Genomic DNA, 56,905 nt, shown 5'->3' with positions numbered 1-56,905 from the left:
CGAGGGCGCCCTTACAGGATTTCCCTAATCTTCTCCGGCGGCCGACCCAGCCGAGCGCCCTTGTCGGTCTCGACCAGCGGGCGTTCGATCAGGATCGGATCGGCCGCCATCGCATCGAGGATAGCATCGTCCGACGCACCCTTGAGCGCCTTCGCGCCGTCCTCGGCCTCGCGCAGACCCTCCGTCGGGGTGATCCCGGCCTTGGTATAGATCGCTGCAATCTGGCTGCGCGACGGCGGGGCCTTCAGATATTCGAAGACCTCCACCTCGACGCCCTGCGTCCCTTCCAGGATCGCCAGCGCCTCGCGCGACTTGGAGCAGCGCGGATTGTGCCAGATGGTCGCCTTCACTCCGCAGCCTCGCTCTGGCGCTCAAGCCACTGTTCCAGCCACTTGATCGTATATTCGCCCTTCTGGAACTCCGGGTCGTCGAGCAGGGCGCGGTGGAGCGGGATCGTCGTCTTGACGCCGTCGATCACGAATTCCTCCAGCGCGCGGCGCAGGCGCCGGAGGCATCCGTCGCGGTCGCGGCCATAGACGATCAGCTTGGCGATCATCGAATCGTAATAAGGCGGGATCCGATAGCCGGCGTAGATGCCGCTATCGACGCGGACATGCATGCCGCCCGGCGCATGGAAGCCCTTCACCGTACCCGGCGAGGGGGCGAAGGTCTTCCAATCCTCGGCGTTGATGCGGCATTCGATCGCGTGGCCGCGGAACTCCAGATCCTCCTGGCGGACCGAAAGCGGCTTGCCCTCGGCGATGCGGATCTGTTCGCGGACGAGATCGAGGCCGGTGATCGCCTCGGTCACCGGATGCTCCACCTGCAGGCGGGTGTTCATCTCGATGAAGTAGAACTGGCCGTCTTCGTAGAGGAACTCGATCGTGCCGGCGCCGCGATAGCCCATATCGGCCATCGCCTGCGAAACGATTTCGCCCATCTCGCTACGCTGGGCGTGGCTGATGACGGGCGAGGGGGCTTCCTCCAGCACCTTCTGGTGCCGGCGCTGCAGCGAGCAGTCGCGCTCGCCGACATGGATCGCATTGCCATTGCCGTCGCCGAACACCTGGAACTCGATGTGGCGCGGGTCGCCGAGATATTTTTCCATATAGACGGTGGCGTCGCCGAATGCCGACTTCGCCTCGCTCCCCGCCTGCATCATCAGGGTTTCGAGCTGATCGGGCTCGGTCACGACCTTCATGCCGCGCCCGCCGCCGCCCGAAGCGGCCTTGATGATGACCGGATAGCCGATCCGATCGGCGACTTCCTTGGCTTCCTCGACCGAGGTCAGCGGGCCGTCCGAACCCGGCACCAGCGGCAGGCCAAGCTTGGCCGCCGTCAGCTTCGCTTCGATCTTGTCGCCCATCGTCCGGATATGTTCGGGCTTCGGCCCGATCCAGATCAGGTTGTGGCTCTCGACGATCTCCGCGAAGCGCGCATTCTCGCTCAGGAAGCCGTAGCCCGGATGGATCGCATCGGCGCCCGAGATTTCGGCCGCGGCGATGATGTTCGGGATGTTGAGGTAGCTTTCGGCCGCAGGCGGCGGGCCGATGCAGACCGACTGATCGGCCAGGCGGACGTGCATCGCATCGGCATCGGCGGTCGAATGGACCGCGACCGTCTGGATGCCCATTTCGTGGCAGGCGCGGTGAATGCGGAGCGCGATTTCGCCGCGATTGGCAATGAGAACCTTCTGGATCGCCACGGATCGATTACTCGACGATCACGAGCGGCTGATCGAATTCGACCGGCTGACCGTTCTCTACCAGGATCGCGGTGACGGTGCCGGCGCGCGGCGCGGGGATGGCGTTCATCACCTTCATCGCCTCGACGATCAGCAAGGTCTGGCCGGCCGCCACGCGGTCGCCGACGCTGGAGAACTGCTTCGCGCCCGGTTCCGGGGAGAGATAGACGGTGCCGACCATAGGCGACTTCACCGCACCGGGATTTTCGGCGGGAGCCACCGCGACAGCCGCGGCAACAGGCGCCGGCGCGGCGGCTGCTGCGGGAGCCGCATAGGCCGGGGCGACGCCCGCGACCGCGATCTTGCGCGCCACCTTGATGCGGCGCTCGCCATCCTGAACCTCGATCTCCGTCAGGTTCGTGTCGTCGAGGAGGACGGCAAGCTGGCGCACCAGATCGGTATCAACCTGCATTGCGCCGCTTTCCTGGGGTTTTTCGGACATGGTGTCTCTTTTTACTGTTGCGACTTTGGGACGCGCTACTGTCAGAAGCCTGCCGCTGCGTCCAGCGCCAGCCGATAGGATAGCGCGCCGAATCCGGCCACCGTTCCCATCGCGGCCTGGCCCACATAGCTGACATGACGGAAGGCGTCACGCTTATGTGGGTTCGACAGGTGGACTTCGATCACGGGGACCGCAACGGCCTTTATGGCGTCGTGGATCGCGATCGACGTGTGGGTGTAGGCGCCGGCGTTCAGCAGCACCGCCTTTGCGCCCTCGGCGTTCGCTTCCTGAATCCAGTCGACCAGATGGCCTTCGTGGTTCGACTGACGCATCTCGATCTCGACGCCCAGTTCGCGCGCCCGATCTTCGAGCAGGCCGGCAATGTCGTCGAGCGTGTCCGAGCCGTAGATTTCGGGCTCGCGCGTGCCGAGCAGGTTCAGATTGGGGCCGTTGAGAACGTAGATGACCGGACGATCCGCCAAAGCCGCGACCCCTTTCCGTTGCGATAGCTGACCCACGGTCCCTATATGGCCGCGCAGGACAAGGCAAATATCGGGAGCGACAATGAACGCGGACGGCACGATTCAGGTGCGGATCAACGGGGAGCATCGCCGGGTGCTGGCGGGCATCACCATCGCCGATCTCGCGCTCGAACTCGGGCTCGATCCCGCCAAGGTTGCGGTCGAGCGCAATCTGGAGGTCGTCCCGCGCTCCACGCTGAAGGACGTGATCGTCGAGGATGGCGACGATTATGAGATCGTGCATTTCGTCGGGGGCGGCGACCATGCCCCCGCCGTCGATGACGATAGCTGGACGGTCGCGGGGCGCACCTTCCGATCGCGCCTGATCGTCGGCACCGGGAAGTATAAGGACTTCGCGCAGAATGCCGCGGCGGTCGAAGCGTCGGGAGCGGAGATCGTCACGGTGGCGGTGCGCCGCGTCAACGTGTCCGATCCCAGCGCGCCGGTGTTGATGGATTATATCGATCCCAAGAAGATCACCTATCTGCCCAACACCGCCGGCTGCTTCGACGCCGAAAGCGCGATCCGCACGCTGCGTCTTGCGCGCGAGGCAGGGGGCTGGGATCTGGTGAAGCTCGAAGTGCTGGGCGAGGCGCGCACCCTCTATCCGGACATGGTCGAAACGCTGCGCGCGACCGAGATATTGGCCAAGGAGGGCTTCCTGCCGATGGTCTATTGCGTCGACGATCCGATCGCTGCCAAGCGGCTTGAGGATGCTGGCGCGGTTGCGATCATGCCACTGGGCGCCCCGATCGGATCGGGCCTTGGCATCCAGAACCGCGTCACGATCCGCCTGATCGTGGAGGGCACCAAGCTTCCCGTGCTGGTCGACGCGGGCGTCGGCACCGCATCCGAGGCTTCGGCCGCAATGGAACTCGGCTGCGCGGGCGTCCTGATGAACACCGCGATCGCCGAAGCCAAGAATCCCATCATGATGGCCGCTGCGATGAAGGCCGCCGTCGAAAGTGGGCGCCTGGCGTATCGCGCCGGCCGGATGGGGCGGCGCATGTACGCAGACCCGAGCAGTCCCTTGGCGGGACTCATCTGAATCGGGCGTTCGCTATCCAATGTCCACTAGTGCATCGAAGCGGCTCGTCGTGTTCGGCATGTCGAGGGAAGTGCATCGCGTTCCGGCTCCGCGAGGCTCAACATAACAGGGTCACATGCCGCAAATTTCGCCCACCGATGACGCCCGGCTCGACGCCCTGGGCGATTACGCCGTGCTTGATACGCCGGCCGAGCCCGATTTCGACGATATCGTGCATATCGCCGCGCATGTCTGCGCGACGCCGATCGCGCTGGTCAGCCTGGTCGAAAAGGATCGGCAGTGGTTCAAGGCCCGCGTCGGCATCGATGCATGCGAGACGCCGATAACCCAGTCGGTCTGCGCGCTCGGTCTGGCGCGTGACGAATTGCTGATCATCCCCGATCTGACGGCGGATTCCCGCACCGACGCTAACACGCTCGTCACGCAAGATCCCAATCTTCGCTTCTATGCCGGTGCGCCGCTGATCACGCCTTCGGGGGTCGCCATCGGCATGCTGTGCGTCATCGACACCAGGCCCCGCCCCGAAGGCCTTACCACGGAGCAGCAGCATACTCTCAGGGCGCTCGCGCGGCAGGTGATAGTCCAGCTCGAATATCGCAAGGCCATCGTCGTTCAGCAGACGATCGAGGCCGAGCGCCAGTTGCTCAACGAAGAACTCAGCCACCGCCTCAAGAACACACTGGCGATGGTGCAGGGGATCGCCAATCAGACGCTCAAGTCAGTGGCCGATCGCGCGCCCGTCGAGGCGTTCGACGCGCGGCTGCTGGCGTTGAGTTCGGCACACGACATCCTGATGCGCGAAAGCTGGGCCAGCGCGCGTATGAACCTGATCGTCGAAGGCGGGATGAACCTTCATGCGCCCCAGCACCGTTTCACGGCGAAAGGCTGCGACACGCTGCTTGGCCCGCGCGGCGCATTGTCCACCGCGATGCTGGTCCACGAGCTTGCGACCAACGCCGTGAAATATGGCTCGCTTTCGTCTCCAACCGGCCACGTCGACATAAGCTGGCGGATCGAGCCGGGTGAAAAGGGCGAGGAATTCGTCCTCGAATGGCGCGAACATGGCGGCCCCCCGGTCGTCGTACCGGAAATCAAAGGTTTCGGGTCCAGACTGATTTCCACAGGGCTATCGGGAACAAGGCGGGTTGAGGAGAGTTTCGCCCCTTCTGGTTATGAAGCGTGCTTCCGCGCGCCGCTTTCCCGTATGCGGGAAAACTGATCTGTATCCGGGTTGTGGGGCGTGGTGGGGCAGGACTTGAGCAAAAGACTGAAAGTGTTGGTCGTCGATGACGAACTGTTCGTTCGCATGATGGCGATCGACGTGGTTTCCGACGCCGGTCATGATCCCTACGAAGCCGGCGATGCGGACGAGGCGGTCGAGATGCTCGAAGCCGAGCCCTATGACGTCGTCTTCACCGATATCAAAATGCCCGGATCGATCGACGGCCTCGGCCTCGCCGCGCTCATCCACCAGCGCTGGCCACAGACGCATGTCATCGTCACCTCAGGCCACCTGACCCTGCCCGACCTTCCGCAAGACACCGTGTTCCTGCAGAAGCCCTATCGTACGGCCGCGCTGTCCGAACGGCTTCACTCGATCGCGGGATGAACCGCCGGCTCGACCTTCGGGGGCGCAGCCGCTAGCAGACGGCGGCCATGACCACCGCCACCAATCCCTGGACGCTCGAAGCCCGCGCGTTGCTCGCGCTCGCGATGCCGCTCATCGTCGGCAATCTCGCCTGGTCGGCGATTGCGGCGGTCGATCTGATCTGGCTTGGCGAGCTCGGCTCCGATGCGGTGGGGGCGGGGGCACTGGCGCTCAATCTCTACAATGCCCTGATGGTGTTCGGCATGGGGCTGTCGACAGCCGTGTCGCCGATGATCGCGAGCGAGCGGGGCAGGCGGATCCACCCGGTACGCGACGTGCGGCGGACGATGCGACAGGCGATGTGGTCGATCGCGATCATCAGCCTGCCCGTGTGGCTGCTGCTCTGGTACAGCGAAGATGTGCTGATCCTCATGGGGCAGGAGCCTGCGCTGGCGCGCGATGCCGCGCTCATCATGCACGGACTGCAATGGGCGTTCCTGCCCTATCTGCTGTTCTACGCGCTGCGCAATTATATCGGCGCTCTGGAGCGGCCGATGTCGGGCGTGCTGATCGTGGTGGCCGCGATCCCGGTCAACGCGCTGGTGGGCTGGGTTCTGATCTTCGGCCATCTGGGCTTTCCCGCAATGGGCCTGTTCGGCGCGGGGCTGGCAAGCAGCCTCACCGCCGGCTTCATGTTCGCGGCGATGCTTGCGGTGATCCTGACCGATCGGCAGTTCCGCCGCTATAGCCTGCTCGTCCGCTTCTGGGCGCCGGATTGGCCGCGCTTCCGCTATCTGTGGAGCCTGGGCCTGCCGATCGCGGTCACGCTCGCTCTCGAAGTCACGGTGTTCAACGCCTCGGCCTTTCTGATGGGGCTGCTCGATCGCGCCTCGCTCGCCGCACATGCCATCGCGATCCAACTCGCCGCTTTGTGCTTCATGGTGCCGCTCGGTATCGGGCAGGCGGCTACGGTGCGGGTGGGGATGGGCTATGGCCGGGGGGACGGGGATGCGGTGGCACGCGCAGGCTGGCTCGCGATCGCGCTTGGTCTCGCGTTCGCGGTCGTCACCGCGATCCTGCTGGTGGCATTTCCGCGCCAGTTGATCGGGCTGTTCATCGATGTGGCCGCGCCTGCCAACGCCGATGTGGTGCGGATCGCCATCTCCTTCCTGATGGTCGCGGCGCTGTTCCAGCTGGTCGATTGCACGCAGGCGATCGGTGCTGGCGTGCTGCGCGGGCTGCACGATACGCGAGTGCCGATGGCTTTCGCGGCGGTGGGCTATTGGGTAATCGGCATCGGCGTGGGCGCCTTCCTGGCTTTCCGCACGCCGTTGCGCGGGACCGGGCTGTGGCTGGGGCTGGCGGCGGGCCTTGCCGCCGTCGCGATCTTGATGGTCGTGCGCTGGGCGATGCGGGAACGGTTGCGGCTCGTCGCCTAGCCGAACACCGTCTTCAGCCAGTCGTCGACGATCGCGGTTGCGGGGTAATCGGCGCGGCCGAGTTCGCGGTTAATCTCCATGTGACCGCGCAAACCCTTGCCATCGATTGCCTTCACTTGCGCTGGCGTGCCGGATTTCGCGAGCGCCTCACCCAGCGCCTCGGACTGCGCCTTGCCGTCGGCGCGGTCGATGTGGAGGATCAGGAAGGTGGGGGCGTTCGGCCCGGCGGCGTAGGTAGTAGGCGATAAGGCGCGCTGGCGGGCGATGTCGCTCCCGAACGCCTGTTCATAGGTGTTGCGCATCATCGGGCCGGCCTGATCGAGCTGGCTGGGCACGTCGTAGGCGGCGCCGTCGAGCGCGATCACGCCGCGCACCGCGCCCTCGGTCAGCCCCAGCGCCTCCAGCCAGCGCTCATCGGTGCCGACCAGCGCGACCAGATGCGCGCCCGCGCTGTGGCCCATGATGACGATCTTCGTCGGATCTATCCCGATCTTCGCGGCGTTGTCGCGCGCCCAGGCGATCGCGGCGGCGACGTCCTGCGCCTGTTTTTCCACTGTCGCGGCGGGGACGAGGCGATAGTTGATCGACGCGACGGCATAGCCCTGTCCGGTCAGATGCCCGACCATGTCGGCTCCGGTGGCATTGGTCTTGTCCCCCTGTTTCCATCCGCCGCCGTGGACGAACAGGACGAGCGGTGTCGGTTTGGTCGCGCCCTCGGACGTCCACAGATCGAGCTTTTGTGAGGGATCGGCGCCATAGGCATATTCGGCGGCACCGGGCGCGGGATCGGACTTCATCCGCGCCGCCATCCGCTCACGCATCGCCTTGCGCAGAGGGCCTTCGGAAAAGGCGGGGATGGTGAGGGTAGCGCCGACGACAACGGCAGTGATCAATTTCGTCAGTCTCATCCGCACCTCCACCGTTCGTGTCGAGCGAAGTCTAGACACGTCCGCACACACACCCAGTCAACGTGTCTAGACTTCGCTCGACACAAACGGACTTGGAAATGGAGCGACGAGACTGAACCTCGCCTTACGGATTCAGAGCGTCGCGTGCTTGAGCGTCAGGAAGTAATCGAGGCTCTCATCCTCGCTCAGCGCAAAGCCCTTGGCGATCGAGAAGCCGAGGCCGCGCCGGTCGATCACCTCCAGCCCCACAGCATTGGCATGCCCGGTGAGTTCCTCGGGCGTCAGGAATTTGCGCCAGTCGTGCGTGCCCTTCGGCACCATGCCAAGCCCTTCGCCGACCGTGATCAAGGCGAGCTTCGACGCTGGTGTTCGGTTCGGCGTGGAGAGGATCATGAGGCCGCCCGGTGCGAGCAGCCGCGCGAGCGCCGCAATGAAGGCGGCGGGATCGGTGACATGCTCGATCACCTCCATCGACGTGACGAGATCGAACGGCTCGGCGTCGAGCGCCTCGGCCCCGCATGCGCGATAGTCGATCGCCAAACCCTGATTTTCGGCATGCACCTTGGCGACCGCGATATTCTCCGGTGCGGCGTCGATCGCGGTTACGGCCGCACCCATCCGCGCTAGCGGTTCGGCGAGCAGCCCCGCGCCGCAGCCGACGTCCAGCGCGCGCAGCCCCTTTAAGGGCTTGAGCGATGCCGAATCCAACCCCCAATGCAGGTTTGCCTGCTCGCGCAGATAAGCGAGACGCGGCGGATTGAGCTTGTGGAGCATCGACGAGCTGCCGGCCGGATCCCACCACTCGCCCGCAAGTTTCGCAAAATGCGCGGCTTCTTTGGGATCGATCGTTGCGATTTGTGGGGTGCTTGCGTTCATGGTGCCCCCTCTCTATCAGGGCCGCGCTCTTGGACCCAAGGGCTTTTCCGGTCCTTTCGGACCCGCAGCGAAGACGGACGACAATGGCGCGCATCGTGATGAAATTCGGCGGAACCTCGATGGCGGGGATCGACCGAATTCGCAACGTGGCGAACCGCGTCAAGCATGAGGTCGAACTCGGCAACGAGGTGGCGGTCGTCGTCTCGGCAATGTCGGGGGATACCGATCGGCTCGTCAACTTCTGCCGCGAAGCCTCGCCGCTCTACGATCCGCGCGAATATGACGTCGTGGTCGCATCGGGCGAACAGGTGACGAGCGGCCTGCTGGCGATCACGCTGCAGTCGATGGGCGTGAAGGCGCGCAGCTGGATGGGGTGGCAGTTGCCGATCCGCACCAGCGACGCGCATGCCTCCGCTCGTATACAGACGATCAATTCGGACGCGATCGGCGCCGCGATGGCGTCGGGCGAAGTCGCGGTCATCCCCGGCTTCCAGGGGCTGACCGAAGATGATCGCATCACCACCTTGGGTCGCGGCGGATCGGACACGTCGGCGGTCGCGGTGGCGGCGGCGATGAAGGCCGATCGCTGCGACATCTACACTGACGTCGACGGCGTCTATACGACCGACCCCCGTATCGTCCCCAAGGCGCGCAAGCTCGCCAAGGTGACGTATGAGGAGATGCTGGAGCTCGCTTCGGTCGGTGCGAAGGTGCTCCAGACCCGATCGGTGGGCCTTGCGATGAAGGAGAAGGTGCGGGTGCAGGTGCTCTCCTCCTTCGACCAGCCGACCGGCAATCCCACGCCCGGCACAATGATCGTGGGCGAAGACGAACTTGAAGGAAGCACGATGGAACGGCAGCTCATCACCGGCATCGCTTATGACAAGAAGGAAACCAAGGTCACGCTGACCGCGGTTCCCGATCGACCCGGCGCGGTGGCCGCGATTTTCTCGCCGCTGGCCGATGCCAACATCAACGTCGACATGATCGTGCAGAATGTCGCGCACGATACGGGTTCGACCGACGTGACCTTCACGGTGCCTTCGGACGAAATCGCCCGCAGCCTCGATACGCTGGAGCGTGAGCGCAGTGCGATCGGCTATGACAAGCTGATCCACGATGCGAACGTCGCCAAGATCTCGGTCGTCGGCGTCGGCATGCGCAGCCATGCGGGTGTCGCATCGAAGATGTTCTCGACCCTGGCCGACCGCAAGATCAACGTCCTCGCGATCACCACATCGGAGATCAAGGTCTCGGTGCTGATCCATGAGGATTATACCGAACTTGCGGTCCGCGCGCTTCACACCGCTTATGGTCTCGACGCCGAGGATGCGGCCTGATCCCATAATCCGGGGGAACGGCGCCGTTCGTTTTTGGGCGCTTCTCGCGCTGCTGACGCTCGCGGGCTGCGCGGGGACGATCCGCGAACGGGTGTTCGATACGCAAGGGTCGGCGCGCAGAGTTGTCGCCGATCCGGTCTGGCCCGGTCGCGCGCCCGAACGGGTTGCGGCGCATACCGCCGACGGATTGACCCTGCGTGGCTGGTATTGGCCGGCGCAGGGCGGCAAAAACGACCTGATCCTGTTCTTCCACGGCCGCGGCGGCAATGCCGACCTGGCGGCGAAAATGGCTGAGCCGCTGATCCATGACGGGCGCGGGCTGCTGATCGCCGACTATCGCGGCTTCGGCGACAATCCGGGCGTGCCGAAGGAAAAACGGCTGTTTCGTGATGGCGATGCCTTCGCCGCGCTCGCGCGGCGACTGGCGCCGGACGCGCGGCTGACGATCTTCGGCTATTCGCTGGGCAGTGCGATTGCGATCGATCAGGCGGTGAAGCAGAAGCCCGCGCTGCTCGTCACGCTCGGAGCCTTCGCGCGGCTGAAATCAGTATCACCCGATTATGCCAAACCGTTCCTGCCCGACGAATTCGACAATCTGGCGGCGGCGCAGCGGCTGTCGTCGCCTTGGCTGATCCTCCACGGCACCGCCGACGAAACGGTCCCTTTCGGCAACGCTGGACGCCTGAAGGCGGCCGCCGCTGCAGGTGCGAAGCTGATCCCGCTGGACGGCGTCGGGCACCGCGCCGACTTTGCCACTCTGGCGCCGATGCTCTGGCGAACAATGGACGGCGGGCTTTCGGCCGACTAAGCGGGCCCAAACGATAGGATTTACGAATGACCAAAGGGCAAGACCGGCTTAAGGCGCTGATGGCGCGCGGCAGCGAATTCTTCGGCAGCGAAGTCGCGATCCTTGCCGGAGCGATGAGCTGGGTCAGCGAGCGTCACCTCGTCTCGGCCATGTCTAATGCGGGTGGCTTCGGCGTGATCGCGTGCGGGGCGATGAGCCCGGAGCTGCTCGATGCCGAGATTGCGGGCACGAAGGCGCTTACCGAACGGCCGTTCGGCGTCAACCTGATCACGATGCACCCGCAGCTCACCGATCTGATCGAGGTCTGCGCGAAGCACAATGTCGGCCATGTCGTTCTCGCGGGCGGTCTGCCGCCGGGCGGTGCGATCGAGAAGATCAAGGCTTCGGGTGCGAAGGTGATCTGTTTCGCCCCCGCGCTCGCGCTCGCCAAGAAGCTCATCCGCTCGGGCGTCGACGCGCTGGTCATCGAGGGCATGGAGGCGGGCGGCCATATCGGCCCGGTATCGACCTCGGTGCTGGCACAGGAAATGCTGCCGCTCATCGCCGATCAGCTCCCGGTGTTCGTCGCGGGCGGGATCGGGCGTGGCGAGGCGATCACGGGCTATCTGGAGATGGGTGCGGCGGGCGTACAGCTTGGCACCCGCTTCGTCTGTGCGACCGAATCGATTGCGCACCCCAATTTCAAGAAGGCGTTCATCCGTGCCTCGGCGCGCGATGCGATCGCGAGCGTCCAGATCGACCCGCGCCTGCCGGTCATCCCCGTGCGGGCGCTCAAGAATTCGTCGTCGGAGCTGTTCACCGCCAAGCAGCGCGAAGTGGCGCAGCTGCTCGACGAGGGCAAGGTCGAGATGATGGAGGCCCAGCTCCAGATCGAACATTATTGGGCCGGCGCGCTGCGCCGCGCGGTGATCGACGGCGATGTCGAACATGGCAGCCTGATGGCCGGCCAGTCGGTCGGCATGGTCACGAAGGAGGAGCCGCTGGCCGAAATCATCGGCACCTTGATGGACGAAGCCGCGGCCGCGCTCGAGCGGCGCTGATCGCGGACGATCAACCCTCTCCCGTCCGTGGGAGAGGGAAACATAGGGCGACCCACAAGAAAACTTCGTCCATGATGACAGGCGCACCCTTGGAAAGCGCCTTCGCTTTCTGTTAGCGCATCACTCCATGGCTCCAGCAACCGCCACCTCCGCCGCGCGCGAAATCCTGACGCGCCTGCACGACGTCATGGCGTCGCGGTCCGCCGCGCAGGCGAAGCTCAACCAGGTCGTCCAGATTATCGGTGAGGCGCTGCACACCGAAGTGTGTTCGATCTATCTGCTGCGTGACGGCGTGCTGGAACTCTTCGCGACCCGCGGGTTGAAGCAGGAGGCCGTCCACGTCACGAAGCTGGCGCTGGGTGAAGGTCTGGTCGGCACGATCGCCGAGGACGTCGAGACGCTCAATCTCGAGGAAGCGACCAGCCATCCGGACTTCGCCTACAAGCCGGAAACGGGTGAAGAACTCTACCACAGTTTTGCCGGCGTTCCGATCGTCCGCCGCCAGGAGGCGGTGGGAGTCCTGTCCGTTCAGCACAGCGACACCCGCAAGTTCGATGATGTCGAAGTGGAAGCGCTTCAGACAGTTGCGATGGTTCTTGCGGAATTGATCGCCGGCGCCGGCCTGATCGACGAGAGCGGTCCAGGCGGCACGAAAGGGCAGCGCGACACGAGCCCGGTCCGTCTGACCGGGCTCAAGCTGGTCGAAGGCATGGCGCGCGGCCAGGCGGTCTATCACCAGCCACGCATCGAGATCGAACATACCGTCGCCGAGGATATCGAGGTCGAACGCCACCGCGTCATCTCGGCCTTCGCCAAGATGCGCGACCAGATCGAGCGGATGACGCGCGAGGCCGATTTCGGCGCAGGCGGCGAACATCAGGACATCCTCGCGATGTACAAGATGTTCGCTTATGACGAAGGCTGGATCCGCCGCATCAACGAGGCGATCGACAGCGGCCTGACCGCCGAAGCAGCGATCGAGCGCGTGCAGCAGCGCACCCGGATGCGGATGCGCGAGATCGGCGATCCGCTGCTCGCCGATCGCATGCACGATCTGGAGGATCTGTCGAACCGCCTGCTCCGCATCGTATCGGGGCAACTCGGCACCGCGGCGCAGATGGGCTTGCGGCAGGACACGATCCTGATCGCACGCAACCTCGGCCCTGCCGAGCTGCTCGAATATGATCGCCGCCGGCTGAAAGGCGTCGTGCTGGAAGAAGGCTCACTGACCGCGCATGTGACCATCGTCGCGCGGGCGATGGGTGTGCCCGTGCTCGGCCGCGTCAAGGACGTGCGCCGGACGATCGGGGAAGGGGATGCGATCCTGCTCGACGGGACGACGGGCAATGTCATCGTACGGCCGACGCCGACGATGGACGAGGCTTTTGATGCCAAGTTCCTGATCACCCAGCGCCGGCGCGCCGAGTTCGCCGCGATGCGCGATCTGCCCGCGATCACGAAGGACGGTGTTCGGATCGAGCTGATGGTCAATGCCGGCTTGCGCGACGACATGGCGGCGCTCGATGTCACCGGCGCCGACGGTGTCGGCCTGTTCCGCACCGAATTTCAGTTCCTCGTTTCGGCGACGTTGCCGCAGCGCGAGCGCCAGCAACGACTATATCGCGAAGTGCTCGATGCCGCAGGCGATCGTCCCGTCATCTTCCGCACGGTCGACATCGGCGGCGACAAGGCTTTGCCCTATTTGAACGGCGGACAGGCCGACGAGGATGAGGAGAATCCGGCGCTCGGGTGGCGCGCGATCCGGCTCGGGCTGGAACGCGACGGGCTGATGAAGGTACAGGCGCGCGCGCTGTTGGAGGCGGCGGCGGGACGCACGCTCAACGTGATGTTCCCCATGGTGTCCGAACCCTGGGAGTTCGAAGAGGCCCGCGCACTGTTCGAGGCGCAGCGCAAGTGGATCCACGGTCGCAACCGGCCGACGCCGATCCACGTCCGTTACGGCACGATGCTGGAGGTTCCGGCGCTCGCCGAAACCCTAGACATGATCCTGCCACAGCTCGATTTTCTGTCGATCGGCACCAACGACCTGACCCAGTTCCTGTTCGCGGCCGATCGCGCCAATCCGAAGCTGGCCGAGCGTTACGACTGGCTGTCGCCCGCGATCCTGCGCTTCGTAAACCGCGTGGTGCTCCAGGCGATCGACGCACGGGTGCCTGTTGGCGTGTGTGGCGAAATGGGCGGGCGCGCGCTGGAGGCGATGGCGTTGATCGGGCTGGGTATCGATCGATTGTCGATCACCCCGGCGGCGATCGGGCCCGTCAAGGCGATGATCCGGTCGCTGGATGCGGGTGCGTTGCGTGCGCTGATGCCAGAATTGCTGACCCGCCGTTCGCGCTCGATGCGCGACGATCTGGCGGGCTGGGCGGCACAGGAAGGTGTCGCAATCGTCTGAATCAGCGGGTTAACATCTGAAAGTTTGACTTTTCCGGACGCGGCTTTGACAAACGCTGGCGGGGGGACGCCGCGCTTGGCGGCGTGAAGGAGTTTCGATGGCGGTCGACGACAAAGACGAAGCTGGGCTGTTCGCACGCCGGGTCGGCGATGAACTCGCCGCCGCGCGCAATGCGCAGAAGATCGAAATCGAAGATATCGCCAGCCGTACCCGCATTCCCGCGCGTCATCTCGACGCGATCGAGCGTAGCGATTTCGCAGCACTGCCGGCACTTCCCTATGCCGCAGGCTTCGTGAAGACGTATGCTAACACGCTCGGGCTCGATGGAAATGCGATGTCGCGTGCTTTCCGCGACGAGGTGGGCGATGTCGATCGTGCCGCCTTCCAGCCGCAGGCCTATGAACCCGCCGATCCTTCGCGCGTACCTTCCAAGCTGCTCGCGATGATCGCGCTGGGCGTCGCGGTGCTGCTGGGCATGGGCTATCTTCTGCTCCGCTTCGAAGGCGACAGCAGCGATCTCGCCCAACTTGCGGCCGATACACCGGAAAATAGCCGCCCTGCGGGACCCGCCCCTGCGGCGCCCGTCACGCGCACTGTCGTGGCGCCTGTCGCCCAACCGGCGGAGCCGGCAGTGCCGACTGGGCCGATCGGCGTTACAGCGACCGAGGACGTCTGGCTCAAAATCTCCGAACGCACTGGCGGGCCGACCTACTACATGGATGTGATGAAGGCCGGCGAGCGCTTCGACCTGCCCGAAACAGCGACCGACCCGATCCTGCGCACCGGTCGGCCTCAGTCGATCAAGGTGATGATCGGCACCGCCGAGTTGCCCGCGATCGGCGAACCTGATCGGCTCGTCCGCGCGTATAGCCTCAAGCGCGACGCCGTCACCGCGATCGCGACGGGCAAGCCGCTGCCTGAGGCGTCGCCGGTCGCGCCTGTCGTCGATCAGCCGCGCAGCCTTCGCCGATTTAGCCGTCCGCGCGCCGACGATTCGACCCCGTCCGACGCGGCCGCCGCTCCGGAAGCGCCGCTCCAGCCTTGATCCCTGCGCCTAACCGGGCGACAAGGCGGCGATAACTCCCCGCGCTTCAAGGACGTTTCCCGCGATGACCAAGGCGTTTGCCGCCCTCCTGCTTCTTTCTTCGGCCGTGCCGGCGCTTGCCGCGCCGCCGCCCGCGACCGTCGAATCCCGTGTCGGCGTGCTGGAAAAAGAGATGCGCGCCGTCCAACGCAAGGTGTTCCCCGGCGGGGCGCAGCAATATTTCGAGCCCGAGATCAAGGCACCGACGGCCGTGCCAATGCCAGCTGGAATGCCCTCCGATGCGCCATTGGCTGATCTGATGCGCCGCGTCGATGCCCTAGAACGAACTCTGGCCGACATGACGGGCCAGATGGAGCAGAACAGCTTCAAGGTTCGCCAGCTGACTGAAGATGTCGCGAAGCTGAAGGCTGCCGCCGCGCCGCCAGCGGACGTTGCTGGCGCCGCTCCGGGCGCAACCCTGCCTTATGTAGTTCCGCCGGCCCCCAAGGGCGCAACCGGCGGCACGCCTGCGCCCGCCACGGCCGAGGCGGCCCCCGCGACAGCGCCCAGCGGCGATCCGGGCAAGGACGCCTATATGGCGGGCTACGATCTGTGGACGGCGAAGAAGTTTCCGGAGGCCGCGACCGCGCTGAAGGCGATGGCCACCAAATATCCGAAGAACAAATATGCGAGCTATGCTCGTAACCTTGCCGGTCGTGCCTATCTCGACAACGGCCAGTATAACGAGGCGATCCGCGAATTCTTCGAGAATACGAAGGACGAAGCGGGCGAGCGCGCGCCGCACAGCTACGTCTATATGGCGCAGGCGCTGATGAAGCGGAAACCGCCGCTGCCAGACAAGGCGTGTCAGGCCTATGAAGTGCTTGCGTCCAAATATCCGGACAAGGTGACCGGCGGCCTCGCTGATCTGGTCGCCAAGGGAAAGGCCGATGCCAAATGTCCGTGAGGCACCTGGCCTGATCCCCGACGCTCTGATCGCCCGGTTTCGGGCAGACGTCGAGGCTTTGTGCGGCGGGGGCGGTCTGGCTCTCGCGGTGTCGGGCGGGCCGGACAGCATGGCGATGCTGCTGCTTGCAGCCGCGGCCTTTTCCGAGCGTGTTGTTGCGGCGACTGTCGATCACGGATTGAGGCCAGAGGCGAAAGCCGAGGCTCAACTCGTTGCCAACACCTGCCAAAGTCTGGGCATTGCGCACGCGATCCTGACGGTCGACGTCACGCCGGGTGCCAGCATCCAGGCGCAGGCGCGCGACGCCCGTTATGCTGCGCTGTCCGATTGGGCACGAGGGCAGGGGGGGACGGCGCTCCTTACCGCACACCATGCCGATGATCAGGCGGAAACGATGCTGATGCGGCTCGCACGCGGCAGCGGCCTTGGCGGGCTGTCGGGTATCCGTGCGCGGCGCGATCTGGGCGAGGGCCTGGCTCTGATCCGGCCGCTTCTCGGTTGGCGCCGCGCGGACCTCGTCGCGATCGCGTCGGCCGTGCCCACCGTCGACGACCCTTCGAACCGCGATCCTCGGCACGACCGCACCCGTGCGCGCGCGCTTCTTGCCGAAACCGACTGGATCGATCCCGTCCGGCTCGTCGCCACTGCGCATCATCTGGCGCAAGGCGAAGCCGCGCTCGATTGGGTGGCGGCGGAGGTCATCCGTTCGCGCTGCTCGCTCGAAACCGACGTGATCGTCGCCGATATCGATGGGCTGCCGCGCGACATCGCCCGTCGCGTGCTCGCAAAATTGATCGCGCGTGCTGATTCGCCTGCGGACGGGCCTAGCCTCGATACTCTGCTCGATCGCCTCGAAAATGGGCTACCGGCCAGCATTGGTGGGCTGATCCTTCAGCCCGGCGACAGGCTGCTCGTCCAAAAGGCGCCTGAACGGCGCTGAAATCGGTCCGTCTTGTGACCGGGTGCATTGTCATTAACCCTCGAATGCCTATCTTCATACCGCACGAAAGGCGGACCCCAGAGAATGAGCGACCAGAAAGAGCCCCAGCAGCCGAATCCGTGGATGAAGAGCCTTGCGATCTGGATTGGTATCCTGCTCGCGCTCGTTCTCTTCGTCTCGATGTTCGAAAGCTCTTCGCGGCAGGCGGGCGGTAACGCGATCGCCTATTCGGAGTTCCTCGCCCGCGTGAATGAAGGCGCGGTGCGTGAGGTCGACATTGGCGACGGGGTCGTATCCGGCAAGTATAACAACGGCACCGCATTTTCGGCCAACGCGCCGAGCGATCCGATGCTGATCCAGCGCCTGTCCGAAAAGAACGTCACCTTCCGCGCCAAGCCGGAGGAGCAGACGAGCTTCTGGATGATCATGCTCTATCAGTCGCTGCCGTTCCTGCTGATCCTCGGCATCGCCTTCTTCGTGATGCGCCAGATGCAGAAGAATGCGGGATCGGGCGCGATGGGCTTCGGCAAGAGCCGCGCGAAGATGCTCACCGAAAAGCATGGCCGCATCACCTTCGACGATGTCGCGGGTATCGATGAAGCACGCGAGGAACTGCAGGAGATCGTCGATTTCCTGAAGGATCCGACCAAGTTTGCTCGCCTCGGCGGCAAGATTCCGAAGGGCGCGCTGCTCGTCGGCTCGCCGGGCACCGGCAAGACCCTGCTCGCGCGTGCGATTGCAGGTGAGGCGAACGTCCCGTTCTTCACAATCTCGGGTTCGGACTTCGTCGAAATGTTCGTCGGTGTCGGGGCGAGCCGCGTGCGCGACATGTTTGAGCAGGCGAAGAAGAATGCGCCGTGCATCGTCTTCATCGACGAAATCGACGCGGTCGGCCGTCATCGCGGTGCCGGCCTCGGCAATGGCAATGATGAGCGCGAACAGACGCTGAACCAGCTTCTGGTCGAGATGGACGGCTTCGAATCCAACGAGGGCATCATCATCGTCGCGGCGACCAACCGCCCCGACGTGCTCGATCCCGCGCTTCTGCGTCCGGGCCGCTTCGATCGCCAGGTCGTCGTCCCGCGCCCCGACATCGAGGGCCGCGAGAAGATCTTGGCCGTCCACATGAAGAAGCTGCCGCTGGCGCCTGATGTCAATGCGCGCACGATCGCACGCGGCACGCCGGGCTTTTCGGGCGCCGACCTCGCCAACCTCGCCAACGAAGCCGCGCTGCTCGCAGCCCGCAAGGGCAAGCGCCTCGTCGCGATGAAGGAGTTCGAGGAAGCCAAGGACAAGGTCATGATGGGCGCCGAGCGCAAATCGATGGTCATGACCGAGGAAGAGAAGAAGGCGACCGCTTATCACGAGGCGGGTCACGCGCTGGTTTCGCTGCATGTCCCGGGCTGCGATCCGCTGCACAAGGTCACGATCATTCCACGCGGCCGCGCGCTGGGCGTCACCTGGAACCTGCCCGAACGCGATCGTTATTCGATGACGATGAAGCAGATGAAGGCGCGCCTTGCGCTGTGCTTCGGCGGCCGCATTGCCGAGCAGATCATTTACGGCGCGGATGAACTTAACACCGGTGCATCCAACGACATCCAGCAGGCCACCGACATGGCCCGGTCGATGGTGATGGAATATGGCATGTCCGAAAAGCTCGGCTGGCTGCGTTATCGCGACAATCAGGACGAGGTTTTCCTCGGCCACTCGGTCGCGCGCAATCAGAATGTATCGGAGGAAACCGCCCGCCTGATCGATCAGGAAGTCCGGCGCTTCGTCGAGGAAGGCGAGCATGTCGCCCGCACTGTCCTGACCGAGCATCTCGACGAGCTGCACCGTCTGGGTACCGCGCTGCTGGAATATGAGACGCTGTCGGGTGAGGAAGCCAAGCGCGTTATCAAGGGCGAGGATATCGGCCGCGACGACAATGCGCATCGTCAGCCGATCGCGCTGAGCGGTGGCGGCTCGTCGATCCCGAAGAGCAAGCGCCCGGGTGGCGGCGGTTGGGGCGAAGCGGCACCGCAAGGCGCCTGATCGCCCTGCCGACGAAATGATGAAGGGGAGGGTGGCGACGTCCTCCCCTTTTTCGTGCCCGCCGTCCGTCATCTTGGCGGAGGCCGGGATCTCAGGAGGTGGGGAGGCAAGTTCGTCGCAAGAGCCCGCTGAGATCCCGGCCTTCACTGGGATGACGGCTTCGCTCTACCCACGCCCTCGTCATTGCGAGGAGCCGAAGGCGACGCGGCAATCCACTCCCAACTGCGGAATGGATTGCTTCGCTACGCTCGCAATGACGAGAAAGGGAGGAGGGGCGGCGCCGATATCCTCCACATACGAAAACGGCGCCCCGTGAGGGACGCCGCTTTCATTCTCTCCATCGAGACAGCGAGGAGGGCCCAGCCTCCCCGAAAGGCGTTACGCCTCGGTCGCCTGCTCGGCGAGGACCGTCAGGCCCTTTTCGTTGACCTCGGCGAAGCCGCCCTCAACGCGGATGCGCGAGACGACCGTCGTCAGGTTCGAATAGATCGACAGCTCACCCGGGCGGACCACCGACATGAACGGGGCATGCCCCGCGAGCACGCCGAAATCGCCCTCGGTGCCAGGAACCACCACCATATACACTTCCTCCGAACGGAGGAGCTTTTCCGGGGTGACGAGTTCGAAGTGCAGGTCTGCCATATATCGTTCCTAAGCCCTCTCCCGCACGCGGGAGAGGGTTGTAAGGGAAAAGAAGGTTACGCCGCTTCGGCGGCCAGCTTCTTGGCCTTCTCGATCACCTCTTCGATGCCGCCGACCATGTAGAAAGCGGCCTCGGGCAGGTGGTCATATTCGCCTTCGACGACGGCCTTGAACGACTTCACCGTGTCTTCGATCGACACGAACTTGCCGCTGATGCCGGTGAAGACTTCGGCGACATGGAACGGCTGCGACAGGAAGCGCTGGATCTTGCGGGCGCGCTGAACGGTCAGCTTATCTTCTTCCGAAAGCTCGTCCATGCCCAGGATCGCGATGATGTCCTGCAGCGACTTGTACTTCTGCAGCGTCTCCTGAACCTTACGAGCGGTTTCGTAATGCTCCTGGCCGACGATGCGCGGCTCGAGCATGCGCGAGGTCGAGTCGAGCGGATCGACGGCGGGGTAGATGCCCAGCTCCGAAATCGCGCGGTTCAGGTTGGTCGTCGCGTCCAGGTGAGCGAACGAAGTTGCCGGCGCCGGATCGGTAAGATCGTCGGCGGGCACGTAAATCGCCTGCACCGAGGTGATCGAACCCTTGGTGGTGGAGGTGATGCGCTCCTGCAGCGCGCCCATGTCGGTCGACAGGGTCGGCTGATAGCCAACCGCCGAAGGAATACGGCCCAGCAGCGCCGACACTTCCGAACCCGCCTGGGTGAAGCGGAAGATGTTGTCGACGAAGAACAGCACGTCCTGGCCTTCCACGTCGCGGAAATATTCGGCGATCGTCAGGCCCGACAGAGCGACGCGCGCACGGGCGCCCGGCGGCTCGTTCATCTGGCCGAACACCAGGGCGACCTTCGAACCTTCGCTGGTCGGGTTGCCGTCGGCATCCTTGGCGATGACGCCTGCGTCGAGGAACTCGTGATAGAGATCGTTGCCCTCGCGGGTGCGCTCACCGACGCCCGCGAACACCGAGGTGCCGCCATGGCCCTTGGCGATGTTGTTGATCAGTTCCTGGATGAGAACGGTCTTGCCGACGCCGGCGCCGCCGAACAGGCCGATCTTGCCGCCCTTCGCATAAGGCGCGAGGAGGTCGATCACCTTGATGCCGGTGACGAGGATCGCCGCTTCGGTCGACTGATCGATGAACAGCGGGGCTTCGGCGTGTATCGGAGCGGTCTGCTCGGCGTTCACCGGGCCACGCTCGTCGATCGGCTCACCGATGACGTTGAGGATGCGGCCGAGCGTCTTCGGGCCGACCGGCACGCGGATCTGCGAACCGGTGTCGGTCACTTCCTGGCCGCGGGTCAGACCTTCGGTCGCGTCCATCGCGATCGTGCGGACGGTCTTCTCGCCCAGATGCTGCGCGACTTCGAGGACGAGGCGGTTTTCGCCGTTCTTCGTCTCGAGCGCGTTCAGAATGGCCGGCAGTTCGCCATCGAAGCTGACGTCGACGACGGCGCCGATGACCTGCGAGATGCGGCCGACACTGTTGGTGGTGGGGGCGGTTGCCATGATGTCTTCCTTGCCTGCCTGATCTACTTACAGCGCTTCCGCGCCAGCAATGATTTCGATGAGTTCGGTCGTGATCGCCGCCTGACGGGTCCGGTTATACTGGATCGTCAGCTTGTTGATCATGTCGCCGGCGTTGCGGGTCGCATTGTCCATCGCGGTCATGCGGCTGCCCTGCTCCGATGCGGCATTTTCCAGCATCGCGCGGAACAGCTGTACCGCCACGTTGCGGGGGAGAAGCTCGGCCAGGATCTCGTCCTCGTCGGGCTCATATTCGACGGCGGCGGAAACGCCGGTCGCTTCGGCGGCCGGGGCCAATGGCACCGGCACGATCTGCAATTCGGTCGGGATCTGCTCCAGCGCCGACTTGAACTTGGCGAAAAACAGATGCGCGATGTCATATTCGCCGCCGTTGAAGCGCGCGATCAGATCCTCGGCCACTTCATGCGCGTCGGCAAATGCGACGTTCTTGATGTGGCTCTGATCGACCTGATGGACGATCTTGCCGGGGAAGAGGCGCGAGATCACCGGACGGCCCTTCTTGCCGATCAGGTAGAACTTCACCGTCTTGCCCTGCGCGATCAGCTCGTCGGCCTTCTTGCGGGCGGCGCGGACGATATTGGTGTTGAACGCACCGGCGAGGCCGCGCTCGGACGTCGCGACCACGAGCATGTGGCACTGATCATTGCCCGTGCCGGCCAGCAGCTTGGGCGAATTCGGACCAATCGTCACCTTGGAGGCGAGGCTGGCCATCACCGCGTTCAGCCGCTCGGCATAAGGCCGTCCGGCCTCGGCCGCCAACTGGGCGCGACGCAGCTTCGCCGCGGCGACCATCTTCATCGCCTTGGTGATCTTCTGGGTCGACTTCACCGAAGTGATGCGGACCTTGAGGCTCTTCAGACTTGGCATCTGCTTCCCTTAGTCGTCACCCCCGCACGCAAGGTGCGGGGGCGCCAATCACGTTCAGGCGAAAGTCTTCACGAAGGCGTCGAGCGCCGACTTGAGCGCCGTGGTGCTGTCGGCCGACAGATCCTTGCTGTCGCGGATCGCGGTCAGCAGATCGGCATGACGCGAGCGCAGCTCGGCCAGGAACGCCGCTTCGAAACGGGTCACCGCGGTCACCGGGAAGGCGTCCAGATAACCGTTCACGCCGGCGAAGATCGACACGACCTGCTCTTCGAAAGGCAGCGGGTTGAACTGCGGCTGCTTGAGCAGCTCGGTCAGGCGCGCGCCGCGATTGAGCAGCTTCTGGGTCGAAGCGTCGAGATCCGAACCGAACTGCGCGAACGCCGCCATTTCGCGATACTGGGCGAGGTCGAGCTTGATCGAGCCCGCGACCTTCTTCATCGCCTTCGTCTGCGCAGCCGAACCGACGCGCGACACCGAAAGGCCGACGTTGATCGCGGGGCGGATGCCCGCGTTGAACAGATCGGTTTCGAGGAAGATCTGACCGTCGGTGATCGAGATCACGTTGGTCGGGATGTAGGCCGACACGTCGCCCGCCTGGGTCTCGATGATCGGCAGTGCGGTCAGCGAGCCATTGCCGTTGTCGTCGTTGAGCTTCGCGGCGCGCTCGAGCAGGCGGCTGTGCAGGTAGAACACGTCGCCCGGATAGGCTTCGCGGCCCGGCGGACGGCGCAGCAGCAGCGACATCTGGCGATAGGCGACCGCCTGCTTCGACAGATCGTCATAGACGATGACGGCGTGCATGCCGTTGTCACGGAAATATTCGCCCATCGCGCAGCCGGTGTAGGGCGCGAGGAACTGCAGCGGAGCGGGATCCGAAGCGGTGGCGGCGACGACGATCGTATATTCCATCGCGCCATTTTCTTCGAGCTGGCGGACGATCTGCGCGACGGTCGAGCGCTTCTGGCCGATGGCGACGTAGATGCAGAACAGCTTCTTCGAATCGTCCGGGCCCTGGTTGGCCGTCTTCTGATTGATGAAGGCATCGATCGCGACGGCGGTCTTGCCGGTCTGACGGTCACCGATGATCAGCTCGCGCTGGCCACGGCCGACCGGGACGAGCGCGTCGAGCGCCTTGAGGCCGGTCTGCACGGGCTCGTGCACCGACTTGCGCGGAATGATGCCGGGGGCCTTCACCTCGACGCGGCGACGCTCGGTATATTCGATCGGGCCCTTGCCATCGATCGGATTGCCGAGGCCGTCCACGACGCGGCCGAGAAGGCCCTTGCCGATCGGCACGTCGACGATCGTGCCGGTGCGCTTGACGATATCGCCTTCCTTGATCTGCGCGTCCGATCCGAAGATCACGGCGCCGACATTATCGGCTTCAAGGTTGAGGGCCATGCCCTGGATGCCGTTGGCGAACTCGATCATCTCGCCGGCCTGGACGTTGTCGAGGCCGTGGATGCGGGCGATGCCGTCGCCGACCGACAGCACCTGACCGACTTCGGAGACCTGCGCTTCGGCACCGAAGCTGGCGATCTGGTCGCGAATGACCTTGGAGATTTCTGCGGCGCGGATGTCCATTTTCAGCCTTTCATCGCAATCGCGAGGGTGTTCAATTTCGTGCGGATCGAGCCGTCGATCTGCGTGGAACCGATCTTGACGATCAGCCCGCCGAGGAGCGCGGGATCGACCGTCAGGTCGACCGCCACGTCGCGGCCCAGCTGGCTCTTGAGCTTCGCCTTCAGCGCTTCGACCTGTTCGGCCTCAAGCGGGTGGGCGGAGGTGACTTCGGCGGTGGTCTCACCGCGATGGCGCGCCGCGAGCTGGCCGAACACGCGGATTACGGCGCTCAGCTGATGCAGGCGGCGGTTCTGCGCGAGGACGCCGACGAACTTGGTGGTGATGGCGTCGAGCTTCATGACGGTCGCCACGGCGGCGACGGCCTTCACTGCTTCGTCGCGACCAATCAGCGGACTGGTCGTCAGACGACGAAAATCGTCCGATTCGGTCAACGCGGCCTTCAGGCCAGCAAGGCTGTTGGAGACGGCGTCGATCGCCTTCTCTTCGCGGGCCAGCTCGAACAATGCGGTCGCATAACGTCCGCTGAGGCTAGCCTGAATACCGCCGGAATTCTCCACGCGCGCTCAATCCCCCGATTGGATTTCGGTCCATGCGGAAAAGGGGGCGCCTGAGAGGGCGTCCCCGCATGTTGGCCGGCCGGTTAGCAGGGGGGGGCACGCGATGCAACCCGATTGGAACAGCTGTTTTGCAGCCGGTCCGAATGGGCTTAGTCTTGTTGGTTCAGAAGATCGAAAAGAGACGATGTCGACGTGTTCGAAGCGGTCGCGACGAATGCGGCCGCCTGGCTGCGGGTCTGGGCAGTCCAGCCGCGCACCTCGCGTTCCTCCACGCTCATCGAATCATAATCGCTGATCATCAGCTGGTTGTAATTGGCGAGGCTGGTCAGCGATGCCGAGCTGCCCACGGTGCTCATGAAGTCGTTGCGCGTGCGCTGGTTGAGCTGCTTCTTCGCGGCGGCCCGTTCCCCCGCGCTGAACTGATCGCTTTTGTCGAGAACCATCGCGGCCAGCGCGCGGCCCGACAGTTCGGACAGGTCCGCGCCCTTGCCCGCTTTCTTGGCGGCGTCGAGCGCGACGCGGGTTTCCTTGCCGACGGTCGCAAACTCCTTCGCATTGTCGGCGACATCCGCCGCAGCGGCCTTCGCAGCCGCCGAGATGGTGACGCCGTTGGGCGAAGGGGCTGCGGTCGCGCTGCTGCTCTTGCCCGTTTTGCTGTAGGTCAGTGCCGGCACGCCCTCGGTTGCAGCGCTGCCCGACGATTGGCCGAGCAACGTCGAGAGGCTGGTCGAGAGTCCTGAAAGCGAAACGGTCATGGCGCGATCATCCAGTGATTTGCGGATGATCGTGACGGGATATGGTTAACGCACCGCTAAAGTTTGTACGTAAGCGGTTGGAATACCGACGGCTTACGCCGCCAGCTTCATTTCCATGCGTTCCCAGATTTCGATGAGGGCGTCGGTGAGTTCGCGCATCATCTCTTCGCTGTGGGCGGGGCCGGGGGTGAAGCGCAGGCGCTCGGTGCCGCGCGGCACGGTCGGGTAATTGATCGGCTGAACGTACACGCCATATTCGGCGAGCAGGATGTCCGAGACCCGCTTGGCCTTGATCGGATCGCCGACCATCAGCGGCACGATGTGGGTCACGGTGTCCATTACCGGAAGGCCCGCTTCGGCGAACATCCGCTTCAGCGTCGCGGCGGCGGCCTGCTGGCCCTCGCGCTCGGCCGAGGAGGACTTGAGATGGCGCACGCTCGCCAGCGTGCCGGCGACGAGCACCGGCGACAGCGATGTCGTGAAGATGAAGCCGGGCGCGTAGCTGCGGATCACGTCGATGATCACCTGGTCGGCCGCGATGTAGCCGCCCATCACACCAAACGCCTTGCCCAGCGTTCCTTCGATCACCGTGATCCGGTCGGCCGCCGCGTCGCGATCCGAAATGCCGCCGCCGCGCGGGCCGTACATGCCGACCGCGTGGACTTCGTCGAGATAGGTGAGCGCGTTATATTTGTCGGCCAGGTCGCAGATCGCGTGAAGCGGGGCGACGTCGCCGTCCATCGAATAGACGCTTTCGAACGCGATCAGCTTGGGCGCGTCGGGATCGGCGGCGGCCAGCAATTCCTCAAGATGGGCGAGGTCATTGTGGCGCCAAACGCGCTTCTCGCAGCCCGAATTGCGAATGCCTGCGATCATCGAGGCGTGGTTGAGCTCGTCCGAGAAGATGATGCAGCCGGGCAGAACCTTGGCGAGTGTCGACAGCGTCGCTTCGTTCGAGACATAGCCCGAGGTGAAGAGGAGCGCGCCTTCCTTGCCGTGCAGGTCGGCCAGTTCGAACTCGAGATCGACGTGATAGTGCGTGTTGCCGCCGATGTTGCGTGTGCCGCCCGAACCGGCGCCGACGTCGTGGAGGGCTTCCTCCATCGCCGCGATCACCTTGGGGTGCTGGCCCATCGCGAGATAATCGTTCGAACACCATACGGTGACCGGCTTGGGACCGTTATGGCCCGCAAAGCAGCGCGCATTGGGGAACATGCCCTTGTTGCGCAGGATATCGATGAAAACCCGGTAACGGCCTTCGGCATGCAGCCGGTCGATCGCCTGGGTAAATACGCGCTGGTAATCCAAACTCGGTGCTCCCGCCCCGGCCCGTTCCCCTCCAACGGGCTGAATCTTCGGGCTCTTTAAGACCTTGGCTTTCCAATTTCCAGTGAGAACGATTCGCGAGTTCAGAGGGTTGCGACGGACGGAAGGCCGCGCCGCCCAAGTTCCTGTCTGAAAGCGTCGGAAAGATCGGCCGGGGCGGTGAACAATGCCTGGCCGATCGGGCTATCCGGCCACGCCTGTCCCTGCGTGAGAAAGGCGACCCGTCGTGCGATGCCCGGACCGCCGTCGACAAAGGTGATCGGATGCGGGGCGGCGGCGGCCAGTTCGTCGGCGACCAACGGGAAATGGGTGCAGGCGAGGACGGCGATGTCCATGCGGTCGCCCCCCGGGTGATCGGTCAGCCCGCCAAGGACCGCGCGATATTCCTGCAGGTCTCCGGAGTCGCCGCGCAGCTTGGCCTCGGCCAGTTCGACGAGCCGCGCAGAGCCGTGGCGCAGCACGGTGCAGTCGGCGGCAAAGCGCTGCGACAGATCGTCGACATAGGGTTGGCGCACGGTCGCGTCGGTGCCCAGCACGCCGATGACACGCGCCTTCGACTGTTCGGCGGCGGGCTTGATGGCGGGGACGGTTCCCACCACCGGCACGTCGAGCGCGGCACGGACCGCCGCCAGCGCGATCGTCGACGCGGTGTTGCACGCGATGACCACCAGGCGCGGGCGATATCGCTCCACCAGCCGCCCGAGCAAAGCCGGCACGCGGGCGGCGATCTCCGCCTCGGTCTTGGTGCCGTAGGGGAAGCCGCCATTGTCGGCGACGTAGACATAGGATGCCTGCGGAAGCAGCGCGCGCGTCGGCGCGAGGACCGAAAGCCCGCCCACGCCGGAATCGAACATCAATATCGGGCGATCGTCAGCCATTATCGCCGATCTAGTGAACGCAAGGCATGCTGCCTAGAGGAAGCTATAGGGGTCGACATCGACGGCGACACGAACGCTACGTGGCCATTCGAGCGCGCCGAGCCACTCGCGCATAACATCCTGCACGTCGAGCGAGCGGCGGGCGTGGACGAGCAGGCGCTGGCGATGACGCCCACGCAGCATCGCCAGCGGGGCGGGGGCGGGGCCGAAGACGTGCATCCCGTCGACCCGCGGCGCGCTCCGCCCGATCAGCCGCGCCGCCGATGTCGCGTCGTCGAGCTTTTCGGACGAGACGATGATCGCGGCGAATCGGCCGAAGGGCGGTGCGTCGGCCATGCGCCGGGCTTCGGTCTCGGCCTCGTAGAAACTCGCGACATCGCCCGACAGCAGCGCCTGGATCACGGGCGCGCCCGGCGAGTGGGTCTGGATATAGACGGTTCCGGGCTTCTCGCCGCGCCCCGCACGTCCCGCGACCTGTGCGATCTGCTGGAAGCTGCGTTCTGCCGCGCGCAGATCGCCGCCCGAAAGGCCCAGATCGGCGTCGATCACGCCGACCAGCGTCAACTCCGGAAAGTGATAGCCCTTGGTGATCAGTTGGGTGCCCACCACCACGTCGACGTCGCCCGCCTCCATCCGCTCCACGAATTCGGCGGCGCGCGCCGGCGTGTTGAGCGTGTCGGAGGTCGCGATCACGACGCGCGCATCGGGAAAGAGCGCGGCGACCTCGTCGGCGATGCGCTCGACGCCGGGGCCGCAGGCGACCAGCGCATCCTCCTCCTTACATTCGGGGCACGCGCGGGGCGGGGGCATGTTGTGCCCGCAATGGTGGCATTGGAGCCGCTGGAGCAGGCGATGCTCGACCATCCATGCGGTGCAGTTCGGGCATTGGAAGCGGTGTCCGCACGAGCGGCACAAGGTCAGCGGCGCATAGCCACGTCGGTTGAGGAACAGCAGGCTCTGCTCCTTGCGCTCGATCCGCTCAGCCATCGCCTTGACCAACGATGGCGCGATCCAGCGTCCACGCGGTGGCGGCTCCTGCAGAAGATCGATCGCGATGATTTCGGGCATCTCCGCGGCGCCATGGCGGGCGGTGAGCTTGAGCTCGGTATAGCGCCCGATTGCCGCCTGTTGCCGCGTCTCGATCGCGGGGGTGGCGGAGGCCAGGACGACCGGGATTGCCTCCAGCTTGGCCCGCATCACCGCGACGTCACGGGCGTGGTAGAGGACGCCGTCCTCCTGCTTGAAGCTCGTCTCGTGCGCCTCGTCGACGATGATGAGGCCGAGATCGCGATAGGGCAGGAACAAGGCCGATCGCGCACCGACCACCACCTTCGCATCGCCTATCGCCAGCCCGCGCCACGCGCGTCGACGCTGCGACTGGCGCAACTCGCTGTGCCATGCGACCGGCAGATGGCCGAAGCGCGCCTCGAACCGTTTGAGGAAGGGCTCGGTCAGCGCGATTTCGGGCAGGAGGACGAGCACCTGCCGGTCCTGCCGCAATGCCTCGGCGATTGCCTCGAAATAGACCTCGGTCTTGCCCGATCCGGTGACGCCGTCGAGCAGGAAGGGGTGGAATTCGCGCGCCTTTACCGCGTCGGTGATCATACCGGCGGCCAGCTGCTGCTCGTCCGAGAGGTCGGGCGGCGCATGATCGGGATCGGGCGAAGACCAGGGCGTGTCGATCGACACTGTCACCGCCTCGATCGCACCGGTTTTCACGAGACCGCGGATGACGGCCTCGGAGACGTCGGTGATCGTCGCGAGTTCGCGGATCAGCCCCTGCCGCTGGCCGATGCGGTCAAGCGCCTGTTCGCGCTGCGGGGTCATGCGATCGGGCGCCACGCCGGTTGCCCGATATTCGGTGATCGTCCGCGATCCGTCGAGCGCGCTCGATGAGGGAAGGGCCATGCGCAGCACGGCCGCCGGTGGCGCCAGGTAATAATTCGACGTCCATTCGATCAGCCGACGGAGCGGCGCCTGGATGGGCGGCACGTCATAGACGCCGAGCAGGGGGCGCAGGCGATTGTCGCCGACCTGATCGGCCGAGGGAAGGCTCTCCTCCTCCCACACCACGCCAACCATCTGGCGCGGACCCAGCGGCGCGAGCACGACGCTGCCCGGCTCGACCGCGTGTTCGCGATCGGCACGATAATCGAGCGGCCCGAGAGCCGGGTTGAGGAGAAGCACATGCGCGCGCGGCATGGGGGCTACTTAGGGTGGGGTGAGGCTGGCGGCAAATCCCTCGTCATTGCGAGGAGCCGGAGGCCACGAAGCAATCCACTCCGCAGTTCGGAATGGATTGCTTCGCTACGCTCGCAATGACGAGCTGGAGGTCGTCTTACTTCTTGTCAGGCGCGATCGTGATGCGCACCTCTTCGCCCGACTGACCGGGGAAGTTGGTGAACAGCGCCTCGATCAGGTTCGGCACCAGCTTGGTCAGCGCATCGTCGAGCGAGCGGGCCTTGGCCTTGCCTTCGAACAGATGCTGCTTGTCGACCGAGCGTTCGATCGTGAGGTTCACGTAGCTGGTATAGACCGTGTAGGTATCGATCCGGTTGTCGAAGAACGGATCATACCACAGCGGATCCCAGCCATAGTAAAAGGCCGACCCGTAGCCCCAACGACGACCATAGGGGCCGAAACCCGGGCCGAAGCCGCCGCCCCAGCCACCACCCCAGCCCATGCCGCCGCCGCCGCGCGACACCGTCTTCTGCACCCCATGATCGATCCCGTAATCGAGTTGGACGACCAACTGCGGCTTGTCTCCGCCTTCGATCGGACGATAGCCGTAGGAGGCAAGGCGTTGGCTCACCTGCTGCGCATATTGGCGGAACTCGAGGCCGCCTTCGTTGCGCGGATCGGTCGGCACGATCGTGAAGGTCTGACCTTCCGGCACGGGCAGCGCCTGGAAGCGGGAGACATTGGCTTTGAAAGGCTGCGCACAGCCGCCGAGGGTGGCCAGCGCGAGAGGAAGCGCGACGGCGGCGATCAAACGGGTCGGGAACGGCATGGGGAGCGCCTTCGATAGAGTCTTATTGCGTCATAGCCGGGATCGGCACGCATCGGAAACGATCGTTGCGCTTTCCCGGCTGAACAATGGTTTAACGCTTGAGACCGGGCGCTGGTTGCGACGGCGTCTAATGTCGGGCGGGATCCGGGTCGGCCGTTGGTTCAGAAAACAGGCGCGGCAGGTGCTGGGCCATGGTCTGATACCCCGAAACCGTGAGCAGCACATGGGTGCGCCGCCCATCGTCGGGATCGCGCCGTCGGCCGATCATGCCGCGCTTCTCCAGCGCTTCGATCCGGCGAAGGACCGCAGTGCTCGATTCGTCGAGCATGGCGCGGATCTGCTTCACGCACTGCATCCGCCCGTTCAGCAGCGCATCGAGACAGGCGAGCAGGATGACCCAATTGGCATTGCCGAAGACCGGACGTGGAAACTCACGCGAGAATTCCGCATGGAGCTTGAGCGCACGGCGCGTGAATCTGCGCAGCGCATCGCGCTCACCCAAATCGCTGTCGCGCCGGGGCGCTGGAAGCGACCCAAGTAATGACTGGGAATCGAGATCGCGAATATCGAACTGTCCGTGCGATATTAACATGGATTTATTTGTAATCGTGTCACGATTTGTCAGCACCTTCGCCTCCCGATGACGGGATTATTGGACTTACTCTAAGCCGTCCTGAATGCGGCGCCGACTCTGGGTGGTCGGATGATACGTTCGTTTTTTTGCTATCCCAACGAAAAAACCATTACGCAAAACCCCTTATCGAACAATTGCGTCCGAAATCGGAGGTGAGGGAACGTCGCTTTCGTCCAAAACTTACTTAAGCCTCAATCGGTGGAGGTAGCGATGTTGCAAGGTTCGCGTAAATTAACATCCCTGTTCATGGCAACGGTTGCAATAATGGCGCTGTCGGGCTGTGAGAGCAGTGGCGGACTTCGGCTTGCCGGGGTTGGCGCAGGCGCCGGGGCCGGCGCGGGAACGGGTGATGGCAACGGTTCGACCCCCGTCGATAACGGAAGCGGTTCCGGTTCTGGATCAGGCAATGGGTCCGGAAGCGGGTCCGGCGGCACCGGTACTGGTAGCGGTTCGGGCGGCACCGGAGGAACGGGATCGGGTGGCACCGGTGTCGGATCCGGTGGCGGAACAGGCGGCACGGGCGGAACCGGTGGTGGAACAGGCGGCACGGGCGGAACCGGTGGTGGAACAGGCGGCACGGGCGGAACGGGTGATGGCGGCGGGCAGGGTGGCCTGTCGCTTGCGAACTTGCCGGTTCCCGGCCTGATCGGCCCGGGCGGCGTCGCCGACACCGGGCTACTCCCCAACGTGGGCAATCCCTCGAACCCCGGCCCGCTCGGGCCCGTTCTCGTCCAGGCCGGCAATGCGGTTCTGGGTGTCGAGAGCCAGACGCCGACGCTGGTGCAGGCCGTCGACAATGCGGTGCCGGGATCGGTGCCGATCGTCGGTACGGTCGCTCAGGTGATCAAGTCGACTGGGCAGGCGCTCGTCGAGACCGGCAATGGCCAGCAATTTCTGGTCGACGGGCTGACTGGTGCTGTCGGACAGGCCGTGTCGCTCAACGTGCTGGGCAAGGACATCCTCCCGGCCGGGGCGAACCCACTGGTCGGTGTCAGTCTCGCCTCGGCGACGCAGAATGCGGGCAGGCTCGCGACTGTCGGCGTCGATGCGGCAGGCAACCTGGTCAACGCAGTCGTGACCCCGCTTGGCGCGGGCAATGGCGCGGTCGGCGGCAATCTGCCCGGCACCCTTGCTCCGGTCACGAATGGGCTTGGCCAGGTTGCGGGCGTGACAGCCGGCACGACGCAGGTGCTCGGATCGGCGGGCGTGACCCCGGCAGTCGGCGTCAGCGTGCTGTCTCCTACCCAGACGGCGGGTAGTCTGGCCACTGTGGGCGTCGGCGCGGGTGGCAATCTGGTGACGGCAGCGGTCGGCCCGGTTGCTGGCGCCGGGGCAGGTGCCGCGGTTCCGGCAAGCGCGGTCGTGGCCCCCGTCCAGCAGGTCGTCCAGACGGTGACCGGCGCATTGCCCTCGGGCGCTATTCCGGCGAACGGTCTGGCGACGGTGCAGGTCGGCAATGCGACCTTGCTCGATGGCGGCTCCAATCCCGCGATCGGGGCGAGCGTGCTGTCGCCGACCCAGGCGACCGGCTCGGCGGTCACGGCGGGTGTCGCGTCGGCGGGCAATCTGGTCACCGGTACGGTCGGCAACGTGCTGGGTGCCGTGCAGGGCACGGTCACTGCGGTGGCCGCGCCCGTCACCAACGCGGCCTCCCCCGCCGGGGTCGGGGCCGTGCCTGTCCAAGGGCTCGTCCAGGGCCTTCTCGGCCGCAGCGGCGGCCGATGAGGGACGAGGCGGCCGGTTAAGGGGCCGGTCGCCTCCTCCGTCTTGTTTCGGGGCATTTCCAAGGGGACTTCAGCATGAACAGGTGGACCCGCACGTCCGCCGCGAGCCTGCTCGCCGGCGCGACTCTGCTCGGCGGCGTGGCGCAGGCGCAATCGCCGCTCATTCTTGATCGCAACCGACCCGATCGCGTCCAGCCGGTGACGCCCACCACACCGCAAACCAAGGAAGCGCCATCGGCGGCCCCCGCCGAAGTCGAAGGCGGCGCCGAGCGGACCGACACGATCATCCGGGGCATCCAGTTCATCGGCACCAAGGCGCCTGCTTCGGCGGCCCGCGCCGCCGAACCCTTTATCGGGCAGCCCGCCACCCGGCAGAACCTGATCAACGTCGCCAAGGCGGTGTCCGACGGTTATGCCAAAGCCGACGTCGCGCTCTATTCAGTGCTGATCCCCGAGCAGGATCTGTCGAGCGGCATGCTGAAAATCTTGCTGATCGAAGGGCAGGTCGAACAGGTCATCGTCACCGACAAGTCCGGGCCGCGTGCGCGCAAGCTGATCACCGAGATCGCGGCGCATCTGAAGGGCGAACAGGTGCTGAGCAAGACCCGGCTCCAACGCTACATCTCCTTGATCCAGGATGTTCCGGGCACCAAGACCGACATCCAGATCGTCCAGGGATCGCGGCGCGGGATGGTGCGGATCGTGCTGACCATCACCGACAAGAAGCACGATTTTTCGACCAGCTTCGATAATCGCGCCTCGGCCACCTACAAGGGTGGGCAGATCACCGCGAACGCGAAGCTCTATGGCTTGCTGCGCGGTGGTGACCAGACCGACGTGACGGCGGCGGCATCGATCAATTTCAAGAACTTCAAATATGCTTCGATCGCGCATTCGACCCCGATCGGCAGCGATGGCGGGCGGGCGACGGCATCGTTCGGTTATCTCAAGACCAAGCCGCGCAGATCGGTGATCGAAGGCGAGGCGCAGATTGCCGGCCTGACTTACAGCTTTCCGTTGATCCGCAGCTACACACGCAACCTGACACTGTCGGGGACGATCGATGGTCTCAACAGCGATAATGCCGCCTTCGGCCAGTTGATATCGAGCGAACGGACCCGCGCGCTGCGCGCCGCCGCCGGCTATGTCGAAACGAAGCCAAAGCGGACGATCACCGGCGGCATCACCGTCAGCAAGGGGCTGGACATATTGGGTGCACGCGCGATCGAGGCATTTGCGGACAAGGAGTTCACCAAGATCAACGCCCGCGCAACGATCGACCAGATGATCGGCAAGCGGATGGTCGCCCGGCTCCGCGTGTCGGGGCAGTACACCAAGGATCGGCTCGCGGCGGCGGAGCGCTTCGCGGTGGGCGGCGACGAATTCGGTCGCGCCTTCGAGATCGCGCTGCTGAGCGGAGATCGCGGCGCGGCGGGACTGGCCGAGATCGCCTATCGGCCGATCAAGAGCGGCAAGTTCGCGGGTACCGAGATCTACGGCTTCGGCGATTACTCGCGGATCACCATCGTCGAACGCGGGCCGATCCCGCAATTGTTCACCGATGGTATCGTACGGAACGTCATCTTCCCGAGCGCCACCTACGATCTCGCTTCGGCGGGGGGCGGCGCGCGGATCTCTTATTCGACGAAGGCGGCATTGTTCCTCGAAGCTGCCCGCGCGATCGACCGTCCCTATCCGGGGTATGACAAGCAGTGGCGCTTCAACGTGGGCTGGCGGCTAAGCTTGCGGCAGTGAACTCCTCCTTGGGACGGGGAGGAGTTTTAGTCGTTCAGGCACGCCTCGAGCAAAGGCTGGTCGAAGCCAAACTGCCGCGCCTTTTCCAGAGTGTAGGGGCGCAGGTTCGACGGCGTGTAGTGGCCAACGATCTTCCCCTCGGCGTCTTCCGAGTGGAATTCGAACTTGAACAGCTCCTGCGTGATGATCACCGGGCCTTCCATGCCGATTACCTCGGTAATGCTGGTCACGCGGCGCGAACCGTCGCGCAGGCGCTTGACCTGAACGATCAGGTCGACCGAGTCGGCGATCTGGCGGCTGATGGCTTCCTTGGGCACCTTGATGTCCGACATCATCACCATGTTCTCCATACGCGCCAGCGCTTCACGCGGGCTGTTGGAGTGGAGCGTGCACATCGATCCGTCGTGGCCGGTGTTCATCGCGGCGAGCATGTCGAAACACTCGCTGCCACGGATTTCGCCCAGGATGATGCGATCCGGGCGCATACGCAGCGCGTTGACGACAAGGTCGCGGATCGTGATCGCGCCCTGGCCCTCAAGGTTCGCCGGACGGGTTTCGAGCGGCAGCCAATGCGGCTGCTGCAGGCGGAGTTCGGCTGCGTCTTCGATCGTGACGACGCGTTCCCCGGGGTCGATCATCTTCGACAGCGCGTTGAGCATCGTCGTCTTGCCCGAGCCGGTGCCGCCCGAAATGACGACGTTGAAGCGGCTCGCACCCGCAATCTTGAGGACGGTCGACATACGCTCGCTCATCGATCCGCCCTTGGCCATGATGTCGAGCGTGATCGGCTTGGACGAGAATTTGCGGATCGAGATCGCGGTGCCGCGCAGCGACAGCGGGGGAACGATCACGTTGACGCGGCTGCCGTCGGCAAGGCGCGCGTCGGCGAGCGGCGTGGTCTGATCGACGCGGCGGCCGACCTTGGAGACGATGCGCTGTGCGATCTGGAACAGATGCTCCTCATCGCGGAACTGGACATTGGCCAGCTCCAGCTTGCCCTTGCGCTCGACATAGGTCTGGTCGGGGCCGTTGACCATGATGTCGGTGATCAGCGGATCGCCGAGCAACTCCTCGAGCGGCCCGAGGCCGAGCAGTTCGTCAACCAGCACCTTTTCGAGCGCGAACTGCTCGCGCCGGTTGAGCGTGATGCGCAGTTCGGCCAGCACTTCGCCGATGATCGGGCGGAATTCCTCGGCCAGTTCATCCTTGCTGAGCGTCGCGGCGGCTTCGGGGTCGACGCGTTCGAGCAGGCGGGGAAGCACCTGCTCCTTGATCTTGTGGATCGAGGCTTCGAAACCCTCGACCTTCGACTTGCCGGCCTCGCCCGACGCGGCCTCGCGGATGGCGAGGCGGGTCATGGCATCCTGATAGCGCGGCTTGGCGGCGTCTTCGGCCGCGTCGCCCATCACCGGTGTCGGTTCGGCGTTGAAGCTGGGCAGGTCCGCGAAGGGATCCGCGGCGCTGAAAGCCTGCTCGACAGCGGCGAAGGGATCGCCGCCGTTCAGGGCGGACGCGTTGAACGGATCGCTCGACAACGGCGGGAACTGAGCCCCCCCCGCGAGCGGCGCCGGCCCACCCTGCATCGGACGCGCGACGCCGAAAGCCGGCCGCGCGCCATTGGTCATCGAACCCCGTTTGCCGAACGCACTCATACGCACCATCATGTCCTGCCGGCCCGAAGCGGGTCCGCCAACGGTTGCTTCTAGCGCGCAAGCTTTGACAAGTTCCTAACTACGATATTGCCTTTGGAGATCGCCTTGTCCCCCTTCCTGATCGTCGAGCGCGATGGCCCGGTCGTCACCGCCACGCTCAACCGACCCGAGCAGCGCAATGCGCTCACCACCGACACCGATTTCCGCGCGATCGTCGATTTTTGTGCGGAGGTCAGCGCCGATCGCTCGGTTCGTGCAGTGATCCTGACGGGCGCGGGATCGGCGTTTTGCGCGGGTGGCAACGTCAAGGACATGAAGGCGCGCGAAGGGCTGTTCAAAGGCAACCCCTATGAACTGCGCGATCGTTACAGGACCGGCATCCAGCAGATCCCGCTCGCCTTGTGGGAGCTGGAAGTGCCGGTGATCGCCGCGATCAACGGGCCGGCAGTGGGGGCGGGGCTCGACCTTGCCTGCATGTGCGACATCCGGATCGCGTCACGATCGGCCAACTTCGCGCACAGCTTCGCCAAGCTCGGCCTCGTGCCCGGGGACGGCGGGGCCTGGCTGTTGCCACGCGTCGTGGGACAGTCGCGGGCGGCGATGATGACGCTGACCGGCGATACGATCGATGCCGCCACCGCGCTCGATTACGGACTGGTCGGCGAGCTTGCCGAGGCCGAAGCGCTGCTTCCGCGCGCTCGGGCGATCGCGGACCGGATCGCCGCCAATCCCGGCCACGCCACACGGCTGAGCAAGCGATTGATGCGAGAAGCGCAGGATCTGAGCCTGAAGGCGGTGCTCGAACTGTCGGCCGCTTATCAGGCGCTCGCCCACCATACGCGCGATCATGTGGAGGCGGTCGACGCTTTCCTTGAACGGCGACCGCCGCGTTTTGAGGATCGTTGAGGCCCCGTCTTTCCAATCGCTTCGTGGCGTGCTTTCATCACTGTCATGAAACAAGCGATCTTTGCTGCGCTCTGCGCCTCCGCCGCCTTCGTGTCCGCGCCCGCGCTGGCCGGGGCCGAACGCTTCTCCGTGATCTTTGGCGGCCGCAATGTCGGCCACCTAAATGTCGACACGACCGGCACCCACAGCGACATCGACTTCGACTATAAGAATAACGGCCGTGGGCCGACGATGAAGGAGTCGTTAGACGTCGACGCCAACGGCTTCCCCGTCGCCTGGACGGTGACGGGCGCCACGACGTTCGGCAGCAAGGTGGACGAGCGTTTCACACTGAAGGGCAAGCGCGCGACCTGGGTCGATTCGACCGGCCCGGGCAAGGCAACCGTTAAGGAGCCGAGCATCTACGTTCCGCAGAGCGGCAGCCCATGGAGTGTCGGCCTTTATGCTCGTGCGCTGCTGAAGGACGCCGACGCCACCATTCCGGCGATCCCGGGCGGCGCGCTACGGATCGAAAAAGGGGAGGCCGTGACGATCGCGGGCAAACCCGGCCCGATCGCCGCCACCGCCTACACGATCGGTGGCATCGATACGGTGCCCGACACCGTGCTGCTCGACGGCGCCGGGGCGCTGGCGGCTTATGTCACGCCCGACTTCATCATCGTCCGTCAGGGCTACGAAGGCGAGGAGGAGCGGCTGCGCAACCTCGCCGCCAAATGGTCGACCGACCGCTATGTCGCGATCCAGAAGGCGGTGGCGCATGATTATGGCGCGCCAGTGCGGATCCGGAACGTCCGCCTGTTCGATCCCGCGACATCGGCGCTGACCGACCCGGTCTCGGTGCTCGTCAACGGCAAGGAGATTGCGGCGATCGAGCCGGTCGACAGCCCTGCGACTCCCGGTGAGGTGACGATCGACGGCGCGGGCGGCACGCTCGTCGCGGGCATGTACGAAGGGCACGGCCATCTGGGGCAGGACGACGCGCTGCTCAACCTCATCGCGGGCATCACCACTGTTCGCGATATGGGTAACGACAATGCGGTTCTCGACGAACTGATCCACCGCATGGATGACGGGATCATCGGCGGCCCGCATGTGATCCGCAGCGGGTTCCTGGAGGGCAAGTCGCCTTTCAACGCCAATAACGGCATCGTCGTGAACAGCGAGCAGGAGGCTGTCGACGCGGTCCGCTGGTATGCCGCGCGCGGCTATTGGCAGGTCAAGGTCTACAACAGCATGAACCCCGAATGGGTGCCCGCCGTCGTCAAGGAGGCGCATCGGCTGGGACTGCGCGTTGCGGGCCATGTTCCGGCCTTCTCCACCGCCGATGCGATGATCGCGGCAGGCTATGACGAGATGACCCATATCAACCAGTTCATGCTGGGCTGGGTGATCAAGCCGGGCGAGGATACGCGCACGCTGTTCCGCCTGACCGCGCTCAAGCGCCTGCCGTCGCTCGATCTCGCTTCGCCGCCTGTGCAGAAGACGATCCAGTCGATGGTCGACAGGCACAAGGCGATCGATCCGACGCTGGGCATCCACGAGATGCTGACGCAGAATCGCGACGGCAAGGTCGCGCCGGGCGCGGTCGATTATTTCGATCATATGCCGATCGGCACCCAGCGTGGGCTGAAAAAGGCGATGGTCGATCTGTCGGCGCCGGGCGATGCGGCGGCCTATCAGGGCGCGTGGGAGAAGATCACCGCCACCGTGAAGATGCTCCACGATCGTGGTGTGTTCATCGTTCCGGGAACCGATACGGGCGGCGCGTTCACCTATCATCGCGAACTCGAACTTTACACGCAATATGCTGGCTTCACGCCGGCCGAGGTGCTCAAGCGCGCGACCTTCGACATGGCCAAATATAGCGGGCAGGATCAGCGGCTGGGATCGATCGCCAAGGGCAAGCTGGCGGACTTCTTCCTCATCCCTGGCGATCCCACGAAGGACATCAAGGCGATCAAGACGATCGCGATGGTCGTGAAGGATGGCGCCTTCTATTATCCCGCTGAAGTTTATCCCAAATTTGGGATCAAGCCCTTCGCCAATGCGCCCAAGGTGAAGCTGCCGAATTGATATCGTTTGCGTACAAAAAAGCTGGCTTTTTTGCGTATAATCTAAAACTATGGCTAGGTTTCATGCGTATCGGCGTGATTGGGGAATGGCGTCGAAATGAAGATATTATGTGTTGAGGATGATCCGCTGGTGCGGGAGGTGACGGTCGATCTTCTGGCCGCGCTGGGCCATGACGTTTTCGCGGCGTCGGGCGGCGAGGAGGCATTGATGCGCCTTCGCGAACGTGGCGCGGCCTATGATCTGCTGGTCACGGACATCCATATGCCTGGCGATCTGGGTGGCTTCTCGTTGGTGGCGATGGCGCGGGCCAACATGCCCGATCTGCGCGTCATCTACTTCAGCGGCACCGATCAGATGCCGGACGACGACAAGGCGGTCCTGCTGCGCAAGCCGTGCAGCCTCGGCATGTTCGAGGAAGCGATCGAGAGAATCGCGGCGCGCTGACCTCCCTTCGTCATTGCGAGAAGCCGTAGGCGACGAAGCAATCCAGGCCCGCACCGGAGATGGTCGCGAACCTCTTCTGGTTCGGGCCGGGATTGCTTCGCTCCGCTCGCAATGACGAGTGGGGGGCATGATTCACTCTTTCCTCACACCCTCCCGCTACATCAGATATGATGGGCGCAATCGGCTGGATCTGGGCGTGGGCCATGTTGCTGGCCGCTGTGCGGGCGCATATGGCGCATTCGCTGCCGCAGACGCTCGTCTGGGCGATAGCGGCATCGGGCGTCGTCGCGCTGCCCATCCTGTGGAGCAAGAAGGACGGTATCCTCGGCGATTGGGCGCCTTCAGGGATCGTCCGCGCGGGACTTGCTATCACGGTCCTGCTGGTCGGCGGCGTGGCTTATCCACAGGCGATCATGAGCTTGATCGCCTGAGCCTTCAAACCCAGTCGCGAACGCCCTAGATGGGGAGCGTGACCAAGACCCCGCCGACCGACCGATTCAACGAAGAGAACAGCGTCTATACCGTGCGCGGCAGCGATGCGCCCGATCTCGATGCGGGCGTCGCCGCGATCCGCAACGTGCTGAACACGTTGCCGGTTCGCCCCGGTGTCTATCGGATGCAGGATGCGCGCGGCGAGGTGCTGTACGTCGGCAAGGCGCGCGCGCTGCGCAACCGCGTCACCAACTACACGCAGGTCGCCCGCCTTTCGAAGCGGCTTCAGCGCATGGTGGCGCAGACCCGGTCGATGACGGTCGTGACGACGGGCAGCGAGGCCGAGGCGCTGCTGCTCGAAGCGCAGCTGATCAAGCGCTACCGCCCGGCCTACAACGTCCTGCTGCGCGATGACAAAAGCTTCCCCTTCATCCTGCTGCGGGAGGATCATGCCTTCCCGCGCATCCAGAAGCATCGCGGTGCCCGGCGTGCGAAGGGGCAATATTACGGCCCGTTTGCCAGCGCCGGATCGGTCACCCGCACGCTCAACGCGTTGCAGAAGCTGTTCCTGCTGCGCAGTTGCACCGACAGCTTCTTCGCCAATCGCAGCCGGCCGTGCCTGCTCTACCAGATCAAGCGATGCTCGGCCCCGTGCGTCGATCGGATCGAGAAATCCGATTATGACGAGTTGGTCGCGGACTCGAAGGCGTTCCTTGCCGGCAAATCGACCCAGGTGCAGAAGAAGCTCGGCGAGGCGATGAATGTCGCGGCCGAGGCGATGGATTACGAACTGGCGGCGATCTATCGCGACCGCCTGCGCGCGCTGACCTTCATCCAGGGCAATCAGGCGATCAACGCCGAAGGGATCGGCGACGCCGACGTCTTCGCGATGCACGCGAAGGCGGGCACGGTCGGTATCCAGGCCTTCTTCATTCGCGGCGGCCAGAATTGGGGCCACCGCGCCTTCTTCCCCGCGCACACTGCAGACGTGCCGGACGACGAGGTGATGGAGAGCTTCCTGATGCAGTTTTACGAGGAGGTGCCGCCCCCCGGCCTGATCCTCGTCGATCGCGAACCGGCCGAGTGCGAATTGCTTGCCGAGGCGTTGAAGGAACGCGCGGGCCGGAAGGTCGTGATCAAGGTTCCCCAGCGCGGCGAGCAGCGCAAGCTGATGGCGCAGGCAGAGCGCAACGCGGTCGAGGCGCTCGATCGCCGGCTCGCGGAATCGACCACGCAGGGCAAGATCTTCCAGGAAATGGCCGACCTCTTCGAACTCGAAGGCCCGCCCGACCGGATCGAGGTGTACGACAACAGCCACATAATGGGCACCAACGCTGTCGGCGCGATGATCGTTGCGGGCCCGGAGGGCTTCCGCAAGAACGCCTATCGCAAGTTCAACATCAAGAATCCCGAGACCAAGCCGGGTGACGATTTCGCGATGATGCGCGAGGTACTCGGCCGCCGCTTCGCCCGGCTGGAGAAGGAGGATCCCGAACGACGATCGGGCGACTGGCCCGATCTGCTGCTCATCGACGGCGGCAAAGGGCAGTTGTCGTCGGTATGCGAGGTTCTGGAAGAGATGGGCGTGCAGGATGTTGCGGTCGTCGGCATCTCGAAGGGGCCGGATCGCAATGCGGGGCGCGAGCATTTCCACTTGCCGGGCGGGCGTGAGGCGATGCTGCCGATGAACTCGCCTCTGCTGTTTCACCTGCAGCGGTTACGCGACGAGGCGCACCGCTTCGCGATCGGCGCGCACCGCACCAAACGCGCGGCGAACCTGACCAAGAGCCCGCTCGACGACATCCCGGGGATCGGGCCCGCGCGCAAGAAAGCGCTGCTGATGCATTTCGGGACGGCCAAGTCCGTGCGCAGCGCCAGCCTGGCGGACCTCGAAGCCGCGCCGGGCGTTTCCACCGCTATGGCGCAGTCGATTCACGATTTCTTTCATCCAGCGGGCTAAGCGTGCAATATGACGGTTATGCCGCCCGCCCTTTCTCCGGACGACAACGCCAGGACGCGCGTTCTCCTCACCGTCGATACGGAATTGACGATCCGTACCGAGGAACAGCCTGGCGACTGGATCGACGGCTATGCGCGCTCTTATGAGGCGGCCGGGGTCGGCGTTCCCTATCAGTTGCGGGTGCTGGCGCAGTACGCGCTGAAGGCGTGTTTCTTCGTCGATCCGATGCCGGCCTGCCTCTACGGGATCGAGCCGATCAAGCGGATGGTCGATCCGATCCTGTCTGCGGGGCAGGAGGTGCAGTTGCATCTCCACCCGCGCTGGTATGGGCCGCGCGACGGGATCCTCGTCGGCGAGTATGAACTCAACAGCTACGATCTGAACAAGCAGCGCGAGATGATCACCAAGGCGCGCGAGCTGCTGATGGAAGCGGGCGTGCCCGAGCCGTGCGCCTTCCGTGCGGGCAGCTATGCGGCCAATGACGATACGCTGCGTGTGCTGGCCGAACTCGGCTTCCGCTTCGACAGCAGCCATAACGGCTCCGAACATCCGTGGCCCAGCTCGATCGATCTGCCGCGCGAACAGATCACGCCGGTCGAATATCTGGGTGTCACCGAGGTGCCGGTGACGTTGATCGGCGATGGCCCGCAGACCCGCCATCTGCAGGTATGTGCGGTGTCGCTGGGCGAACTGGAGGCGGCGATCCGCCATGCGGGGGCGGCGCGTCTGCCCGTCGTCAACATTGTCAGCCACAGCTTCGAACTCGCCAACCGCACCGGCACCGCGCCGAACCGCGTCCATGTCCGCCGGTTCGAGGCTTTGTGCGAGTTTCTGTCGACCTGTCGGGATCGATTCCCGACCGTGTTCTTTTCCGATCTCGACGAAGTCGAACTCGATGTCCGATCGGACATGCTCCCCAACAGCGCGCTGCGCCGCTTCGGCCGGATGGTCGAGCAGATCTGGTCGAACCAGGTCGCGGAGCGGGGGGCTTAACTTCCTGATCCTCCCCCGCCAGGGGGAGGTGGCGCCGAAGGCGACGGAGGGGGAGGGCGGCGACCAACTCGATATGCTTCGCTGTCCTCCCCCTCCGTCATGCTGTGCATGCCACCTCCCCCTGGCGGGGGAGGATTGCTAAGCACTCCTCCATGCTCATCCGCTGCCCCGCGATCGTCTGCTCCGTCCTGCTGCACGGCGAACATGGCGCGGTTGTGCGGGCGCTGACGCCCGATGACGGGCTGGTGGCGGGCTATGTGCGTGGCGGGCGGTCGCGGCGCATCCGGCCGATCCTGTCGCCGGGCAATCTGGTCGCGGCCGAATATCGCGCTCGGACCGAGGATCAGTTGCCAGGGCTGACCGTCGAACTGTCGCACAGCCGCGCGGGCCTGCTGGCCGAGCCGCTGCCGGCGGCGGCGATCGACTGGCTGTGTGCGCTGACCGCCGTGGCCTTGCCCGAACGCGAGCCGTTTCCCGATCTCTATCAGGCGCTCGAAGCGGCGCTGGCGGCGGTCGAATATGCGCCATCGGCGCGCGGCTGGGCGCTGGCGGCGCTGCGCTACGAAATGCTGGTGGTTGCGGGCCTTGGCTATGGGGTGGGGTTGGAGCCGCCGGAGGAAGGCGCCGACTGGCCGGATATTCTCGACGGCTGGCGGCAGAGCGGGCGGCTGTTGTCCGATGACATATTGTCGGGGCGCCGCGCCTCCGCACTCGACGCGCGCGAGCGGCTGATCGAGCGGGTAAAGCGGATCGCGCAATAGAGAAAGGCTTCGTCATTGCGAGCGTAGCGAAGCAATCCACTCCGAACTGCGGAATGGATTGCCGCGTCGCCTGCGGCTCCTCGCAATGACGAGGCGGGGGTGATGGCTTGCCTCGCCTGCCAACACGCCGCATAGGCCCCCCGACATTGCAATCGGAGGGCTTCCAATATGTTGATCGCGCTGCTGCCGGGGGATGGGATCGGTCCCGAAGTCGTCGAGCAGGCGGTCCGCGTGTTGAACGTCGTCACCGACAAGCTGACCTATGAGAGCGCGCCGGTCGGCGGCGCGGCCTATAAGGCGCAGGGACATCCGCTGCCCGCCGCGACGCTCGATCTTGCCAAGCGCGCCGATGCGATCCTGTTCGGCGCGGTCGGCGATCCCGATTGCGACAAGCTGGAGCGGCACCTGCGCCCCGAACAGGCGATCCTGGGGCTGCGCAAGGAGCTGGCTTTGTTCGCGAACCTGCGTCCGGCCAAGCTGTTTCCCGAACTGGCGGACGCTTCGGCGCTGCGCCCCGAGGTCGCGACCCAGATCGACATGGTGATCGTCCGCGAACTCAACGGCGACGTCTATTTCGGTGAGAAGGGCATGCGCACCACGGCGTCGGGGCTGCGCGAAGGCTATGACATCATGTCCTATGACGAGGCCGAGGTGCGCCGCATCGCGCGGGTCGGCTTCGAAACCGCGCAGGCGCGCGGGGGCAAGCTCTGTTCGGTCGACAAGGCGAACGTCCTCGAAACGTCGCAGCTGTGGCGCGACGTGGTGATCGAGATGTCGGCCGACTTCCCCGATGTCGAGTTGAGCCACATGTATGTCGACAATTGCGCGATGCAGCTGGTGCGCAATCCGGGCCAGTTCGACGTGATCGTCACCGGCAACCTGTTCGGCGACATCCTGTCCGATCAGGCGAGCATGTGCGCGGGTTCGATCGGGATGCTCCCGTCGGCATCGCTCGATGACCAGCAGAAGGGGCTGTACGAGCCGATCCACGGTTCGGCCCCCGATATTGCGGGGCAGGGCAAGGCCAATCCGCTCGCGACGATCCTATCGGCGGCGATGATGCTGCGTTACTCGCTGGGCCTGCCCGACGAGGCCGACCGGATCGAGGCGGCGGTCGCCAAGGCGCTGGCCGGTGGTGCGCGATCACCCGATCTGGGCGGCACGATGACGACCGCGCAGATGGGCGATGCGGTGCTGGCGGCTCTCTAATTTTCGGGCCTCCCCTCCCTGCAAGGGAGGGGAATGAGGGGTGGGTGGCGAGCGTAGCGAGTATTCTCGGCTGCGTCGCTAACTCCGCGTTCGGCCTTCGAGCCCTCGGCTACGTCACCCACCCCCGGTCCCTCCCTTGCAGGGAGGGGGGTGATAAGGCATTGGGCATCGCAACATTCATCCGGGGCAGCGGAGCGTGGGCATGAGCGTAATCATCAAGGAAGCCGATCTGATCGAGAGCGTCGCCGACGCGCTCCAGTTCATCAGCTATTATCACCCGATGGATTATATCCGCGCGCTGGGTGATGCGTACGAAAAGGAGCAGGGGCCGGCCGCGAAGGACGCGATCGCCCAGATCCTGACCAACAGCCGCATGTGCGCGGAGGGGCATCGCCCGATCTGCCAGGATACCGGCATCGTCACCGTCTTCATCAAATGGGGCATGCAGTGCGTTCTGGAGAGCGACAAGAGCCTGCAGGACGTCGTCGATGAAGGCGTACGCCGCGCCTATCTGAACCCCGAAAACCGGCTGCGCGCGTCGATCCTCAAGGATCCCGCTTTCGGCCGCGTCAACACCAAGGACAATACTCCGTGTGTCCTGAACGTCGAGATGGTGCCTGGCCACCATGTCGAGGTGCAACTGGCGGCCAAGGGCGGCGGCAGCGAGAACAAGTCGAAGTTCAAGATGATGAACCCCAGCGACAGCATCGTCGACTGGGTGCTCGAAATGGTGCCGCAGATGGGCGCGGGCTGGTGCCCGCCGGGCATGCTCGGCATCGGCATCGGCGGCACCGCCGAAAAGGCGATGACGCTCGCCAAGGAATCGCTGATGGGCGATATCGACATGGCGGACCTGAAGGCGCGCGGCGCACAGACCGATATCGAGCGGCTGCGCATCGAGATCTTCGACAAGGTCAACGCGCTCGGCATCGGCGCGCAGGGTCTGGGTGGCCTCGCGACGATCCTCGACGTCAAGATCATGGACTATCCGACCCACGCCGCATCGAAGCCGATCGCGATGATCCCGAATTGCGCTGCGACGCGCCACGCGCATTTCCACCTCGACGGATCGGGCCCGGCCTATCTGGAGACGCCCGATCTCAACGATTGGCCTAAGGTCGAGTGGACGCCGTCGAAGGAGTCGATCCGCGTCGATCTCGACACGCTGACGCCCGAAGTCGTCGCATCGTGGAAGCCGGGCGATCGCCTGCTCCTCAACGGCAAGATGCTCACCGGCCGCGATGCCGCACACAAGCGCATTCAGGAGATGCTGGCGAAGGGCGAGGAACTGCCCGTCGATTTCAAGGGCCGCGTGATCTATTATGTCGGCCCGGTCGATCCGGTGCGTGACGAGGTGGTCGGCCCGGCGGGCCCGACGACCGCGACCCGCATGGACAAGTTCACTGACATGATGCTGGAGCAGACCGGCCTGATCGCGATGGTCGGCAAGGCCGAGCGCGGCCCGATCGCGATCGAGAGCATCAAGAAGCACAAGGCCGCCTATCTGATGGCCGTCGGTGGCGCCGCCTATCTGGTCGCGCGCGCGATCAAGGAATCGAAGGTCGTGGGCTTCGCCGATCTCGGCATGGAAGCGATCTACGAGTTCACGGTGAAGGATATGCCCGTGACGGTGGCAGTCGACGCGACCGGCGAGAGCGTCCACCACACCGCGCCGCTGGTGTGGCGCGAGAAGATCGCCAAGGAAAAGCTGCTCGAGAACGCCTAACTTTTCTCGTCATTGCGAGCGTAGCGAAGCAATCCACTCCGCAGTTTGGAGTGGATTGCGGCGTCGCCTGCGGCTCCTCGCAATGACGAGGGGAGTGGGGCGAGGGCGTCAGTCGAGATAGAAGTCGATCGTGGTGACGACGCGCACCTTCTGGAAGGGCGTGTCGCTGCCCGACGAACCTTCGCCGTCGCGCGCACCGATCGAAAAATAGCCCTGCGTCGCCTGGCGGATCGTGCCGACGCTGGTGTCCGAATCCTTGGCGAACTGTTCGGCGGCCGCGCGCGCATCGCGGGTGGCGGCGGCGATCATCGCGGGCTTGACGTCGTTGAGCTTGGTGAAGCTGTAGGTCATCCCCGATCCGTCCTCGAGCACGACGCCCTGCCGGACGAGTTGGGCCTGCTGCGCGAACGCCTTCTTCGCCTGCATCACCTTGGCCGTGCGCAGCTGGAGCCGCTGGCGGATCGTGATGTTGGGGCTGCCGTCGTTGTTGCGGAACTGGTTGACGTTGACGCCGACGACCGAGATTTCGTCATCCTTGAAGCCGTTGGCGTGGAGCAGCGCGAGGATCGCCTTGGTATCCTGATCGATCTTCGCCTGATTGCCGGCGAGATCCGGACCATTGGCCGAAAAGGCGAGCGTCCAGGTGGCAAGGTCGGCGGTCACGTCGCGCTCGGCCAGGCCGCGCATCGTCACCGCGCGATCGGCATGCCGTGCACGGACCAGACCATCGCCCATCAGGAAACCGCCCGCGGCGATCCCGACCGCGACGATCGCGGCAGGAACGAGGGCGGCAAGGGCAGGGCGGTCTCCGGACATGGGGTATCTCTCCAAGTTATGCAGGAAAGCTAAGGGCCAGCCGATGAACCGGTGCTGACGGCGGTCCGGCGGCCTTGGAGATACCCAGCAAGGCGGCGAGCGCGTCCTTGCGCACGGTGATGTCGGCGAGGCTATAGCCGTCGAGCACGGCGAGGAAGGCACCCAGCGCCTGTGCCAGTGCTCCGTTGAGCCCACAGGCCGGCGCGATCACGCAGGACGGGCAATCGGCGAGGTCGAAGCCCGCCTCGCCATGGCGCACCACTGCACCGATGTTGATCTCCTGCGGCGGCCTGGCAAGCGCGATCCCACCGCCACGCCCACGCACTGTCCGCACGAAACCGGCGCGCCCGAGCATGTGGACCACTTTCATCAGATGGTTTTCGGAGATCGAGAAGGCGCGCGCAATCTCCGCGATCGACGCCAGCCGGTCGCCCTTGGCGGCGAGGTGGATCAGGACGCGCAGCGCATAATCGGTGTGGGTGGAGAGCCGCATTACCCGATCATAATGCCGGAATAAGATATCTGCAATTTACATCTTATCTCGACGATCTTAAAGATGCTTCCAATATCCACCTTAAGGGAGTCGATCATGGCCGAACCGCTCAGCCCCGAAACCATCGCGATCGTGAAAGCGACCGCACCCGTGCTGCAGAAGCATGGGCTGGAGATCACCACGCGGATGTACGAACGGTTGTTCGTCGACCCGGAGATCAAGGCGTTGTTCGATCAGGCCGAGCAGGCATCGGGCGCGCAGCCCAAGCGGCTTGCGGCGGCGATCCTCGCTTATGCCAAGAACGTCGATAATCTGGCGGCGTTCGGCCCGTCGGTCGAAAGGATGGCGGAGCGACATGTCGCGACCCATGTGAAGCCCGAACATTACCCAGCGGTCGCCAATGCTTTGCTGCCCGCGATTAAGGACGTGTTGGGCGATGCGGTCGACCAGCGGATTCTTGATGCATGGGGCGAGGCCTATTGGTTCCTCGCGGATATCATGATCGGGCGCGAAACGCAGATCTACGACCAAGCGGCCTGATCTCGGTTGCCCGAGTCAAAAGGAAAGGGCCGCCGGATCATCTCCGGCGGCCCTTCCTGTTTCAGCGACGCTCGGAAGCTCAGGCTTCTTCGGTCGGCTCGTCGAGGAGTTCCGTGGGGATCTCGCCGGGCTCGGCGTTCGGATCGAACGCCTCGGTGAAGCCAGCTTCGTCGCGCTCGAACATCTGCGCCATCACGTCGACGCCCTGTGCCTGCAACTCGGCCTCTTCAGGCGAGCGGGCGACGTTGACGGTCACGGCGCGGACGACTTCGGCGTGAAGGCTGATCTTCACCTCATGCGTGCCGATCGTCTTGATCGGACGCGAGAGGACGATCGCCGACTTGGCAACCTTGATGCCGTCTTCGGCCAGAGCCTCGGCGATGTCGCGGGCCGAAACCGAACCGTAAAGCTGGCCGGTGTTCGAAGCCTGACGGATCAGCACCACCGACTTGCCGTCGAGGGCGCCGGCTTCCGTTTCGGCATTGCTGCGACGGTTCGCGTTATCGGCTTCGATCTGGGCGCGGTTCGCCTCAAAGACCTTCTTGTTGCTCTCGTTAGCGCGCAGCGCCTTCTTGTTCGGGAGCAGATAGTTGCGCGCAAAGCCCGCCTTGACGGTGACGACGTCACCAATCTGGCCCAGCTTCTCGACACGCTCGAGCAGGATCACGTCCATGTTCGCGCTCCCTTCTTACTTAACGATGTACGGAAGCAGCCCGATGTGACGGGCGCGCTTGATCGCCTGGGCGAGTTCGCGCTGCTTCTTGGCGGAAACCGCAGTGATGCGGCTCGGGACGATCTTGCCACGCTCGGACACGAAGCCCTGCAGCAGACGGACGTCCTTATAATCGATCTTGGGAGCATCCTTCGCGGAGAAGGGGCAGCTCTTGCGACGGCGGAAAAACGCGCGTGCCATGTTCTATATCTCCTTAGGCCGCATCGCGATCGCGGCGCTCGCCACGATCACCACCACGGTCGCCCCGGTCGCCGCGATCACCACGGCCATCACGGTCGCCACGGCGGCCGTCACGTTCGCCACGACGCATCATCGCGGATGGGCCGGCTTCCAGCTCGTCGACACGGATCGTCATGTAACGGATCACGTCTTCATTGATCGCGGTCTGGCGCTCGAGCTCGGCGACGACACCCGCAGGGGCATCGATCTGGAGCAGCACATAGTGCGCCTTGCGGTTCTTCGCGATGCGATAGGCGAGGCCACGCAGGCCCCAGGTCTCGGTCTTTACGACCTTGCCATTGCCTTCCTCGACGATCTTGGTGGCGGCTTCCGCCAGCGCGTCGACCTGAGCCTGAGCCAGATCCTGACGCGCGAGAAACACATGCTCATAAAGAGCCATGTCGCGTCTTCCTTCATGTTGCCGATCGCTGACATCGCGCCCATCGCGATGCCCCTCCGGCTGTCGTCCAAAAAATGAACAGGGGCGAAGAGACAGGCTCTCCACCCCGAACGCGCGGCCTATGACCGATCGAACCGGTAAAAGCAAGCGACGAACCGCGAGATCACGGCTTCGTTTGGGGGAGATATGCGTTAAAGACGACATGATGAACCGAACGATAATCGCAACGGCGATGCTTTCCCTTGTTATCGCGGCACCCGTGAGAGCGGAGACGTCTCGCGAACTCCTGCTCGATGCGGCTTTCGATACACGCGACAAGGATGTTGCGATCAAACGGATCGATCAGGCACAGGGGGTAGCGTCAGCGCAGCTCGCTCGCACCCCGGGCGATCGTGACGCGAAGCTCTCGATGGCGATGGCGGTGGGGTATCGTGCCAAGCTCACACGCAGCCGGGGCGAGGCCATGTCGGCCAAAAGGCTGTTCGACGGGCTCGCCGCGTCCGATCCACGCGATCCGGAGGCGGCGGCGGCAGTGGGCTGCTGGCATCTCGATTCGGTGATCGAGCTTGGCGGCATGATCGCGGGCATGGCGCTGGGCGCGAAGAAGGCGACCGGACTGGCGGCGATGGATCGCGCGGTGGCGCTGGGCGGGGGACGGGCGATGTTTTCCGGCCTCGCGGGCCTGCTCCGCATCGCGATCGATCCTGCCGATGCACGCGGCCGTGCTCTGGTCGATGCGACGACCCGCGCGGCGACCCCGCAGAAGGTCGACAAACTGTTCCAGCGTAGCGCCGCGACCGTCCTTGCGCAGCTCCGCGCCGGGCGAGGCGAAGTCGCACAGGAGCTGGCGAAGGAACTGCTTCCGTTCGGCAAGGTGCCGCGCTGATCGTGTAAATATGGGCTGTATTGCAGGCCCACGACACCGCTGATAGCTTCGCTTTGTCGGGCGGGCTTGGATCCCGTCGCCAAAGGGGTTCATCGATGAACATCAAACGCCTGCTGCTCGCGGCTTCCGCAATGGCGCTCGTCGCCTCGCCGCTTCACGCGCTCACTCCGGCCAAGCCGCGCTTCGGCAGTTTCGGGGTGGATCTCACCGCGATCGACAAGGCGGTGAAGCCGGGCGACGACTTCTGGAAATACGTCAACGGCACCTGGGATCAGCGCACCCCGATTGCCGCCGATCGTACGAGCGCGGGCGTGAGCGTGCTTCTGGTCGACGAGGCCGAGGCGCAGGTGAAGGCGATCGTCGAGGATCTGGCGAAGAACCCCGCGAGCGCGGGCAAGAGCGGGCAGCAGATCGGCGATTTCTACGCCAGCTGGATGGACGAGGCGGGGATCGAGGCGGCGGGCACGAAGCCGCTGGCGCCCTATCTGGCGCGCGTCGATGCGGTGAAGGACAAGGTGGAGCTGCAGAAGCTGTTCACCGAGATCGGCTATACCGCGCCGATCGGCGTCGGCATCCTGCCCGATCCGGCGGACACCAGCCGTTATGTCGCGATGGCGGGGCAGGCGGGGCTGGGCCTGCCCAACCGCGATTATTATCTGAACCAGGGCGAGAAGTACGACGGCATCCGCAAGGCGTATCGCCTCTATGTCGCCAAGATGCTGACGCTCGCGGGGATCGCGGATGCCGATGCGCGCGCGGACCGGATCATCGCGCTGGAGACCGAACTGGCGAAGGTCCAGTGGGCGCCCGAGCGGCAGCGCGACATCAAGGCGATCTATAACCCGATGGATCGCGCAGGGATGGAAAAGCTCGCGTCCGAATTCGATTGGGACAAGATGCTCGCCTGGTCGGGGCTGGGCGACGTCAAGACCGTGATCATGGGCGAGACGACCGCGATCACGGCGACGGGCAAGCTGCTCGACACCACGCCGCTGGAGACGTGGAAGGATTATTCGAAGTTCCACTTCATCCGCACTCACGCCACGTATCTGCCCAAGGCGTTCGACGACGCCAATTTCGACTTTTTCGGGCGCACCCTGCGCGGCCAGCCGGAGCAGCGGGCGCGGTGGAAGCGCGGCATCCAGCTGCTCAACGACAATCTGGGCGAGGCGATCGGCGCGATCTATGTCGAGCGGCATTATCCGCCGGCCAGCTCGGCCAAGATGGACGAGTTGATCGTCAATCTGCGCGCGGCGCTCAAGGAACGGCTCGACAAGCTGGAGTGGATGGATGAGCCGACGCGGGCGGCGGCGTTGCTCAAGCTGTCGACCTTCGATCCGCGCGTCGGCCACCCGATCAAATATGTCGATTATAGCTCGATGACGGTGAAGCGCGGCGCGTTGCTCGACGATGCGCTGGCGGCCGAAAAGTTCGAATGGGATCTGCAGCTGTCGCGCCTGCCCAAGCCGGTCGACCGCACCCTGTGGGAAATGACTCCGCAGACGGTGAACGCCTATTACGATCCGCTGATGAACCAGATCACCTTCCCGGCGGCGATCCTGCAACCGCCCTATTTCGATCCGAACAGCGATCCGGCGGTCAATTACGGATCGATCGGCGCGATCATCGGGCATGAGATCGGCCACGGCTTTGACGATCAGGGCCGCCAGTTCGACGAAAAGGGGCGCATCCGCGACTGGTGGACCCCGGTTGCGGCCGAACGCTTTGCGGCGCGCACCAAGAACCTTGGCGGCCAGTTCGATGCCTATGAGCCGTTGCCCGGCGTCCACATCAAGGGCGAGCTGACGATGGGCGAGAATATCGGTGATCTGGGCGGGGTCGAAATGGCGTACAGCGCCTATCGCCGCTACGTTGCGCAGCATGGCGAGCCGCCGGTGATCGACGGGTTGACCGGCGACCAGCGCTTCTTCCTCGCCTACGGCCAGAGCTGGCGGAGCAAGCTGCGCGAGGGGCGGCTGCGCGAACAGCTGCTCACCGATCCACACAGCCCGGGCTATTATCGGGTCAACGGCATCGTCCGCAATGTCGACGCCTGGTACAAGGCGTTCGACGTGAAGCCCGGCGACAAGTTGTACCTGCCGCCCGAGCAGCGGGTGCATATCTGGTGAGGAGCGCGGCCCTCGCCTTCAACTCGTCATTGCGAGCGTAGCGAAGCAATCCAGGCCCGAACCCGACGAGGTTCGCGACGCTCTCAAGTGCGGGCCTGGATTGCTTCGTCGCCTACGGCTCCTCGAAATGACGAGGAGTGTGGGGTGAGGGCGGGTCAGGCCCCAGCCACCCAGGCATTCAGCAGCGTGTTCGCGATCGCGAAGGGCGGGGGCGGCATGAAGGGGCCGCTTTCGTCGCGGCGGAGGGCGGCTTCGACGCCGTCCTTGTCGACCCAGATTGCGGCCTCGATCTCGCGCGTGTCGAGGTTGAGGTCGGCGCTTTCGACTTCGGCGATGCAGGCGATCATCAGCTGTGAAGGGAAGGGCCAGGGCTGGCTGGCGATGTAGCGGACGTTGGTGGCCTTCACGCCCGCTTCCTCGAACAGTTCGCGCGCGACGGCTTCCTCGATCGACTCGCCGACCTCGACGAAGCCCGCGAGCGCCGAATAATTGCGCTGCGGCCACGGCTTCTGCCGGCCGACCAGGATCTTGCCTTCGAACTCGGCGAGCATGATTACGACCGGATCGGTGCGCGGGAAATGTTCGGAGCCGCAGCCTTCGGCAGCCTTGTCGCACAGCCGCGCCCAGCCCGATCGCATCGGGCGGGTATGCTTGCCGCAACGTGGGCAGAACTGGTGGCGCGAATGCCAGTCGATCAGGCAGCGGGCGACCGCATAGGTCGCCGCCTCGTCGCCCTTGAGCTGGCCGAGCGCTGCTGACATCGCCGCGCTGCGCTGCGCGCCATTTTCCTGCACCGGATCGATCGGAACGAAGTGCGGAGCGCCGTCGATCAGGCCGAGCAGGGCGAGGGTTGCGTCAGGCGCGACTTCCGACGCCGGACCCCAGCCGAGCAGGCCGCCATCCAGAACATCCGGCGCCAGTCCGGTCAGGCGCAGCAGCTTCGCGTCGGCGCGGGCCAGCTGTTCGTCATGATAAGCCTGATTGTCGCGCTCATTGTCGATGCGGACCAGGGGGGAGCCGGTGAAGCCGGGGGGCGCGAAGCGGGCCATCTACTATCCTCTACCTATTTCGAACCGGCGATAGCGCGGGCGGCGGCCCGTGCGAAGAGGGTCGGCAGACCTGCCGTATCGACGGAAGGGATCGGCCACCATTCGCCCGATATGTCAGGACGGGCGGACAGCTTCGTGACGACGACACGCAGGTCGAGCGCGAAATGGGTGAAGACGTGGGTGACGCTGCCCGCCTCGCGCCAGTCGGCGTCGACCGGCGCGTCGGTCAGCGCCGGATCCTCGTCGCTCCATGGGCCCGTCGGCAAGGCGCGCATTCCGCCGAGCATGCCCTTGTCGGGCCGGCGCACCAGCAGGACATCGCCCTCATGCTCGATCCAGAAGGCGGTGCCCTTGCGCTGGGGCTTGGGCTTCTTCGCGGCCTTGACCGGATAGGTTTCGGGATTGCCCGCCACCCGCGCCTTGCACGGATCGCGCAGGGGGCAGATCAGGCATTGCGGATTGCGGGGCGTGCAGATGCCCGATCCGAGGTCCATCATCGCCTGCGCGAAATCACCCGCGCGATCGTTGGGGGTAATGGTGTCGACCAGTGCGCGCAGCCTCGGCCGCGCGGCGGGGAGGGGATCGGCGAAGGCGAACAGGCGGCTCGTGACCCGTTCGACATTGGCGTCGATCACGACGGCGCGCCGGCCGAAGGCGATCGCGGCGATCGCGGCGGCGCTATAGTCGCCGATGCCGGGCAGGGTGCGCAGACCCGCCTCGCTATCGGGGAATGATCCGCCATGATCGCGGGCGACGGCGCGCGCGCAGGCGATCAGGTTGCGGGCGCGGGCATAATAGCCGAGGCCCGCCCAGGCGGCCATCACATCGGCATCGTCGGCATTGGCCAGCGTATCGACGGTCGGCCAACGTTCGGTAAACTTGGCGAAATAACCGCGCACCGCCGCGACCGTCGTCTGCTGGAGCATGATTTCGGACAGCCAGACGCGATAGGGTTCGGTCCGCGCGGTGCCAGGCGGCGCGCGCCACGGCAGGGCGCGCGCGTGGACATCGTACCAGTCCAGCAATTTGGCGGCGACCTGTGCCGGGGCATCGACGAACATAGCCCGCCTATGGCATGGACGCCCCATGAGCGAAACGGACGGCGTGCAAAAGCCTGCGAAGGCGAAAACCAAGGCGGCTAAACCGGCGGCCAAGGTGTATGAACGCCCGCGCGGCGGGGCTGCGCGTTCGGTGGCGGACATGCTGCCTGACGTCGGCCGCGCGGCGTTTCGCCGGTTCGGATTCGTTCAGAGCTCGGTCGTCAGCCGTTGGGCCGAGATCGTCGGCCCGCGCTACGCCGCCGTCTCCACCCCCGAATCGATCCGTTTCCCGCAGGGCAAGCGCGACGGCGGAATGCTGACGCTGGAGGTGCAGGGCGCGCATGGGCCGATGATGCAGCATGTGCTGCCCGAGATCATGGAGCGGGTGAATCGCTTTTTCGGCTATGCGGCCGTCGCTCGCGTCGCGATCCGGCAGGGCGTGCCGCCCGCCGCCATTCGCAAGGCACCGCCATCGCTGCGTATTCCGGGTATCCAGCCCGCCGCCATCGACCTGGGCGACAGTCTGCGAACCGTGGGCGACCCCGAACTGCGCGCATGCCTCGCATCGCTTGCGGGCGCATTGTCGGCGACGACAGGCGCACCGATCATCGATAAGGGCGAAGCGATCAAAGGAGACGAGGCCAAGTGAAGAAGCGGCTGATCGCGGGCATCCTGCTCCTGGCGCTGCTGCCGGCGGCCTCCACCGCCGCGACGGTGGCGAAGAAGCCTGCTCCCGCCAAAGCGGCGAACTGGGTCGATACGGTCAACATAACGCCCGAGGGCGCCTATGTGATCGGCAATCCGGCGGCGAAGGTGAAGCTGGTCGAATATCTGTCGCTCACCTGCCCGCATTGCGCGCATATGGCGGGGGAGGCGATGGCGCCGCTTAAGCGCGACTATATCGCCAAGGGGCTGGTCAGCCTGGAAATCCGCCACGCGGTGCGCGATGGCTATGACTTTGCCGGATCGATGCTGATCCGCTGCCAGCCGCGTAACGCCTATCTGCCGTCGATCGAGGGGCTGTTCGCGACGCAGGCCGTTTGGTTCGAAAAGGCGATGGCGGCGTCGAACGATCCCGCCTTCGAAACCATGGCGCCGGCCGCCAAGATGCAGTTCGTCGCCAAGGCTGCGGGCTTCGACAGCTATTTCGCCAAGCGCGGCATGGCGCCGGCGCGCTTCAATGCCTGTCTGGCCGATCCCAAGGGGCAGAAGGCGCTGGAGGACATGGCCGATCGCGCGTGGAATAAGGAATCGATCCCCGGCACGCCCGCCTTTCGGCTGAATGGCGAAATGCTCGGATCGATCGCCAGTTGGTCTGCGCTCGAAGCGAAGATCAAGGCCGCGCTCGGCTAAGCCCACTCTTGCACGCTTCGCGCGGGCGTTTACACCTGTCCCACGATATTCGCGTTCCCCTGGAGTTGATGTAGCGATGAAGACGTATCTGGCCGCGACGGCGATGGTTCTGGCGCTGGCGACGGCAGCTTGCCAGAAGAAGGCCGATGAGGCGCAGGCGCCGCTCGGCAACGCCACCGCCCCCGCAGCGTCGGCAGCAGCGCCGTATTCTGGCCAGGATTGGACGCTCACCACGGCCAAGACTCCCGAAGGCGGCTTCCGCATGGGCAATCCCGACGCGCCGGTGAAACTGGTCGAATATGCGTCGATCACCTGCCCGCACTGCCGCGACTTCACCAAGGCGGCGGGCGAGCCGCTGCGCAACGAATTCGTGAAGACCGGCAAGGTCAGCTGGGAATATCGAAACTTCGTGATGAACCCGCTCGACGTCGCGGCCACCCTGGTCGCTCGCTGCCAGGGGCCGGAGCCGTTCTTTGCGATGGTCGATCAGCTTTACGCCAGCCAGACCCAATGGATCGGCAAGTTCAACTCGGTCGACGAAGCTAAGCTGCGCCAGCTCGGCACGCTGCCGCAGGGCCAGCAGTTCGAGCAACTGGTGACGCTCACCGGCCTCGACGAGTTCTTCAAGACGCACGGCGTACCCGCGGACAAGATCAACGGCTGCCTCACCGACA

54 protein-coding genes (1 of these 54 cut by a window edge) are annotated in these 56,905 nt (G+C 64.9%); 29 read left to right on the top strand and 25 right to left on the bottom strand.

The genetic code is table 11. The features are described 5' to 3' along the window. Window positions 1–11: 11 nt before the first annotated feature. Genes arsC through aroQ form a run of 4 tightly spaced genes read right to left on the bottom strand, consistent with a single transcriptional unit; the run spans window position 12 to window position 2,668 of the window. Window positions 12–350 carry an arsenate reductase (glutaredoxin) gene (gene arsC, locus FYJ91_RS18835; protein WP_149523875.1) on the bottom strand — a complete coding sequence of 113 codons (339 nt, stop codon included), beginning with the start codon at window positions 348–350 and terminating at the stop codon, window positions 12–14. Further along, complete coding sequence (accC, locus tag FYJ91_RS18830) at window positions 347–1,705, bottom strand: acetyl-CoA carboxylase biotin carboxylase subunit (RefSeq protein WP_149523874.1); 1,359 nt, start codon at window positions 1,703–1,705, stop codon at window positions 347–349. Before accC ends, arsC begins: the two co-directional genes overlap by 4 nt. 7 nt (window positions 1,706–1,712) lie before the next feature. Then, complete coding sequence (gene accB / locus FYJ91_RS18825; protein WP_149523873.1) at window positions 1,713–2,186, bottom strand: acetyl-CoA carboxylase biotin carboxyl carrier protein; 474 nt, start codon at window positions 2,184–2,186, stop codon at window positions 1,713–1,715. A gap of 41 nt (window positions 2,187–2,227) precedes the next feature. Further along, entirely contained in the window at window positions 2,228–2,668 is a 441-nt protein-coding gene (aroQ, locus tag FYJ91_RS18820; protein ID WP_149523872.1) for a type II 3-dehydroquinate dehydratase, read from the bottom strand. An 82-nt stretch (window positions 2,669–2,750) separates the two neighbouring features. On the opposite strand from aroQ, the gene thiS reads away from it, so the two are divergent. From thiS to FYJ91_RS18800, 4 genes are all read left to right on the top strand, one after another. Next, window positions 2,751–3,755, top strand: a complete 1,005-nt coding sequence (gene thiS / locus FYJ91_RS18815) for a sulfur carrier protein ThiS (RefSeq protein WP_149523871.1) — start codon at window positions 2,751–2,753, stop codon at window positions 3,753–3,755. A gap of 115 nt (window positions 3,756–3,870) precedes the next feature. Beyond that, the gene (locus FYJ91_RS18810; protein WP_149523870.1) at window positions 3,871–4,974 is read left to right on the top strand and encodes an HWE histidine kinase domain-containing protein; all 1,104 of its coding nucleotides are present in this window, start codon (window positions 3,871–3,873) and stop codon (window positions 4,972–4,974) included. A 36-nt stretch (window positions 4,975–5,010) separates the two neighbouring features. Beyond that, on the top strand, window positions 5,011–5,364 hold the full coding sequence (locus tag FYJ91_RS18805) for a response regulator (protein ID WP_246152743.1): 354 nt from the start codon (window positions 5,011–5,013) through the stop codon (window positions 5,362–5,364). Between the two features lie 47 nt (window positions 5,365–5,411). After that, window positions 5,412–6,782, top strand: a complete 1,371-nt coding sequence (locus tag FYJ91_RS18800; RefSeq protein ID WP_149523868.1) for an MATE family efflux transporter — start codon at window positions 5,412–5,414, stop codon at window positions 6,780–6,782. Here FYJ91_RS18800 and FYJ91_RS18795 read toward each other — a convergent pair. Together FYJ91_RS18795 and ubiG are read right to left on the bottom strand one after the other, a co-directional pair. Next, window positions 6,779–7,591 carry an alpha/beta hydrolase gene (locus FYJ91_RS18795; RefSeq protein ID WP_246152751.1) on the bottom strand — a complete coding sequence of 271 codons (813 nt, stop codon included), beginning with the start codon at window positions 7,589–7,591 and terminating at the stop codon, window positions 6,779–6,781. The two genes, FYJ91_RS18800 and FYJ91_RS18795, sit on opposite strands and share 4 nt — an antisense overlap. A gap of 231 nt (window positions 7,592–7,822) precedes the next feature. Beyond that, complete coding sequence (gene ubiG, locus FYJ91_RS18790; RefSeq protein WP_149523867.1) at window positions 7,823–8,566, bottom strand: bifunctional 2-polyprenyl-6-hydroxyphenol methylase/3-demethylubiquinol 3-O-methyltransferase UbiG; 744 nt, start codon at window positions 8,564–8,566, stop codon at window positions 7,823–7,825. 83 nt (window positions 8,567–8,649) lie between these two features. Between ubiG and FYJ91_RS18785 the strand changes: the two genes are divergently transcribed. From FYJ91_RS18785 to ftsH, 8 genes are all read left to right on the top strand, one after another. Continuing rightward, window positions 8,650–9,906: an aspartate kinase gene (locus FYJ91_RS18785; RefSeq protein ID WP_149523866.1), complete on the top strand. Its 1,257-nt coding sequence runs from the start codon at window positions 8,650–8,652 to the stop codon at window positions 9,904–9,906. Further along, window positions 9,896–10,714 (top strand): alpha/beta hydrolase, encoded by an 819-nt coding sequence (locus FYJ91_RS18780; RefSeq protein WP_181008588.1) that lies wholly within the window; start codon window positions 9,896–9,898, stop codon window positions 10,712–10,714. Before FYJ91_RS18785 ends, FYJ91_RS18780 begins: the two co-directional genes overlap by 11 nt. Before the next feature lie 26 nt (window positions 10,715–10,740). Beyond that, window positions 10,741–11,754, top strand: a complete 1,014-nt coding sequence (locus tag FYJ91_RS18775; RefSeq protein WP_149523864.1) for an NAD(P)H-dependent flavin oxidoreductase — start codon at window positions 10,741–10,743, stop codon at window positions 11,752–11,754. A gap of 127 nt (window positions 11,755–11,881) precedes the next feature. After that, window positions 11,882–14,167, top strand: coding sequence for a phosphoenolpyruvate--protein phosphotransferase (gene ptsP, locus FYJ91_RS18770; RefSeq protein ID WP_149523863.1), 2,286 nt, complete (start codon window positions 11,882–11,884; stop codon window positions 14,165–14,167). Window positions 14,168–14,264: 97 nt separating this feature from the next. After that, the gene (locus tag FYJ91_RS18765; RefSeq protein WP_149523862.1) at window positions 14,265–15,212 is read left to right on the top strand and encodes a helix-turn-helix domain-containing protein; all 948 of its coding nucleotides are present in this window, start codon (window positions 14,265–14,267) and stop codon (window positions 15,210–15,212) included. 64 nt (window positions 15,213–15,276) lie between these two features. Further along, entirely contained in the window at window positions 15,277–16,158 is an 882-nt protein-coding gene (locus tag FYJ91_RS18760; protein ID WP_149523861.1) for a tetratricopeptide repeat protein, read from the top strand. Then, window positions 16,142–17,098 carry a tRNA lysidine(34) synthetase TilS gene (tilS, locus tag FYJ91_RS18755; protein ID WP_149523860.1) on the top strand — a complete coding sequence of 319 codons (957 nt, stop codon included), beginning with the start codon at window positions 16,142–16,144 and terminating at the stop codon, window positions 17,096–17,098. Before FYJ91_RS18760 ends, tilS begins: the two co-directional genes overlap by 17 nt. A gap of 84 nt (window positions 17,099–17,182) precedes the next feature. Further along, window positions 17,183–19,135 (top strand): ATP-dependent zinc metalloprotease FtsH, encoded by a 1,953-nt coding sequence (ftsH, locus tag FYJ91_RS18750; protein WP_149523859.1) that lies wholly within the window; start codon window positions 17,183–17,185, stop codon window positions 19,133–19,135. A gap of 378 nt (window positions 19,136–19,513) precedes the next feature. Here the strand turns inward: ftsH and FYJ91_RS18745 are convergent, their stop codons facing one another. The 11 genes from FYJ91_RS18745 to FYJ91_RS18695 all read right to left on the bottom strand — a co-directional run bounded on the left by FYJ91_RS18745 (window position 19,514) and on the right by FYJ91_RS18695 (window position 30,932). Continuing rightward, window positions 19,514–19,777, bottom strand: coding sequence for an ATP synthase F1 subunit epsilon (locus tag FYJ91_RS18745; protein WP_149523858.1), 264 nt, complete (start codon window positions 19,775–19,777; stop codon window positions 19,514–19,516). A 56-nt stretch (window positions 19,778–19,833) separates the two neighbouring features. Continuing rightward, a complete protein-coding gene (gene atpD / locus FYJ91_RS18740) occupies window positions 19,834–21,288 on the bottom strand; it encodes a F0F1 ATP synthase subunit beta (protein WP_149523857.1) in 1,455 nt (484 codons plus the stop codon). 27 nt (window positions 21,289–21,315) lie between these two features. Then, window positions 21,316–22,194: a F0F1 ATP synthase subunit gamma gene (locus FYJ91_RS18735; RefSeq protein WP_149523856.1), complete on the bottom strand. Its 879-nt coding sequence runs from the start codon at window positions 22,192–22,194 to the stop codon at window positions 21,316–21,318. 54 nt (window positions 22,195–22,248) lie between these two features. Next, the gene (gene atpA, locus FYJ91_RS18730) at window positions 22,249–23,778 is read right to left on the bottom strand and encodes a F0F1 ATP synthase subunit alpha (RefSeq protein ID WP_149523855.1); all 1,530 of its coding nucleotides are present in this window, start codon (window positions 23,776–23,778) and stop codon (window positions 22,249–22,251) included. Window positions 23,779–23,780: 2 nt separating this feature from the next. Continuing rightward, window positions 23,781–24,335, bottom strand: coding sequence for a F0F1 ATP synthase subunit delta (locus FYJ91_RS18725; RefSeq protein ID WP_149523854.1), 555 nt, complete (start codon window positions 24,333–24,335; stop codon window positions 23,781–23,783). Between the two features lie 149 nt (window positions 24,336–24,484). Beyond that, complete coding sequence (locus FYJ91_RS18720; RefSeq protein ID WP_149523853.1) at window positions 24,485–25,090, bottom strand: hypothetical protein; 606 nt, start codon at window positions 25,088–25,090, stop codon at window positions 24,485–24,487. Window positions 25,091–25,183: 93 nt separating this feature from the next. Beyond that, window positions 25,184–26,398, bottom strand: coding sequence for a 5-aminolevulinate synthase (gene hemA, locus FYJ91_RS18715; protein ID WP_149523852.1), 1,215 nt, complete (start codon window positions 26,396–26,398; stop codon window positions 25,184–25,186). A gap of 101 nt (window positions 26,399–26,499) precedes the next feature. After that, entirely contained in the window at window positions 26,500–27,294 is a 795-nt protein-coding gene (murI, locus tag FYJ91_RS18710; protein WP_149523851.1) for a glutamate racemase, read from the bottom strand. A gap of 33 nt (window positions 27,295–27,327) precedes the next feature. Continuing rightward, window positions 27,328–29,496, bottom strand: coding sequence for a primosomal protein N' (locus tag FYJ91_RS18705; protein ID WP_149523850.1), 2,169 nt, complete (start codon window positions 29,494–29,496; stop codon window positions 27,328–27,330). 136 nt (window positions 29,497–29,632) lie between these two features. Beyond that, entirely contained in the window at window positions 29,633–30,304 is a 672-nt protein-coding gene (locus tag FYJ91_RS18700) for a DUF4136 domain-containing protein (RefSeq protein WP_149523849.1), read from the bottom strand. A 127-nt stretch (window positions 30,305–30,431) separates the two neighbouring features. Next, window positions 30,432–30,932 carry a winged helix DNA-binding protein gene (locus tag FYJ91_RS18695; RefSeq protein ID WP_149523848.1) on the bottom strand — a complete coding sequence of 167 codons (501 nt, stop codon included), beginning with the start codon at window positions 30,930–30,932 and terminating at the stop codon, window positions 30,432–30,434. A 252-nt stretch (window positions 30,933–31,184) separates the two neighbouring features. Here FYJ91_RS18695 and FYJ91_RS18685 point away from each other — a divergent pair, with 252 nt between their 5' ends. Beyond that, window positions 31,185–32,663 carry a hypothetical protein gene (locus tag FYJ91_RS18685; protein ID WP_181008587.1) on the top strand — a complete coding sequence of 493 codons (1,479 nt, stop codon included), beginning with the start codon at window positions 31,185–31,187 and terminating at the stop codon, window positions 32,661–32,663. A gap of 74 nt (window positions 32,664–32,737) precedes the next feature. Beyond that, window positions 32,738–34,417 carry a ShlB/FhaC/HecB family hemolysin secretion/activation protein gene (locus FYJ91_RS18680; RefSeq protein ID WP_149523845.1) on the top strand — a complete coding sequence of 560 codons (1,680 nt, stop codon included), beginning with the start codon at window positions 32,738–32,740 and terminating at the stop codon, window positions 34,415–34,417. A 26-nt stretch (window positions 34,418–34,443) separates the two neighbouring features. Here FYJ91_RS18680 and FYJ91_RS18675 read toward each other — a convergent pair whose 3' ends face one another. Further along, complete coding sequence (locus FYJ91_RS18675) at window positions 34,444–36,069, bottom strand: TadA family conjugal transfer-associated ATPase (RefSeq protein WP_246152750.1); 1,626 nt, start codon at window positions 36,067–36,069, stop codon at window positions 34,444–34,446. Window positions 36,070–36,174: 105 nt separating this feature from the next. Between FYJ91_RS18675 and FYJ91_RS18670 the strand changes: the two genes are divergently transcribed. The 9 genes from FYJ91_RS18670 (at window position 36,175) to FYJ91_RS18630 (ending at window position 46,573) form a co-directional block, all read left to right on the top strand. Continuing rightward, the gene (locus tag FYJ91_RS18670; RefSeq protein WP_149523844.1) at window positions 36,175–36,975 is read left to right on the top strand and encodes a crotonase/enoyl-CoA hydratase family protein; all 801 of its coding nucleotides are present in this window, start codon (window positions 36,175–36,177) and stop codon (window positions 36,973–36,975) included. A gap of 45 nt (window positions 36,976–37,020) precedes the next feature. Next, window positions 37,021–39,048, top strand: coding sequence for an amidohydrolase family protein (locus FYJ91_RS18665; RefSeq protein ID WP_149523843.1), 2,028 nt, complete (start codon window positions 37,021–37,023; stop codon window positions 39,046–39,048). Between the two features lie 96 nt (window positions 39,049–39,144). Continuing rightward, on the top strand, window positions 39,145–39,492 hold the full coding sequence (locus tag FYJ91_RS18660; protein WP_149523842.1) for a response regulator: 348 nt from the start codon (window positions 39,145–39,147) through the stop codon (window positions 39,490–39,492). Window positions 39,493–39,695: 203 nt separating this feature from the next. Further along, window positions 39,696–39,923, top strand: a complete 228-nt coding sequence (locus FYJ91_RS18655; RefSeq protein ID WP_246152742.1) for a hypothetical protein — start codon at window positions 39,696–39,698, stop codon at window positions 39,921–39,923. Between the two features lie 38 nt (window positions 39,924–39,961). Further along, complete coding sequence (uvrC, locus tag FYJ91_RS18650; RefSeq protein WP_246152740.1) at window positions 39,962–41,884, top strand: excinuclease ABC subunit UvrC; 1,923 nt, start codon at window positions 39,962–39,964, stop codon at window positions 41,882–41,884. 9 nt (window positions 41,885–41,893) lie between these two features. After that, a complete protein-coding gene (locus tag FYJ91_RS18645; RefSeq protein ID WP_246152738.1) occupies window positions 41,894–42,877 on the top strand; it encodes a polysaccharide deacetylase family protein in 984 nt (327 codons plus the stop codon). A gap of 152 nt (window positions 42,878–43,029) precedes the next feature. Continuing rightward, window positions 43,030–43,638, top strand: a complete 609-nt coding sequence (gene recO, locus FYJ91_RS18640; protein ID WP_149523840.1) for a DNA repair protein RecO — start codon at window positions 43,030–43,032, stop codon at window positions 43,636–43,638. A gap of 168 nt (window positions 43,639–43,806) precedes the next feature. Beyond that, window positions 43,807–44,847 (top strand): 3-isopropylmalate dehydrogenase, encoded by a 1,041-nt coding sequence (leuB, locus tag FYJ91_RS18635; protein WP_149523839.1) that lies wholly within the window; start codon window positions 43,807–43,809, stop codon window positions 44,845–44,847. Between the two features lie 202 nt (window positions 44,848–45,049). Next, window positions 45,050–46,573, top strand: a complete 1,524-nt coding sequence (locus FYJ91_RS18630) for a fumarate hydratase (protein ID WP_149523838.1) — start codon at window positions 45,050–45,052, stop codon at window positions 46,571–46,573. 108 nt (window positions 46,574–46,681) lie between these two features. Here the strand turns inward: FYJ91_RS18630 and FYJ91_RS18625 are convergent, their stop codons facing one another. Together FYJ91_RS18625 and FYJ91_RS18620 are read right to left on the bottom strand one after the other, a co-directional pair. Beyond that, on the bottom strand, window positions 46,682–47,389 hold the full coding sequence (locus tag FYJ91_RS18625; RefSeq protein WP_149523837.1) for an SIMPL domain-containing protein: 708 nt from the start codon (window positions 47,387–47,389) through the stop codon (window positions 46,682–46,684). Between the two features lie 16 nt (window positions 47,390–47,405). After that, on the bottom strand, window positions 47,406–47,882 hold the full coding sequence (locus tag FYJ91_RS18620; RefSeq protein ID WP_149523836.1) for an RrF2 family transcriptional regulator: 477 nt from the start codon (window positions 47,880–47,882) through the stop codon (window positions 47,406–47,408). 96 nt (window positions 47,883–47,978) lie between these two features. Here FYJ91_RS18620 and FYJ91_RS18615 point away from each other — a divergent pair, with 96 nt between their 5' ends. Next, a complete protein-coding gene (locus FYJ91_RS18615) occupies window positions 47,979–48,422 on the top strand; it encodes a globin domain-containing protein (RefSeq protein WP_149523835.1) in 444 nt (147 codons plus the stop codon). Between the two features lie 79 nt (window positions 48,423–48,501). On the opposite strand, the gene rplI is transcribed toward FYJ91_RS18615, so the two are convergent. Genes rplI through rpsF form a run of 3 tightly spaced genes read right to left on the bottom strand, consistent with a single transcriptional unit; the run spans window position 48,502 to window position 49,774 of the window. Further along, window positions 48,502–49,095, bottom strand: coding sequence for a 50S ribosomal protein L9 (gene rplI, locus FYJ91_RS18610; protein WP_149523834.1), 594 nt, complete (start codon window positions 49,093–49,095; stop codon window positions 48,502–48,504). A 15-nt stretch (window positions 49,096–49,110) separates the two neighbouring features. Further along, window positions 49,111–49,335 (bottom strand): 30S ribosomal protein S18, encoded by a 225-nt coding sequence (rpsR, locus tag FYJ91_RS18605; protein ID WP_047169782.1) that lies wholly within the window; start codon window positions 49,333–49,335, stop codon window positions 49,111–49,113. 13 nt (window positions 49,336–49,348) lie between these two features. After that, a complete protein-coding gene (gene rpsF / locus FYJ91_RS18600; RefSeq protein WP_149523833.1) occupies window positions 49,349–49,774 on the bottom strand; it encodes a 30S ribosomal protein S6 in 426 nt (141 codons plus the stop codon). A gap of 232 nt (window positions 49,775–50,006) precedes the next feature. On the opposite strand from rpsF, the gene FYJ91_RS18595 reads away from it, so the two are divergent. Next, on the top strand, window positions 50,007–50,660 hold the full coding sequence (locus FYJ91_RS18595; RefSeq protein WP_246152736.1) for a hypothetical protein: 654 nt from the start codon (window positions 50,007–50,009) through the stop codon (window positions 50,658–50,660). A 95-nt stretch (window positions 50,661–50,755) separates the two neighbouring features. Then, window positions 50,756–52,789 (top strand): M13 family metallopeptidase, encoded by a 2,034-nt coding sequence (locus FYJ91_RS18590; RefSeq protein WP_181008586.1) that lies wholly within the window; start codon window positions 50,756–50,758, stop codon window positions 52,787–52,789. A gap of 155 nt (window positions 52,790–52,944) precedes the next feature. Here FYJ91_RS18590 and nudC read toward each other — a convergent pair whose 3' ends face one another. Together nudC and FYJ91_RS18580 are read right to left on the bottom strand one after the other, a co-directional pair. Next, window positions 52,945–53,838: an NAD(+) diphosphatase gene (nudC, locus tag FYJ91_RS18585; protein WP_149523831.1), complete on the bottom strand. Its 894-nt coding sequence runs from the start codon at window positions 53,836–53,838 to the stop codon at window positions 52,945–52,947. A 14-nt stretch (window positions 53,839–53,852) separates the two neighbouring features. Next, complete coding sequence (locus FYJ91_RS18580) at window positions 53,853–54,899, bottom strand: A/G-specific adenine glycosylase (protein WP_149523830.1); 1,047 nt, start codon at window positions 54,897–54,899, stop codon at window positions 53,853–53,855. Window positions 54,900–54,924: 25 nt separating this feature from the next. Here FYJ91_RS18580 and FYJ91_RS18575 point away from each other — a divergent pair, with 25 nt between their 5' ends. The 3 genes from FYJ91_RS18575 to FYJ91_RS18565 all read left to right on the top strand — a co-directional run. Then, window positions 54,925–55,527, top strand: coding sequence for a DUF721 domain-containing protein (locus FYJ91_RS18575; RefSeq protein ID WP_149523829.1), 603 nt, complete (start codon window positions 54,925–54,927; stop codon window positions 55,525–55,527). Next, window positions 55,524–56,231, top strand: coding sequence for a DsbA family protein (locus FYJ91_RS18570; protein ID WP_149523828.1), 708 nt, complete (start codon window positions 55,524–55,526; stop codon window positions 56,229–56,231). The genes FYJ91_RS18575 and FYJ91_RS18570 overlap by 4 nt, the downstream gene beginning before the upstream one ends. A gap of 76 nt (window positions 56,232–56,307) precedes the next feature. Continuing rightward, a protein-coding gene (locus tag FYJ91_RS18565) for a thioredoxin domain-containing protein (protein ID WP_149523827.1) crosses the window boundary here: on the top strand, window positions 56,308–56,905 show its 5' portion. The gene runs 155 nt beyond the window's last position; the window shows 598 of its 753 coding nt (coding positions 1–598); its start codon is at window positions 56,308–56,310; its stop codon lies off the right edge, out of view.

This window comes from Sphingomonas montanisoli, assembly GCF_008274695.1.
GTDB classification, from domain to species: Bacteria; Pseudomonadota; Alphaproteobacteria; order Sphingomonadales; family Sphingomonadaceae; genus Rhizorhabdus; species Rhizorhabdus montanisoli.
The sequence above is the reverse complement of the archived record's forward strand: the minus strand, read 5'-3'. Positions and strand labels throughout refer to the sequence as shown.

Bases quoted from the DNA above. Each gene is read 5' to 3' on its own strand.
- FYJ91_RS18785 (WP_149523866.1), top strand. From the start codon at position 8,650: ATGGCGCGCATCGTGATGAAATTCGGCGGAACCTCGATGGCGGGGATC.
- FYJ91_RS18615 (WP_149523835.1), top strand. From the start codon at position 47,979: ATGGCCGAACCGCTCAGCCCCGAAACCATCGCGATCGTGAAAGCGACC.
- ftsH (WP_149523859.1), top strand. From the start codon at position 17,183: ATGAGCGACCAGAAAGAGCCCCAGCAGCCGAATCCGTGGATGAAGAGC.
- thiS (WP_149523871.1), top strand. From the start codon at position 2,751: ATGAACGCGGACGGCACGATTCAGGTGCGGATCAACGGGGAGCATCGC.
- FYJ91_RS18580 (WP_149523830.1), bottom strand. From the start codon at position 54,899: ATGTTCGTCGATGCCCCGGCACAGGTCGCCGCCAAATTGCTGGACTGG.
- tilS (WP_149523860.1), top strand. From the start codon at position 16,142: ATGCCAAATGTCCGTGAGGCACCTGGCCTGATCCCCGACGCTCTGATC.
- nudC (WP_149523831.1), bottom strand. From the start codon at position 53,838: ATGGCCCGCTTCGCGCCCCCCGGCTTCACCGGCTCCCCCCTGGTCCGC.
- FYJ91_RS18685 (WP_181008587.1), top strand. From the start codon at position 31,185: ATGGCAACGGTTGCAATAATGGCGCTGTCGGGCTGTGAGAGCAGTGGC.
- FYJ91_RS18655 (WP_246152742.1), top strand. From the start codon at position 39,696: ATGTTGCTGGCCGCTGTGCGGGCGCATATGGCGCATTCGCTGCCGCAG.
- FYJ91_RS18575 (WP_149523829.1), top strand. From the start codon at position 54,925: ATGAGCGAAACGGACGGCGTGCAAAAGCCTGCGAAGGCGAAAACCAAG.
- FYJ91_RS18700 (WP_149523849.1), bottom strand. From the start codon at position 30,304: ATGCCGTTCCCGACCCGTTTGATCGCCGCCGTCGCGCTTCCTCTCGCG.
- FYJ91_RS18645 (WP_246152738.1), top strand. From the start codon at position 41,894: ATGACGGTTATGCCGCCCGCCCTTTCTCCGGACGACAACGCCAGGACG.
- ubiG (WP_149523867.1), bottom strand. From the start codon at position 8,566: ATGAACGCAAGCACCCCACAAATCGCAACGATCGATCCCAAAGAAGCC.
- FYJ91_RS18780 (WP_181008588.1), top strand. From the start codon at position 9,896: ATGCGGCCTGATCCCATAATCCGGGGGAACGGCGCCGTTCGTTTTTGG.
- FYJ91_RS18590 (WP_181008586.1), top strand. From the start codon at position 50,756: ATGAACATCAAACGCCTGCTGCTCGCGGCTTCCGCAATGGCGCTCGTC.
- FYJ91_RS18760 (WP_149523861.1), top strand. From the start codon at position 15,277: ATGACCAAGGCGTTTGCCGCCCTCCTGCTTCTTTCTTCGGCCGTGCCG.
- atpA (WP_149523855.1), bottom strand. From the start codon at position 23,778: ATGGACATCCGCGCCGCAGAAATCTCCAAGGTCATTCGCGACCAGATC.
- rplI (WP_149523834.1), bottom strand. From the start codon at position 49,095: ATGGACGTGATCCTGCTCGAGCGTGTCGAGAAGCTGGGCCAGATTGGT.
- rpsR (WP_047169782.1), bottom strand. From the start codon at position 49,335: ATGGCACGCGCGTTTTTCCGCCGTCGCAAGAGCTGCCCCTTCTCCGCG.
- FYJ91_RS18705 (WP_149523850.1), bottom strand. From the start codon at position 29,496: ATGCCGCGCGCGCATGTGCTTCTCCTCAACCCGGCTCTCGGGCCGCTC.
- FYJ91_RS18745 (WP_149523858.1), bottom strand. From the start codon at position 19,777: ATGGCAGACCTGCACTTCGAACTCGTCACCCCGGAAAAGCTCCTCCGT.
- FYJ91_RS18810 (WP_149523870.1), top strand. From the start codon at position 3,871: ATGCCGCAAATTTCGCCCACCGATGACGCCCGGCTCGACGCCCTGGGC.
- FYJ91_RS18630 (WP_149523838.1), top strand. From the start codon at position 45,050: ATGAGCGTAATCATCAAGGAAGCCGATCTGATCGAGAGCGTCGCCGAC.
- FYJ91_RS18765 (WP_149523862.1), top strand. From the start codon at position 14,265: ATGGCGGTCGACGACAAAGACGAAGCTGGGCTGTTCGCACGCCGGGTC.
- FYJ91_RS18720 (WP_149523853.1), bottom strand. From the start codon at position 25,090: ATGACCGTTTCGCTTTCAGGACTCTCGACCAGCCTCTCGACGTTGCTC.
- FYJ91_RS18660 (WP_149523842.1), top strand. From the start codon at position 39,145: ATGAAGATATTATGTGTTGAGGATGATCCGCTGGTGCGGGAGGTGACG.
- FYJ91_RS18775 (WP_149523864.1), top strand. From the start codon at position 10,741: ATGACCAAAGGGCAAGACCGGCTTAAGGCGCTGATGGCGCGCGGCAGC.
- murI (WP_149523851.1), bottom strand. From the start codon at position 27,294: ATGGCTGACGATCGCCCGATATTGATGTTCGATTCCGGCGTGGGCGGG.
- FYJ91_RS18620 (WP_149523836.1), bottom strand. From the start codon at position 47,882: ATGCGGCTCTCCACCCACACCGATTATGCGCTGCGCGTCCTGATCCAC.
- rpsF (WP_149523833.1), bottom strand. From the start codon at position 49,774: ATGGCTCTTTATGAGCATGTGTTTCTCGCGCGTCAGGATCTGGCTCAG.
- FYJ91_RS18665 (WP_149523843.1), top strand. From the start codon at position 37,021: ATGAAACAAGCGATCTTTGCTGCGCTCTGCGCCTCCGCCGCCTTCGTG.
- FYJ91_RS18625 (WP_149523837.1), bottom strand. From the start codon at position 47,389: ATGTCCGGAGACCGCCCTGCCCTTGCCGCCCTCGTTCCTGCCGCGATC.
- FYJ91_RS18795 (WP_246152751.1), bottom strand. From the start codon at position 7,591: ATGGCGGCGCGGATGAAGTCCGATCCCGCGCCCGGTGCCGCCGAATAT.
- FYJ91_RS18800 (WP_149523868.1), top strand. From the start codon at position 5,412: ATGACCACCGCCACCAATCCCTGGACGCTCGAAGCCCGCGCGTTGCTC.
- FYJ91_RS18675 (WP_246152750.1), bottom strand. From the start codon at position 36,069: ATGAGTGCGTTCGGCAAACGGGGTTCGATGACCAATGGCGCGCGGCCG.
- FYJ91_RS18595 (WP_246152736.1), top strand. From the start codon at position 50,007: ATGCTTTCCCTTGTTATCGCGGCACCCGTGAGAGCGGAGACGTCTCGC.
- atpD (WP_149523857.1), bottom strand. From the start codon at position 21,288: ATGGCAACCGCCCCCACCACCAACAGTGTCGGCCGCATCTCGCAGGTC.
- leuB (WP_149523839.1), top strand. From the start codon at position 43,807: ATGTTGATCGCGCTGCTGCCGGGGGATGGGATCGGTCCCGAAGTCGTC.
- FYJ91_RS18735 (WP_149523856.1), bottom strand. From the start codon at position 22,194: ATGCCAAGTCTGAAGAGCCTCAAGGTCCGCATCACTTCGGTGAAGTCG.
- FYJ91_RS18680 (WP_149523845.1), top strand. From the start codon at position 32,738: ATGAACAGGTGGACCCGCACGTCCGCCGCGAGCCTGCTCGCCGGCGCG.
- ptsP (WP_149523863.1), top strand. From the start codon at position 11,882: ATGGCTCCAGCAACCGCCACCTCCGCCGCGCGCGAAATCCTGACGCGC.
- accB (WP_149523873.1), bottom strand. From the start codon at position 2,186: ATGTCCGAAAAACCCCAGGAAAGCGGCGCAATGCAGGTTGATACCGAT.
- recO (WP_149523840.1), top strand. From the start codon at position 43,030: ATGCTCATCCGCTGCCCCGCGATCGTCTGCTCCGTCCTGCTGCACGGC.